At 61.1% G+C, this 55,211-nt stretch carries 56 protein-coding genes, 1 pseudogene and 1 riboswitch (2 of these 58 running past the window's edge); of the genes and pseudogenes, 35 read left to right on the top strand and 22 right to left on the bottom strand.

Translation table 11 applies throughout. From position 1 onward, the window contains the following. Positions 1-285 carry the 3' portion of an Hpt domain-containing protein gene (locus MRY17_RS24310; RefSeq protein WP_243352992.1) on the top strand. It extends 5,529 nt beyond the left edge of the window, so the window shows 285 of its 5,814 coding nt (coding positions 5,530-5,814); its start codon lies off the left edge, out of view; it ends in the stop codon at positions 283-285. Beyond that, positions 278-733 (top strand): chemotaxis protein CheW, encoded by a 456-nt coding sequence (locus tag MRY17_RS24305; RefSeq protein WP_124360177.1) that lies wholly within the window; start codon positions 278-280, stop codon positions 731-733. The genes MRY17_RS24310 and MRY17_RS24305 overlap by 8 nt, the downstream gene beginning before the upstream one ends. A gap of 293 nt (positions 734-1,026) precedes the next feature. On the opposite strand, the pseudogene MRY17_RS26505 reads toward MRY17_RS24305, so the two are convergent. Next, positions 1,027-1,110: pseudogene (locus MRY17_RS26505) on the bottom strand (HigA family addiction module antitoxin); the annotation flags it as partial. A gap of 130 nt (positions 1,111-1,240) precedes the next feature. Here MRY17_RS26505 and MRY17_RS24300 point away from each other — a divergent pair. The 14 genes from MRY17_RS24300 to madM all read left to right on the top strand — a co-directional run bounded on the left by MRY17_RS24300 (position 1,241) and on the right by madM (position 11,227). After that, the gene (locus MRY17_RS24300) at positions 1,241-1,624 is read left to right on the top strand and encodes a polymorphic toxin type 44 domain-containing protein (RefSeq protein ID WP_122738568.1); all 384 of its coding nucleotides are present in this window, start codon (positions 1,241-1,243) and stop codon (positions 1,622-1,624) included. Then, positions 1,602-2,021, top strand: a complete 420-nt coding sequence (locus tag MRY17_RS24295; RefSeq protein WP_065885366.1) for a hypothetical protein — start codon at positions 1,602-1,604, stop codon at positions 2,019-2,021. Before MRY17_RS24300 ends, MRY17_RS24295 begins: the two co-directional genes overlap by 23 nt. Before the next feature lie 327 nt (positions 2,022-2,348). Further along, positions 2,349-2,588, top strand: a complete 240-nt coding sequence (locus MRY17_RS24290; protein WP_181282491.1) for a DUF6124 family protein — start codon at positions 2,349-2,351, stop codon at positions 2,586-2,588. A gap of 215 nt (positions 2,589-2,803) precedes the next feature. Then, positions 2,804-3,109, top strand: coding sequence for a transposase (locus MRY17_RS24285; RefSeq protein WP_241188859.1), 306 nt, complete (start codon positions 2,804-2,806; stop codon positions 3,107-3,109). After that, positions 3,106-3,942: an IS3 family transposase gene (locus MRY17_RS24280; RefSeq protein WP_258232403.1), complete on the top strand. Its 837-nt coding sequence runs from the start codon at positions 3,106-3,108 to the stop codon at positions 3,940-3,942. Before MRY17_RS24285 ends, MRY17_RS24280 begins: the two co-directional genes overlap by 4 nt. Before the next feature lie 163 nt (positions 3,943-4,105). Beyond that, on the top strand, positions 4,106-5,776 hold the full coding sequence (gene mdcA, locus MRY17_RS24275) for a malonate decarboxylase subunit alpha (protein ID WP_243352991.1): 1,671 nt from the start codon (positions 4,106-4,108) through the stop codon (positions 5,774-5,776). Next, the gene (locus MRY17_RS24270) at positions 5,777-6,610 is read left to right on the top strand and encodes a triphosphoribosyl-dephospho-CoA synthase (protein WP_243352990.1); all 834 of its coding nucleotides are present in this window, start codon (positions 5,777-5,779) and stop codon (positions 6,608-6,610) included. Then, positions 6,610-6,909: a malonate decarboxylase subunit delta gene (locus MRY17_RS24265; protein ID WP_181282488.1), complete on the top strand. Its 300-nt coding sequence runs from the start codon at positions 6,610-6,612 to the stop codon at positions 6,907-6,909. Before MRY17_RS24270 ends, MRY17_RS24265 begins: the two co-directional genes overlap by 1 nt. After that, complete coding sequence (locus tag MRY17_RS24260; protein WP_181282487.1) at positions 6,902-7,744, top strand: biotin-independent malonate decarboxylase subunit beta; 843 nt, start codon at positions 6,902-6,904, stop codon at positions 7,742-7,744. Before MRY17_RS24265 ends, MRY17_RS24260 begins: the two co-directional genes overlap by 8 nt. Continuing rightward, the gene (gene mdcE / locus MRY17_RS24255) at positions 7,741-8,511 is read left to right on the top strand and encodes a biotin-independent malonate decarboxylase subunit gamma (RefSeq protein ID WP_191953080.1); all 771 of its coding nucleotides are present in this window, start codon (positions 7,741-7,743) and stop codon (positions 8,509-8,511) included. Before MRY17_RS24260 ends, mdcE begins: the two co-directional genes overlap by 4 nt. Beyond that, entirely contained in the window at positions 8,505-9,101 is a 597-nt protein-coding gene (locus tag MRY17_RS24250; protein WP_243352989.1) for a malonate decarboxylase holo-ACP synthase, read from the top strand. The genes mdcE and MRY17_RS24250 overlap by 7 nt, the downstream gene beginning before the upstream one ends. After that, positions 9,098-9,997, top strand: a complete 900-nt coding sequence (mdcH, locus tag MRY17_RS24245; protein WP_243352988.1) for a malonate decarboxylase subunit epsilon — start codon at positions 9,098-9,100, stop codon at positions 9,995-9,997. Before MRY17_RS24250 ends, mdcH begins: the two co-directional genes overlap by 4 nt. 67 nt (positions 9,998-10,064) lie before the next feature. Further along, positions 10,065-10,457, top strand: a complete 393-nt coding sequence (madL, locus tag MRY17_RS24240; RefSeq protein WP_243352987.1) for a malonate transporter subunit MadL — start codon at positions 10,065-10,067, stop codon at positions 10,455-10,457. 5 nt (positions 10,458-10,462) lie between these two features. Beyond that, a complete protein-coding gene (gene madM / locus MRY17_RS24235; RefSeq protein ID WP_057723708.1) occupies positions 10,463-11,227 on the top strand; it encodes a malonate transporter subunit MadM in 765 nt (254 codons plus the stop codon). A 121-nt stretch (positions 11,228-11,348) separates the two neighbouring features. Here the strand turns inward: madM and MRY17_RS24230 are convergent, their stop codons facing one another. Then, a complete protein-coding gene (locus tag MRY17_RS24230) occupies positions 11,349-12,263 on the bottom strand; it encodes a LysR family transcriptional regulator (protein WP_243352986.1) in 915 nt (304 codons plus the stop codon). 143 nt (positions 12,264-12,406) lie between these two features. Here MRY17_RS24230 and trhA point away from each other — a divergent pair, with 143 nt between their 5' ends. Then, positions 12,407-13,024: a PAQR family membrane homeostasis protein TrhA gene (gene trhA, locus MRY17_RS24225; RefSeq protein WP_191956508.1), complete on the top strand. Its 618-nt coding sequence runs from the start codon at positions 12,407-12,409 to the stop codon at positions 13,022-13,024. A 162-nt stretch (positions 13,025-13,186) separates the two neighbouring features. Here trhA and MRY17_RS24220 read toward each other — a convergent pair whose 3' ends face one another. Continuing rightward, on the bottom strand, positions 13,187-14,089 hold the full coding sequence (locus MRY17_RS24220; RefSeq protein WP_181282480.1) for a LysR family transcriptional regulator: 903 nt from the start codon (positions 14,087-14,089) through the stop codon (positions 13,187-13,189). A gap of 108 nt (positions 14,090-14,197) precedes the next feature. Between MRY17_RS24220 and MRY17_RS24215 the strand changes: the two genes are divergently transcribed. Beyond that, positions 14,198-15,439, top strand: a complete 1,242-nt coding sequence (locus MRY17_RS24215) for a D-amino acid dehydrogenase (RefSeq protein ID WP_191956510.1) — start codon at positions 14,198-14,200, stop codon at positions 15,437-15,439. A gap of 57 nt (positions 15,440-15,496) precedes the next feature. On the opposite strand, the gene MRY17_RS24210 is transcribed toward MRY17_RS24215, so the two are convergent. Beyond that, positions 15,497-16,216, bottom strand: coding sequence for a 16S rRNA (uracil(1498)-N(3))-methyltransferase (locus tag MRY17_RS24210; RefSeq protein WP_243352985.1), 720 nt, complete (start codon positions 16,214-16,216; stop codon positions 15,497-15,499). 143 nt (positions 16,217-16,359) lie between these two features. Then, complete coding sequence (locus tag MRY17_RS24205) at positions 16,360-17,766, bottom strand: adenosylmethionine--8-amino-7-oxononanoate transaminase (protein ID WP_191953074.1); 1,407 nt, start codon at positions 17,764-17,766, stop codon at positions 16,360-16,362. Positions 17,767-18,038: 272 nt separating this feature from the next. On the opposite strand from MRY17_RS24205, the gene MRY17_RS24200 reads away from it, so the two are divergent. Together MRY17_RS24200 and MRY17_RS24195 are read left to right on the top strand one after the other, a co-directional pair. Continuing rightward, positions 18,039-18,590: a cytochrome b gene (locus tag MRY17_RS24200; protein ID WP_191953073.1), complete on the top strand. Its 552-nt coding sequence runs from the start codon at positions 18,039-18,041 to the stop codon at positions 18,588-18,590. Positions 18,591-18,622: 32 nt separating this feature from the next. Then, on the top strand, positions 18,623-19,201 hold the full coding sequence (locus tag MRY17_RS24195) for a YceI family protein (RefSeq protein ID WP_243352984.1): 579 nt from the start codon (positions 18,623-18,625) through the stop codon (positions 19,199-19,201). A 174-nt stretch (positions 19,202-19,375) separates the two neighbouring features. Here the strand turns inward: MRY17_RS24195 and MRY17_RS24190 are convergent, their stop codons facing one another. From MRY17_RS24190 to ahcY, 5 genes are all read right to left on the bottom strand, one after another. Next, on the bottom strand, positions 19,376-21,253 hold the full coding sequence (locus MRY17_RS24190; protein ID WP_181282475.1) for a DEAD/DEAH box helicase: 1,878 nt from the start codon (positions 21,251-21,253) through the stop codon (positions 19,376-19,378). Between the two features lie 222 nt (positions 21,254-21,475). Further along, a complete protein-coding gene (locus MRY17_RS24185) occupies positions 21,476-22,279 on the bottom strand; it encodes a substrate-binding periplasmic protein (RefSeq protein ID WP_243352983.1) in 804 nt (267 codons plus the stop codon). A gap of 63 nt (positions 22,280-22,342) precedes the next feature. Beyond that, positions 22,343-23,425, bottom strand: coding sequence for a hypothetical protein (locus MRY17_RS24180; RefSeq protein WP_181282473.1), 1,083 nt, complete (start codon positions 23,423-23,425; stop codon positions 22,343-22,345). A 92-nt stretch (positions 23,426-23,517) separates the two neighbouring features. Then, entirely contained in the window at positions 23,518-24,363 is an 846-nt protein-coding gene (gene metF, locus MRY17_RS24175; RefSeq protein ID WP_243352982.1) for a methylenetetrahydrofolate reductase [NAD(P)H], read from the bottom strand. A 179-nt stretch (positions 24,364-24,542) separates the two neighbouring features. Beyond that, positions 24,543-25,952 carry an adenosylhomocysteinase gene (gene ahcY / locus MRY17_RS24170; protein WP_124434325.1) on the bottom strand — a complete coding sequence of 470 codons (1,410 nt, stop codon included), beginning with the start codon at positions 25,950-25,952 and terminating at the stop codon, positions 24,543-24,545. 21 nt (positions 25,953-25,973) lie between these two features. Then, positions 25,974-26,079: riboswitch (S-adenosyl-L-homocysteine riboswitch) on the bottom strand. A gap of 198 nt (positions 26,080-26,277) precedes the next feature. On the opposite strand from ahcY, the gene MRY17_RS24165 reads away from it, so the two are divergent. The 3 genes from MRY17_RS24165 to MRY17_RS24155 all read left to right on the top strand — a co-directional run bounded on the left by MRY17_RS24165 (position 26,278) and on the right by MRY17_RS24155 (position 29,674). Next, the gene (locus MRY17_RS24165; RefSeq protein ID WP_065949548.1) at positions 26,278-26,682 is read left to right on the top strand and encodes an acyl-CoA thioesterase; all 405 of its coding nucleotides are present in this window, start codon (positions 26,278-26,280) and stop codon (positions 26,680-26,682) included. Between the two features lie 100 nt (positions 26,683-26,782). Further along, complete coding sequence (locus MRY17_RS24160; RefSeq protein ID WP_243352981.1) at positions 26,783-28,714, top strand: patatin-like phospholipase family protein; 1,932 nt, start codon at positions 26,783-26,785, stop codon at positions 28,712-28,714. Positions 28,715-28,786: 72 nt separating this feature from the next. Continuing rightward, positions 28,787-29,674, top strand: coding sequence for a formate/nitrite transporter family protein (locus MRY17_RS24155; RefSeq protein WP_124425293.1), 888 nt, complete (start codon positions 28,787-28,789; stop codon positions 29,672-29,674). Here the strand turns inward: MRY17_RS24155 and MRY17_RS24150 are convergent. Beyond that, a complete protein-coding gene (locus tag MRY17_RS24150; protein ID WP_181282471.1) occupies positions 29,668-30,930 on the bottom strand; it encodes a cation:proton antiporter in 1,263 nt (420 codons plus the stop codon). The two genes, MRY17_RS24155 and MRY17_RS24150, sit on opposite strands and share 7 nt — an antisense overlap. A gap of 186 nt (positions 30,931-31,116) precedes the next feature. Here MRY17_RS24150 and MRY17_RS24145 point away from each other — a divergent pair, with 186 nt between their 5' ends. Then, a complete protein-coding gene (locus MRY17_RS24145) occupies positions 31,117-31,503 on the top strand; it encodes an MAPEG family protein (protein WP_057723556.1) in 387 nt (128 codons plus the stop codon). 502 nt (positions 31,504-32,005) lie between these two features. Here the strand turns inward: MRY17_RS24145 and mltA are convergent. After that, positions 32,006-33,199: a murein transglycosylase A gene (gene mltA, locus MRY17_RS24140; protein ID WP_124425291.1), complete on the bottom strand. Its 1,194-nt coding sequence runs from the start codon at positions 33,197-33,199 to the stop codon at positions 32,006-32,008. A 127-nt stretch (positions 33,200-33,326) separates the two neighbouring features. Here mltA and MRY17_RS24135 point away from each other — a divergent pair, with 127 nt between their 5' ends. After that, positions 33,327-33,776 (top strand): c-type cytochrome, encoded by a 450-nt coding sequence (locus MRY17_RS24135; protein ID WP_124425290.1) that lies wholly within the window; start codon positions 33,327-33,329, stop codon positions 33,774-33,776. A gap of 6 nt (positions 33,777-33,782) precedes the next feature. On the opposite strand, the gene MRY17_RS24130 is transcribed toward MRY17_RS24135, so the two are convergent. The 4 genes from MRY17_RS24130 to MRY17_RS24115 form a co-directional block, all read right to left on the bottom strand. Further along, positions 33,783-34,178 (bottom strand): DUF1090 domain-containing protein, encoded by a 396-nt coding sequence (locus MRY17_RS24130; RefSeq protein WP_124425289.1) that lies wholly within the window; start codon positions 34,176-34,178, stop codon positions 33,783-33,785. A gap of 43 nt (positions 34,179-34,221) precedes the next feature. Continuing rightward, positions 34,222-35,883: an NAD-dependent DNA ligase LigB gene (gene ligB / locus MRY17_RS24125; protein WP_191953067.1), complete on the bottom strand. Its 1,662-nt coding sequence runs from the start codon at positions 35,881-35,883 to the stop codon at positions 34,222-34,224. Between the two features lie 271 nt (positions 35,884-36,154). Next, the gene (gene metK / locus MRY17_RS24120; protein ID WP_124425287.1) at positions 36,155-37,345 is read right to left on the bottom strand and encodes a methionine adenosyltransferase; all 1,191 of its coding nucleotides are present in this window, start codon (positions 37,343-37,345) and stop codon (positions 36,155-36,157) included. Between the two features lie 19 nt (positions 37,346-37,364). Then, positions 37,365-38,360 (bottom strand): ArsR/SmtB family transcription factor, encoded by a 996-nt coding sequence (locus tag MRY17_RS24115; RefSeq protein WP_243352980.1) that lies wholly within the window; start codon positions 38,358-38,360, stop codon positions 37,365-37,367. Positions 38,361-38,619: 259 nt separating this feature from the next. Between MRY17_RS24115 and tkt the strand changes: the two genes are divergently transcribed. The 6 genes from tkt (at position 38,620) to fba (ending at position 45,007) form a co-directional block, all read left to right on the top strand. Further along, complete coding sequence (gene tkt, locus MRY17_RS24110; RefSeq protein ID WP_243352979.1) at positions 38,620-40,617, top strand: transketolase; 1,998 nt, start codon at positions 38,620-38,622, stop codon at positions 40,615-40,617. A 169-nt stretch (positions 40,618-40,786) separates the two neighbouring features. After that, positions 40,787-41,842, top strand: coding sequence for an erythrose-4-phosphate dehydrogenase (gene epd, locus MRY17_RS24105; RefSeq protein ID WP_124425284.1), 1,056 nt, complete (start codon positions 40,787-40,789; stop codon positions 41,840-41,842). Between the two features lie 17 nt (positions 41,843-41,859). After that, positions 41,860-43,023, top strand: coding sequence for a phosphoglycerate kinase (locus MRY17_RS24100; RefSeq protein WP_181285248.1), 1,164 nt, complete (start codon positions 41,860-41,862; stop codon positions 43,021-43,023). A gap of 31 nt (positions 43,024-43,054) precedes the next feature. Continuing rightward, positions 43,055-43,282: a hypothetical protein gene (locus MRY17_RS24095; RefSeq protein WP_124425282.1), complete on the top strand. Its 228-nt coding sequence runs from the start codon at positions 43,055-43,057 to the stop codon at positions 43,280-43,282. 59 nt (positions 43,283-43,341) lie between these two features. Next, positions 43,342-43,674, top strand: coding sequence for an MliC family protein (locus MRY17_RS24090; protein WP_191953064.1), 333 nt, complete (start codon positions 43,342-43,344; stop codon positions 43,672-43,674). A 268-nt stretch (positions 43,675-43,942) separates the two neighbouring features. Next, a complete protein-coding gene (fba, locus tag MRY17_RS24085; RefSeq protein WP_003177554.1) occupies positions 43,943-45,007 on the top strand; it encodes a class II fructose-bisphosphate aldolase in 1,065 nt (354 codons plus the stop codon). A gap of 59 nt (positions 45,008-45,066) precedes the next feature. Here the strand turns inward: fba and MRY17_RS24080 are convergent, their stop codons facing one another. Further along, positions 45,067-45,360, bottom strand: coding sequence for a fructose-bisphosphate aldolase (locus tag MRY17_RS24080; RefSeq protein WP_243352978.1), 294 nt, complete (start codon positions 45,358-45,360; stop codon positions 45,067-45,069). 495 nt (positions 45,361-45,855) lie between these two features. Continuing rightward, positions 45,856-46,521 (bottom strand): polysaccharide lyase family 7 protein, encoded by a 666-nt coding sequence (locus MRY17_RS24075; protein WP_124434308.1) that lies wholly within the window; start codon positions 46,519-46,521, stop codon positions 45,856-45,858. Between the two features lie 313 nt (positions 46,522-46,834). On the opposite strand from MRY17_RS24075, the gene MRY17_RS24070 reads away from it, so the two are divergent. The 3 genes from MRY17_RS24070 to MRY17_RS24060 are packed head-to-tail and all read left to right on the top strand — an operon-like array spanning position 46,835 to position 49,797. Next, positions 46,835-48,940: a putative bifunctional diguanylate cyclase/phosphodiesterase gene (locus tag MRY17_RS24070; RefSeq protein WP_181285250.1), complete on the top strand. Its 2,106-nt coding sequence runs from the start codon at positions 46,835-46,837 to the stop codon at positions 48,938-48,940. Positions 48,941-48,982: 42 nt separating this feature from the next. Then, positions 48,983-49,498, top strand: coding sequence for a M48 metallopeptidase family protein (locus MRY17_RS24065; RefSeq protein WP_243352977.1), 516 nt, complete (start codon positions 48,983-48,985; stop codon positions 49,496-49,498). Positions 49,499-49,500: 2 nt separating this feature from the next. Next, entirely contained in the window at positions 49,501-49,797 is a 297-nt protein-coding gene (locus MRY17_RS24060; RefSeq protein ID WP_243352976.1) for a winged helix-turn-helix domain-containing protein, read from the top strand. A gap of 106 nt (positions 49,798-49,903) precedes the next feature. Here the strand turns inward: MRY17_RS24060 and MRY17_RS24055 are convergent, their stop codons facing one another. Next, positions 49,904-50,356, bottom strand: a complete 453-nt coding sequence (locus MRY17_RS24055) for a GNAT family N-acetyltransferase (RefSeq protein WP_181284342.1) — start codon at positions 50,354-50,356, stop codon at positions 49,904-49,906. A gap of 198 nt (positions 50,357-50,554) precedes the next feature. On the opposite strand from MRY17_RS24055, the gene MRY17_RS24050 reads away from it, so the two are divergent. After that, positions 50,555-51,292 carry a substrate-binding periplasmic protein gene (locus MRY17_RS24050; RefSeq protein WP_181284343.1) on the top strand — a complete coding sequence of 246 codons (738 nt, stop codon included), beginning with the start codon at positions 50,555-50,557 and terminating at the stop codon, positions 51,290-51,292. 110 nt (positions 51,293-51,402) lie between these two features. Here MRY17_RS24050 and yccS read toward each other — a convergent pair whose 3' ends face one another. The 3 genes from yccS to dbpA all read right to left on the bottom strand — a co-directional run. Then, on the bottom strand, positions 51,403-53,586 hold the full coding sequence (gene yccS / locus MRY17_RS24045; protein WP_181284344.1) for a YccS family putative transporter: 2,184 nt from the start codon (positions 53,584-53,586) through the stop codon (positions 51,403-51,405). Between the two features lie 160 nt (positions 53,587-53,746). Beyond that, positions 53,747-54,925 carry an NAD(P)/FAD-dependent oxidoreductase gene (locus tag MRY17_RS24040; protein ID WP_243352975.1) on the bottom strand — a complete coding sequence of 393 codons (1,179 nt, stop codon included), beginning with the start codon at positions 54,923-54,925 and terminating at the stop codon, positions 53,747-53,749. A gap of 158 nt (positions 54,926-55,083) precedes the next feature. After that, on the bottom strand, positions 55,084-55,211 hold the end of the coding sequence (gene dbpA, locus MRY17_RS24035; RefSeq protein WP_243353967.1) for an ATP-dependent RNA helicase DbpA. Its footprint extends 1,210 nt past the window's final position; only the last 128 of its 1,338 coding nucleotides appear in the window; its start codon lies beyond the right edge, outside the window — the gene reads right to left on this strand; it ends in the stop codon at positions 55,084-55,086.

The raw sequence follows: 55,211 nt of genomic DNA, 5'->3' as shown, positions 1-55,211 counted from the left end.
ACCGCCAAGGACGGCATTGACGCCCTCGCCCTGCTCGAAGAACACACCCCGGACCTGATGCTGCTCGACATCGAAATGCCGCGCATGGACGGTTTTGAAGTGGCGATCCAGGTGCGCAACGACCCGCGCCTGATGCGCCTGCCGATCATCATGATCACCTCGCGCACCGGCCAGAAACACCGCGACCGCGCCATGGCCATCGGCGTCAACGACTACCTCGGCAAGCCCTACCAGGAGTCGGTACTGCTGGAAAGCATCGCTTACTGGAGCAAGCCCCATGCTTGACCACCGCGCGAGCCAACTCACCGGGCTGTTGCTGCCGTTGGCTGACCGTCATCTGATCCTGCCGAATGTCGCGGTGGCCGAACTGATCGACTTCCAGCGCGGCGAACCGGCCAGCGACGCACCGCCATGGTACCTGCGGCAAGTGACTTGGCGGGATCGGCAAATACCCTTGATCAGCTTTGAAGCGGTGTGCGGCGAAGCCAGCGTGACCGGCGAACGCTCGCGGATCGTGGTGGTGAATGCACTGGGCGGGCGACCGACGCTGAAGTTCATCGCGCTGGTGATCCAGGGGATTCCGCGCTCGTACAAACTCGACAGCGAATTGAGCTACGTGGACGTACCGCTGTGCCCGCTGGAACTGGCGGCGGTACAGGTGGGAGAGCATGTGGCGAAGGTGCCGGACCTGATGGGGCTTGAAGCCCTGCTGGCCGAGTCCGGCCTGGCCTGAGCTTGAGCCCTATGAAGATCCACTGTGGGAGGGTGCTTGCCCCCGATGACAGAGTGTCAGTTGATAAATCTCTGGCTGGCCCACTGCCATCGGGGGCAAGCCCCCTCCCACATTAAAGTATCGGTGTTTGACAGACTGCGGGTGGCTTCGGATTTTTCCTGCAAGATTTTGGGCCGTGCATTAACTTCTCAAGCGCTACTGAGCAAATGTGGGAGGGGACTTGCCCCCGATAGCGGTGTATCAGCCAGAAATTTGTTAGCTGACCCACTGCTATCGGGGTAAGCCCCCCATTCTCAATCAATCCGCGCAAACCGCTCAATCACCGGCTGCTCCCGATGTTCGGCCTGCCACAGGTCGTAAGTACTTTGCATCGACAACCCTCAATGGGCGGTATGTCGGAATAGGATGGAGTTGCTGTAGGCGAGTTCTGATTTGGATTAGGCGGGTGTTCAGGCCGGAGTGGAGTGGTTAGTTTCTCCGTTCCTCACTGCCAGCAAGGATCCGCAAATGGCCGTTCCATTAATGCCGCCGGGTGTTTCAATTCTTGAAAACATGGCGATATCCAACTGCAAGCGCATTCATCTCAAGCCCGGCTCGGCTTTCGCCTATTCCTGGTTTTACTCCCAGGTCCGTGCTGCCGGCCCTTGGAACTACAAGAAGCGGGGGCGTCAGTACGAAGCTTTTGGTAACTTCAATTACGGTGCTACGGGCACGGTGCTGGGCATTCCCGAAAATGTGTTGCTGCGAGCCGCCGGTGTCGCTCAAACCGTCGCGAAAACGACCCGTCCGGATTTTGGATCATGGTGGGGCGGTGAGCCTTTTGGTGATGACCCACGGGACCAATATTGGATAAGAAGAGGTATTGAATATGCCATTTCGCAAGGCCACTGAGCGCCTCATGCCTGTTCTGCGTAATTGCCTGCTTGTGGTCTGCCTGATCTATATCGGCGGCAGTTGGATCCTGTCGCCCGGAACACCGGACCTGGATGAAGTGGTGTTGAAGCATTCCCTGGGCAACGGTATGTCGATCTATGGTGCACGAGATAGCCAAGGTGGTGCGACGGTAGGGTTTTCCTACAGGTACTACGTGCATAAGGATTTGGGAAGTGATCAGGAAATCCTCAGCGCATTAGTGTCTGCACCTTCTTTTCTCAAAACAAAAGAGCCGGATGTTCAAGTCAATAATGAAGGGGGTGCTCTGCAGCTGGTTATTCAGGGAGAAGTGTACGAGTACCACAGTTATGCACTGGAAGGCCTGGGGAAGGTCAAGGTAATGATGGTGTTGTGATGGGCCAGCCTTCGGATCTTTCCTTCAAGATTTTGGGCCATGCATGAACTTGTGGTGAGAAGTCCGCACGCCTAGTCTTCGTCCCGTCATCGCAAAAAACGGTGACACGGACGTGCAAGTCCGACGAAACTGTTTAGGCGTACGAACGCCCAGCCAACCACGGGCGTTTTTTGTGCTCGCTGCTTTATGGCGGCTGCGCGCAGGAGGTCTTCGGACCTGCTGGGTGTCCTAAACAGGCCCGGTCTTGCACACCTGCGCACGGTCGCCACCCTCATTCGCGTGCAAGCGAACGGTGGCGCTCCTTACTGACTGTTTAGGAGTTTCATCATGATCAAACCTACCCCCAATCCGCCGCTCTTCACCGTAAACCCTCATCAAAACACCGAAACCCTGCTGGTCAACGCCAGCGAAACCCTGTCCTCTCTCAACGCGCTCACCTGCAACTTGGCCTTCGATCTGGACACTTCCCAGCGCGCCATCATGCTTGGTATTCAGCAGATGGCAGAGTTGGGGCAGTTGCTGGTCGATAGAGCGCTGGAGCAAGTCAGTCCTTCGCCGGAATTTTAAAGCGGTCCCAAATAGGGACTGATCGGTCTTTGATTGGGACCGCTATCTAACAGACGCTACTGAGCAAATGTGAGAGGGGGCTTGCCCCCGATAGCGGTGTATCAGCCACATATCTATTAGCTGACCCACCGCAATCGGGGGCAAGCTGATCTGGCCTAATGAAATTGGACACATCAATAGGGCGCTATGATGGCGCCCAAACCTGAGGTGTACAGATGATGCGAAAGTCCTATTCCAGTGAGGTCAAACTCAACGCTGCAAGCATGGTGCTTGATCAAAACATGCCTGTTCCCGAAGTTTGCGCCAGTTTGGATATTGGCCCTACGGCTTTGCGTCGCTGGGTCGAGCAGGTGCGTAAAGAGCGCGCCGGATCCACGATGACGGGCACAAAAGCAATTACTACCGATCAGAAGAAAATTCAGGAACTCCAAGCCCTGCTCAGGCAGAAAGATCGAGATATCGAAATCCTAAAAAAGGCCAGTGTTCTCCTGCTTTTGGACTCCAAAGATCATTCCCTCTGATCAGCGAGCTAGGCGAACAGTACGGCATTACAGATTGCTGTCGTGTTTTTGAAGTCAACCGCAGCAGCTACTACGCCTGGCGCCAGCGCCAGGGAAAAATCAACCTGGAGCGCGAAGCGCTCAAGGTTGTTCTCGTTAAGTACCACAAGGCCTCAAGAGGATCGGCTGGAGCGCGAACCCTTTCTGAAGACCTGCGAGGTGCAGGCCATCAGGTGGGGCGTTACATGGCTCGCAGCTTGATGAAGGAAGCCGGGATTGCCAGCCGCCAACGCAGGCCCCACAAATACAAATCGTCAGGCGTGGAGTCTCTGGTGGCTGAGCATGAACTGGAGCGCGAGTTCTACGTAGCGGACATCAACAAGGTCTGGTGCGCGGACATCACCTATATCCAGCTCGGTAAGCGCTGGCTCTACTTCTCGGTAGTTTTGGACCTGTTTGCCCGCCGAGTGGTGGGGTGGTCGTATTCACTGGTCGCCGATGCGACGTTGGCTACTGAGTCACTGCGCATGGCTGTTGAATTGAGAGGGAGGCCTAAAGGTGTGCTGTTTCATTCCGACCAAGGCTGCCAGTACACCAGTCATAAATTCAGGGCTGAATTGCAGGCCCATGAGCTCAAGCAGAGCATGAGTCGAAAAGGGCAGTGCTGGGATAATGCCCCGATGGAGCGTTTCTTTGGCAGCTTGAAGTCCGAGTGGGTGCCCGAGAAAGGTTACAGCTCGGAGTACGAAGCTCGGGCAGATATCAACCGATATGTGGCGCGCTACAACAGTGTAAGGCGCCACAGTTACAACGGTTACCACTCACCGATAGCGGCGGAAAAGCTAGCGGCGTGAAAACCGATAAGAATGTCCAAAATTACTGGACCAGATCAAGCCCCCTCCCACATTTTGATCTTCGTTACTCCAGGCGTAACGGTTCGCCCTCCAGCTTGATTGATGCTCTTCAGCTTCACTCCTAAGGTAAGCCCCACGACAGCAACCCCCCCGTGGAGCAACCATGACAACAACCATCACCCCCGACTCGCGCTGGACGCGGCGGCGCGACGAGAAGCAGCGGCGGCTCGGGCTGGTCAAGCAGTATGCAGACGGGGCGGTGTTGCCCAGTGACAAGATCGTCGAGGCGCTTGAAGCCTTGATCCTTCCCGGCGACCGCGTGGTGCTGGAGGGCAACAACCAGAAGCAGGCCGACTTCCTCTCGCGCTCCCTGGCCAAGGCCGACCCGGCCAAGCTCCACGATTTGCACATGATCATGCCCAGTGTCGGGCGTGCCGAGCACCTGGACCTGTTTGAAAAAGGCATCGCCCGCAAGCTGGATTTCTCCTTTGCCGGCACTCAATCCCTGCGCATCAGCCAGTTGCTGGAAGACGGCCTGCTGGAAATCGGCGCGATCCACACCTACATCGAACTCTATGCGCGCCTGGTGGTGGACCTGATTCCCAACGTGGTGCTTTCAGCCGGCTTCATGGCCGACCGCGCCGGCAATATTTACACCGGCGCCAGCACCGAAGACACCCCGGCGCTGATCGAACCCGCTGCCTTCAGCGATGGCATCGTGATCGTGCAGGTCAACCAATTGGTCGACGACGTCACCGACTTGCCGCGCGTGGACATCCCCGCCAGCTGGGTGGATTTCGTGGTGGTGGCCGACAAGCCGTTCTATATCGAGCCGCTGTTCACCCGTGATCCGCGTCACATCAAGCCGGTACACGTGCTGATGGCGATGATGGCGATCCGTGGCATCTACGAAAAACACAATGTGCAGTCGCTCAACCATGGCATCGGCTTCAACACCGCCGCCATCGAATTGATCCTGCCCACCTACGGCGAATCCCTGGGCCTGAAGGGCAAGATCTGCCGCAACTGGACCCTCAATCCGCACCCCACGCTGATCCCGGCGATTGAAAGCGGCTGGGTGCAAAGCGTGCATTGCTTTGGCACCGAACTTGGCATGGAAAACTACATCGCCGCACGCCCGGATGTGTTCTTCACCGGCCGCGACGGTTCCATGCGCTCCAACCGCATGTTCTGCCAACTGGCCGGCCAGTACGCGGTGGACCTGTTTATCGGCGCCACCCTGCAGGTCGATGGCGACGGGCATTCCAGCACCGTGACCCGTGGCCGCCTCGCCGGTTTCGGTGGCGCGCCGAACATGGGTCATGACCCACGCGGTCGTCGCCACGGCACACCGGCCTGGTTGGACATGCGCCACGATGATGCGCCTGAAGCCTTGCTCGAACGCGGCAAAAAACTCGTGGTGCAAATGGTCGAGACCTTCCAGGAAGGCGGCAAACCGACCTTTGTCGACACCCTCGACGCGGTGGAAGTGGCGCGCAAAAGCGGCATGCCCCTGGCGCCGATCATGATCTATGGCGACGACGTCACTCACCTGCTCACCGAAGAAGGCATCGCCTACCTCTACAAGGCGCGCTCCCTGGAAGAACGCCAGGCGATGATCGCTGCCGTCGCCGGGGTCACCGCCATCGGTATGCGCCACAACCCCAAGGACACCGCCCGTATGCGCCGCGAAGGCTTGATTGCGCTGCCTGAAGACTTAGGCATTCGTCGCACCGACGCTACCCGCGAGCTGTTGGCCGCCAAGAGCGTGGCCGATCTGGTGGACTGGTCCGGCGGCCTGTACAACCCGCCCGCCAAATTCAGGAGTTGGTAAATGCGCGCTCTCAAACTGCATGAAGTGAGCCTGGCCGATCGCCTGGCGGATAGGGCGGTCGATGCGCTTATTGATGAAGCCGACCTTTCACCCAAACCCGCATTGGTGGACCGGCGCGGCAACGGCGCTCACAGCGATTTGCACCTGGGCCTGATGCACGCTTCGGCGCTGTCGTTGTGGCCGATGTTCAAGCAAATGGCTGAAGTCGCGATTGAAATGGGCGAAGTCAGCTTGTCTCTGCGCGAAGCCCTCGGGCGTATCGGGCGTGAAGGTGAACAGGCAATGCTCGCCACTACCGGCGGCGTGAACACCCATCGCGGCGCGATCTGGGCACTTGGTTTGCTCACCGCAGCAGCGGCCCTGGACCCTGGCAGCGTCACGCTGAACGCAGCCAGATTGGCCTTGCTCAACGACCGCTACGCGCCACAACCCCTGAGCCACGGCGCCCAGGTCGCCCAACGCTACGGCGCACGCGGTGCCCGTGAAGAAGCGCAGTTGGGTTTCCCCTCGGTGACGCAACGCGGCCTGCCGCAACTGCACAAGAGCCGCCAGCAAAACGCCGGAGAACAGAACGCGCGCCTGGACGCCTTGCTCGCGATCATGACCGAACTGGCCGACACCTGCGTGCTCTATCGCGCCGGCTACGACGGCCTGACCGCCATGCAGCAGGGCGCCCAGGCCGTGCTGGACGCCGGCGGCAGCGCAACCCTCGCCGGCCGCCGCCAACTGCACGCGCTGGACGAGCAATTGCTGGCCCTGAATGCCTCTCCCGGCGGCGCCGCTGACCTGTTGGCCGCCTGCCTGTTTATCGACCGCCTCGACGGAGCGTTGTGATGCAAACCCTATCCTTTGAATTCCCCGCCGGGCAGCCGCCAAAAGGCCGTGCGCTGGTGGGGTGCGTCGGCTCCGGCGACCTTGAAGTGCTGCTGGAGCCGGGCACTGCCGGCACGCTGACGATCCAGGTGCAAACCTCGGTCAATGGCGCCGAGCAACGTTGGCGGCACCTGTTCGAACGCATCTTCCAGGAGCAGACACCGCCTGCCTTGAAGATCGATATCCACGACTTCGGCGCCACGCCCGGTGTGGTGCGTTTGCGCCTGGAGCAAGGCTTCGAGGAGATCGGCCATGACTGATTTGCTCACCAAACACAGCTTTGTCGAACTCGGAGCACGACAACGTGCCAAGGCGCTGCTGGATGCTGGCACCTTTCGCGAGCTGATCGACCCGTTTCAACGCGTCATGTCGCCGTGGCTCAGCCGACAGGGCGTGGTGCCCCAGGCGGATGACGGGGTGGTCATCGCCAAAGGCAGCGTTGCCGGTCTGCCGGTGGTGATTGCCGCCATCGAAGGTAACTTTCAAGGCGGCAGCCTCGGTGAAGTCGGCGGCGCGAAAATCGCCGGAGCACTGGAACTGGCCGCCGAGGATAACCGCAACGGCATCCCGACCCGCGCCGTGCTGCTGCTGGAAACCGGTGGCGTGCGTCTGCAGGAGGCCAACCTCGGCCTGGCGGCGATTGCCGATATCCACGCGGCGATTGTCGATCTGCGCCAGTACCAGCCGGTGGTCGGCGTGGTGGCGGGGAGCGTGGGGTGCTTCGGCGGCATGTCCATCGCCGCAGGGTTGTGCAGCTATCTGGTAGTCACCCGTGAAGCGCGCCTGGGCTTGAACGGCCCGCAGGTGATCGAGCAGGAAGCCGGGTTGGATGAATACGACTCCCGCGACCGGCCCTTTATCTGGAGCCTCACCGGCGGCGAGCAACGCTTCAACAGCGGCCTGGCCGATCGGTATGTGGCCGACGATGTGGCGCAGATTCAACAGACCGTCAGCGAGCTGCTGCAACACGGCGCGCCCGAACAACCACGCAGCCGCCGTGCTGATTTCTACCTGGCGCGCCTGGCCGAACTCGACGCCACGGCGCAAATCGACCCGGCGACGGTGCGTGCGCTGTATCAGGGAGAACGCTCATGAGAGGTTTGCAGTGGTTTAACGCGCTAAGCGCCGGCGCGACGCGGGTGCAAGGGTTGCCTGACTCGCTCAGGATCGCCGATGGCCAGTTGAACGGCCAGAGCGTGCGCTTTCTCGCCGTGGTCACCGACCCGAACAACCGCTTCCCCCGCGCGCGCAATGGCGAAGTCGGCCTGCTCGAAGGCTGGGGCCTGGCCAAAGCGGTGGATGAGGCCATCGCCCTGGGCGATAAGCGCCCGCTGATCGCCATTGTTGATGTGCCCAGCCAGGCCTACGGCCGCCGCGAAGAAGCCCTGGGCATTCATCAGGCGTTGGCCGCGGCCGCGGACAGTTACGCCCGTGCACGCCTGGCAGGTCATCCGGTGATTGCGCTGCTGGTAGGCAAGGCCATGTCCGGTGCCTTCCTCGCTCACGGTTATCAAGCCAATCGCCTGATCGCCCTGCGCGATCCCGGTGTGATGGTGCATGCCATGGGCAAGGCTTCGGCGGCGCGGGTCACCCTGCGCAGCGTCGAAGAACTCGAAGCCCTGGCCGCCAGCGTGCCGCCGATGGCGTATGACATCGACAGCTATGCCAGCCTTGGGCTGCTCTGGGAGACGCTGACGGTCAGCCAGATTGAACAGCCCACGGCGGACGATGTGGCGCGGGTCAGCGATTGCCTGGCGAGTGCGATCAAGGATATCAATGCCCCCGATCTGAGCGGGCGCCTCGGGGCGTCCAATCGTGCGGCGTCCAGCCACGTACGCCAACTGCTGCGGGAGCAATGGTGAACGCCCACGACTTGCTCTGGGGCATGACCCCGGGCCATCTGCCCGCCGATGCGCCCGGCTGGGCGGTGGAGGCGCTCAGCGCGGGGCATCCGGTGGTGGTGCGCCGAGCCATCGCCAAGCCGGGCCAGGTGGCGGTCGGTGTGCGCGGACGTTTGCGTGAGCAGCGGTTTGCCGCGCTGATGCCCATTGCCGCCGTACAACGGCGTGTGGCCCCCGAAGCCTTGCGCGGCGTGACCTCGCCACGGGATTTACCGGCGCTGCGGGCATTGGATCAACTGCGGCCACTGTTGGCGCACCAAGACTGGGGCGTCAGCGGCAGTGCCGGATTCGAATTGGCCAGCGGCATCGAAGCGTTGCATGCCGCGAGCGATCTGGATTTGATCCTGCGCACGCCCGAGCCGCTTGAGCGTCACCAGGCGCACGCCTTATTGGCGATGCTCGATAGCGCACCGTGCAGCGTCGACCTGCAACTGCAAACCCCCGTCGGCGCTGTCGCCTTGCGTGAATGGGCGGGCGCCTCACGCCGGGTGCTGCTGAAAACCGCCAACGGGGCGCACCTTGTCGTCGACCCCTGGCAGGCGGTGGCATGAGCAGCCTGCTGGTATTTCCGGGGCAGGGCGCCCAGCGAGTCGGCATGCTCCAGTCGCTGTCCGTCGACGTCCTTGACGAGGCCAGCGCAGCCCTGGGTGAAGACGTGCGCCGGCTCGATTCGGCGCAAGCCCTTGAATCGACGCGCGCCGTTCAGCTCTGCCTGTTGATCGCCGGGGTGGCGCACGCGCGTTTGTTGCAGCACGCGCCGGACTACGTGGCGGGCCTGTCCATCGGCGCCTATCCCGCCGCTGTCATCGCCGGCGCACTGGATTTTGCCGATGCAGTCAAACTCGTCAGCCTGCGCGGCGAACTGATGCAAAGCGCTTATCCACAGGGCTATGGGATGACCGTGATCGTCGGCCCGCAGTTATCCACAGTGGAAGCCTTGCTCGCTGAAATCCACAGCCCGCAAACCCCGGTGTACCTGGCCAATATCAATGCCGATAACCAGACGGTCATTGCCGGCAGTGACGCTGCGATGAAGCGTGTCGCAGAACGCATCAAGGGCAACGGCATCGCCAGGCGCCTGGCGGTCAGCGTGCCGTCTCATTGCGCCTTGCTGGACGCACCGGCCAAGGTCCTCGCCCAGGCCTTCGTCCCACTCAAGACGCCGCGCATCACCTACCTGAGCAGCACCCGCGCGCGGCCTATCCACAACCCCGAGCAACTGCACGATGACCTGGCCTTCAACATGTGCCGCATCGTCGACTGGCGCGGCACCGTGCAAAGCGCCTACGAGCGCGGCGTGCGCCTGCAGATCGAACTGCCGCCGGGCGCGGTGCTCACTGGCCTGTCACGTCGCGTTTTCGAACAGGGCACGGTGATCGCCTGCGAAGGCGCGCGCCTGGACACCTTGCAGGCCCTGCTGCAAGAGGAGGAACGCCGCCACCGATAAAGCACGACCCAAGGCATTCGAAGCACAACAACAACAATTTCGAACGAGCACTTTGAGGACAATAACAATGATTATCTACGGTGTGGCTTTTCTGGCGTTCTGCACGTTGGCAGGGTTGTTTGTGGGTGAGTTGCTGGGCAAGTTGCTGGGTATCCCAGCCAACGTCGGTGGGGTGGGTATCGCCATGTTGTTGCTGATCGGCCTGGGCAGTTACCTGAGCAAGCGCGGCTGGCTTACCAGCAAGTCGGAAGCTGGCGTGAGCTTCTGGGCGGCGATTTATATCCCGATTGTGGTGGCGATGGCCGCCCAGCAAAACGTGTATGGCGCCATCAGTGGCGGGCCCATGGCGATCCTGGCCGGGACCCTCGCCGTGGTGCTGGGCTTTGCCCTGGTGCCGGTGCTGGTGCGTATCGGTAATCACGAGCCGGTTGCGGCTGTTCCGACCAAAGAAGCCGGGTGATCGCCATGTACGAATCGATGATGAAAGTGATCACCGGCTACGGCTTGATCAGTGGTTTTGCCGTGATCGGCCTGACCATGTGGGTCTCCTACTGGATTTCCGATACCTTTACCAAAGGCCGCCTGCACGGTTCGGCCATCGCCATCCTGCTGGGCTTGGGGTTGTCGTATGTGGGCGGGGCCTTCACCGGCGGCTCGAAGGGGGTGGTGGATATTCCGCTGCTGTCAGGTATCGGCCTGTTGGGTGGCGCGATGTTGCGGGACTTCGCCATTGTCGCCACGGCATTTGGCGTGAGTGTCGATGAGCTTAAGCGCGCCGGATACGTTGGTGTGCTGGCGCTGTTTGTCGGTGTGGGTTCGTCGTTTATTGCCGGGGTCGGGGTGGCAATGGCGTTCGGTTATACCGATGCGGTGAGCCTTACCACCATTGGTGCCGGAGCCGTGACCTATATCGTCGGCCCGGTGACCGGCGCGGCGATCGGGGCCAGTTCCGAGGTGATGGCGTTGTCCATTGCCGCGGGGTTGATCAAGGCGATTCTGGTGATGGTGATGACCCCGTTCGTGGCGCCGCTGATCGGGCTGAATAACCCGCGCAGCGCGGTGATCTTTGGCGGTTTGATGGGAACTTCCAGCGGTGTGGCGGGCGGGCTGGCGGCGACTGATCCGAAGTTGGTGCCGTACGGTTGCCTGACGGCGGCGTTTTATACGGCACTGGGGTGCTTATTGGGGCCGTCGCTATTGTTTCTGGTGATGCGCGGGTTGGTGGGCTGACCGAGAGATTTTCAGTGTTTGATCGGGCGCTATCGGGGGTAAGCCCCATCCCACAGTTGACCGCGTTCCAACATGAGAATGCGATCAAAATGTGGGAGGGGGCTTGCCCCCGAGAGCAATCTCAAGCCTGGCGATTGGCATACATCCGACACTCCGCCAACAACGCCAGCAAGTTCGGATCGCGCTCCTTGGCCTTCAGGAACACCACGCCGATATGCTGCTGCAACCGATACCTGGGCTGCAGCGGTATCAGCTTCACGCGGTTCTCGTACACCGCCGCGATCCGCCCCGGCAACAGCGCATAACCCACCCCCGAGCTGACCATGCTCAGCAGCGTGAAGATGTCGTTCACCTGCATCGCCACCTTTGGCTCAAAGCCCGCCTGCTTGAACACCCGGTTGCCGTCCTGATGGGTGGCGAAGCCCTGGGTGAGGGTGATGAAGGTGGCGTCGCGCACATCCGCCAGGTCGATTTGCTGTTCGCGGTCAAAGGGCGAGTCGGCCGGGGTGGCAAGGAAGATGTCGTCGCTGAACAGTGCGATCTGTTCGCAGTCGGGATCATTGGCGTGTTCATCCAGAGAGATGAGAATCGCGTCCACCTCCATGTTCTTGAGCTTGTAGCGCAGGTCGAAATTGGAGCCCAGGATCAGGTCGATATTCAGTTCGCTGCGGCGGATTTTCAGGCCCATGATCAGCTGCGGCACGGTCTTGACCGTCAGCGAATACAGCGAGCCGAGCTTGAAACGTTCGGCGGAGAAACCGGCGGCTTCGCGGGTCAGGCGCACGCTGTCGACCACGTCGGCCACCAGCTTTTGCGCGCGCTCTTCAAGGACATAGGCGCTTTCCAGCGGCGTCAGGTTGCGGCCCTCGTGTTTGAACAGCGGGCAGCGCAGGGCATTTTCCAGCGAGTGAATGGCGCGGTGCACGCTGACGTTGCTGGTCTGCAATTCGGCGGCGGCGCGGGCCAGGTTGCCGGTGCGCATGAATGCCAGGAAGATTTCCAGCTTTTTGAGGGTGAATTCTTCGTCGATCAACATGGCCGTGGCTCTTGTTCGAATGCCCTCGATTGTGCCCGCAAAATGGCGCGGCGTCGTCGGAACGTCATAACCCGCTTGCACTCTGATGCGCAAGGTTGGACGCTTGTCCGCTTGTGCTTGGGGTTACAGGAGGTCGGTGACAGATGTACCACGGAGAACGATTCAACGCCTGGAGCCATTTGCTCGGTGCCGTCGCGGCGTGCATGGGCGCTGTGTGGATGCTGGTGGTGGCGAGCCTGGATGGCAGTCCCTGGAAGATCGTCAGCGTGGCGATTTACGGCTTTACGCTGATCGTGCTGTACAGCGCCTCGACGGTGTATCACAGCGTGCAGGGGCGCCGAAAAGAGATCATGCAGAAGGTCGATCACTTTTCGATCTACCTGTTGATCGCCGGCAGCTACACCCCGTTTTGCCTGGTGACGCTGCACGGGCCGTGGGGCTGGACGTTGTTCGGGATTGTGTGGGGGCTGGCGGTGATCGGCATTTTGCAGGAGATCAAGCCGCGTTCCGAGGCGCGGATTTTATCCATCGTGATTTATGCGGTGATGGGCTGGATCGTGCTGGTGGCGGTCAAGCCGCTGCTCGCCGCGTTGGGTACCGCAGGGTTTATCTGGCTGGCGTCGGGCGGGGTGTTGTACACCGTGGGCATTATCTTTTTTGCCCTGGAGGACCGCCTGCGCCATTCCCATGGGATCTGGCATTTGTTTGTGATTGGCGGCAGCCTGCTGCATTTTGTGGCGATCATGCATTACGTGCTTTGAGTGTAAGAGGGGGCAAGCCTTAATGTCATTCAGTGTTCAAAGCAGCGAAGATCGAATGTGGGAGGGGGCTTGCCCCCGATAGCTTTCTGTCAGATATAAATTATCTGGCTGACACACCGCTATCGGGGGCAAGCCCCCTCCCACATTGGACCCAGGGTGCTTTTAGAGGCGTGCCAATAGCTCACAGGCGCGGTTGCCAAAGATCTCCAGCAGCCTGGCCAGCATATGCGGTGGTGGCTCGTTGGCGCGGGTCAGGGCGTAGAGGGTGATGGGCAGCGGTGGGGTGAGCGTGCGGATCCGGGTGGTGGCCGTTGAGGCACCCAGCGCGGTGAACGGGTCGATCACGGTCAGGCCGGCGCCGGATTCGACCATCGCACGCGCCAGGGAATAGGTTTGCACCGAGATCGTCACCCGTGGCGGCGGGTCGATATTTTCCAGGTAGCTGCCCAGCTTCGCCGCCAGCGGGTCGGCACTGGACAAGCCGATCAACGGCGCGCCAGCCAGCTCGGCCAACGGTAAAGGCTGATGCCGTTCGGCATCCGGCCAATAGCCTTTGGACGCCAACGCCACCAGCACACCGTTGGCCAGCACTTGGGCCGTGAGCCCCGGATGGCCGGAGAAATTGAGCGTCAACGCCAGGTCGATCTCGCGCATCAACAGCTTTTGCACCAACTCGCGGCTATGGTCGCTGGACAGTTCGCAGGCCATGTCCGGGTAATCGCGCGTCCATTCCAGGATTGCCGGTGGCAGCAGGGACAGGGCCAGCGCGGGGATTGCGCCAATCCGTATGCTTTGTCCCGGCATGTGGCGCAAACTCTTGGCCAGGCGACGCACGCCTTGCAGGCTTGCGGTGACTTTCTCGACTTCGCTTTCCAGCGCCAGCGCTTCCGGCGTGGGCTGCAACTTGCCGCGTACGCGCAGGAACAGCGCAAAGCCCAGCTGCAATTCGGCGTGCTGCAACACCTTGGTCACCGCCGGTTGCGAGACGTGCAGCAGCTGCGCGGCGGCGCTGATGGAGCCCGTCTGGCGGATGGCCTGGAAGATTTCGATATGACGCAAGCGCATGATGAGTCCATAACCTTTGTTTATAGGTGACCCATCTTTATTCATTGTCGGTGAGCTGTCACCTGCCTCTAGGCTTGAGCCTTCTTGAACCAACGGCGGGAGGCTGGCATGGCTGCACAGGTTTGCATCATCGGCGGTGGAGTGATCGGCTTGGCGAGTGCGTATGCGCTGGTGCGTGCCGGCCATGCGGTGACGGTGATCGACGCGCGCGACAGCCTGGGCAGCGAAACCAGTTTCGCCAACGGCGGGCAGTTGTCCTATCGCTATGTGGCGCCGTTGGCGGATGCCGGTGTGCCGCTGCAGGCGATTGGCTGGTTGCTGCGCGGTGACTCACCGTTGAAATTGCGCCCACGGCTCGACCCCCGGCAATGGCGCTGGATGGCAGCCTTTATGGCCGCCTGTCGGGGTTCGGTGAATAAGCGCAATGCCGCGCACTTGTTGCGCCTGGCATCCTTGAGCCAGGCCACCTTGCAGCAATGGCGCATCGATGACCGCCTGGAAGGTTTCGATTGGCGGCGCAACGGCAAGCTGGTGACGTTTCGTACTGCCAATAGCTTCGAGCATGCGCGCAGCAAAGTCACCGACATGTTGCAGCAGCAGGTCTTGTCCATGGGCGATTGCGCGCGGCTGGAGCCGGCATTGGCGGCGGGTGATTTTGTTGGCGGTATCTACACGCCGAACGAGGAGGTCGCCGATTGCCATGCCTTCTGCCAACGGCTGGCGGCCCGGCTCGAGGCCTCGGGGCGCTGCACGTTTATGCTCGGGCGCAAGGTCACCGGGATTCGCCACGCCGACGGTGCAGTGCAGGCCATCGAGTTGGGCGGCGAAGTGATGCCGGTGGAACAACTGGTGCTGGCGGCCGGGCATCGCAGCGCCGAATTGGGCTTGCCGGGGTTGGCGCTGGCGCTGTATCCGCTCAAGGGCTATAGCTTGAGCGTGCCGATTGGCGCGCAGCACCGGGCGCCGAACCTGAGCATTACCGACTATGACCGCAAGATCGTCTACGCGCGTATCGGTGAGCAGCTGCGGGTCGCCGCCATGGTGGATATCGTTGGTTTCGATACCGGACTTGAACCCAAACGCCTGGCCCTGATGAAGCGTCAGGCCCTGGAGACGTTTCCGCTGGCCGGTGACTACACCCACGCAGTCGAATGGGCCGGCATGCGCCCGGCCACGCCGACGGGGGTGCCGCTGATCGGTGCAAGTCGTTATCGCAACCTGTGGCTGAACCTTGGCCACGGCGCCCTTGGCTTTACCTTGGCCTGCGGCAGCGGCCAACTGCTGGCCGAACTGATCGATCAGCGCACGCCGTCCATTGATATGCAGGGCCTTGCGCCCTGCGCCGCCTGAATCTCTGGCCTGCGAAACATCAAGATCGTTCAGAGCGTGGGAACGTCACTGGGAGGGTTAGAAGTCGCCCCACAATTGCTGAGCCACGGCCAGCGCGACCACCGGGGCGGTTTCAGTGCGCAGAACCCGAGGGCCGAGGCGGGCGGCGTGGAAGCCGGCGCGTTGGGCGGTTTCCACTTCGCCGTCGGTCAATCCGCCTTCAGGGCCGATCAGGAAGGCCAGGCTCGAAGGTTTGGCATGGCTGATCATTGGCTCGGCTACCGGATGCAGTACCAGCTTCAGGTCGGCCTCGGTCTGTTTCAGCCAGTCTGCCAGCAACAGCGGCGGGTGAATCACCGGCACCGTTGAACGCCCGCATTGCTCACAGGCGCTGATTGCCACCTGGCGCCAGTGCAGCAGGCGTTTGTCGGCGCGTTCGTCCTTGAGGCGCACTTCGCAGCGCTCGCTGAAAATCGGGGTGATGGCGTTGACGCCCAGTTCGGTGGCTTTCTGGATCGCCCAATCCATGCGTTCGCCCCGGGAAAGGCCTTGGCCGAGGTGGTTGTGCAGCGGCGATTCGGCCTGGCCGTTGAAGTGTTGCGTCAGTTGCACGGTGACGCGTTTTTTACCGACTTCCAACAGGCTGCCGAGAAACTCCTGGCCGGAGCCGTCGAACAGTTGCACGGCGTCGCCCTCGACCATGCGCAACACGCGGCTGATGTAATGCGCCTGGGCTTCGGGCAACTCGTGGTCGCCGAGGCTCAGCGGGGTGTCGGTGAAAAAACGGGACAGTCTCATTTCTGTTCTCTGGAAAAATTATGCAATACACACGTTCTGTCTTTCTGTAGGAGCGAGCTTGCTCGCGAAAAACGTATACCCGACGCCGTAATGTGCCTGGAATACCTTCGCGAGCAAGCTCGCTCCTACAGGGATTCTGGACACTATCCCGGATCACGGAAACCTGGGTGAAAATCCTTCGGCACGGCAACGCTGACCTTGCTGTTGGTGGCGATATCGATGCCTTCACTCGCAACCTCGGCAAGGAAATCGATCTGCTCCGGGGTAATCACATACGGCGGCAGGAAATACACCACGCTGCCCAACGGCCGCAACAACGCGCCGCGCTCCAGGGCATGCTCGAACACCTTCAGACCACGGCGCTCCTGCCAGGGGTAGGCGGCCTTGGTGGCTTTGTCCTGCACCATCTCGATGGCCAGCACCATGCCGGTCTGGCGCACTTCCGACACGTGCGAGTGGTCCACCAGATGCGCCGTGGCGCTGGCCATGCGCTGGGCCAGGGCCTTGTTGTTTTCGATGACGTTGTCTTCTTCGAAGATATCCAGGGTCGCCAGCGCCGCAGCGCACGCCAGCGGATTGCCGGTGTAGCTGTGGGAATGCAGGAAGGCGCGCAGGGTCGGGTAGTCGTCGTAGAAGGCGTCGTACACGTCATCGGTGGTGACCACGGCGGCCAGCGGCAGGTAGCCGCCGGTGAGGGCCTTGGACAGACACAGGAAGTCCGGGCGGATGCCGGCCTGTTCGCAGGCGAACATGCTGCCGGTGCGACCAAAGCCCACGGCGATTTCGTCGTGGATCAGGTGCACACCATAACGATCGCAGGCTTCGCGCAGCAGCTTGAGGTACACCGGGTGATACATGCGCATGCCACCGGCGCCCTGGATCAACGGCTCGATGATGACCGCCGCGACGGTGTCATGGTTGTCGGCCAGGGTCTGTTCCATCGCCAGGAACATGTTGCGCGAGTGTTCCTCCCAGCTCATGCCCTCGGGACGCTGATAGCAGTCGGGGCTTGGCACTTTAAGGGTGTCGAGCAGCAGTGCCTTGTAGGTTTCGGTGAACAGCGGCACGTCGCCCACCGACATCGCCGCGATGGTTTCGCCGTGGTAGCTGTTGGTCAGGGTGACGAAGCGCTTCTTGTCCGGCAGGCCACGGTTGAGCCAGTAGTGAAAGCTCATCTTCAACGCGACTTCGATGCACGACGAACCGTTATCGGCGTAGAAGCAGCGAGTCAGGCCGTCGGGGGTCATCGCCACCAGGCGTTCGGACAGTTCGATCACCGGCTGGTGGCTGAAACCGGCGAGGATCACATGCTCCAGCTGGTCCACCTGATCCTTGATGCGCTGATTGATGCGCGGGTTGGCGTGGCCGAACACGTTGACCCACCAGGAACTCACGGCATCGAGGTAGCGCTTGCCTTCGAAGTCCTCCAGCCATACGCCTTCACCGCGCTTGATCGGCACAAGGGGCAGTTGCTGGTGGTCTTTCATCTGGGTGCAGGGATGCCACAGCACCGCGAGGTCGCGTTGCATCCACTGGTTATTCAAGCCCATCGGTGATCTCCTCGAAGCGGTCCTGCAACCTGCGCAGGTGAAACAATCGCGCAAGCCTATGCAATGGTGACGTGGGTCACAAGCCATTGTGGGGAAATTCGCGGTAAATGCAGGACGGTCTGTCACGTTTCCAGGGAATAGTCTTAATCCCTTGTTAATTTATTATGCATAGGCTTCAGATCGCATTTCTCGATATTTCAAAGCGAAATTTTTCGCTTTAATTCGATAGGTAAAGCGCTAGTCTTGGGCACAGTTCTTACGGGATTAAGTACATGCAGCTACGCAACTCACCGGCCCGCTATGGTTGGGTCAGCATGGTTCTGCACTGGGGCGTGGCCCTGGTGGTATTCGGATTGTTCGCCCTGGGTCTGTGGATGGTCGGCCTCGATTACTACAGCGCCTGGCGCAAAGACGCGCCGGACCTGCACAAGAGCATTGGCATTACGCTGTTCGCCATCATGCTGGTACGCATTGTCTGGCGCCTGATCAGCCCGCCGCCACCGCCGTTGACCAGCTACAGTCGGTTGACCCGTATTGGCGCCGCGTTTGGTCACGCGTTCCTGTATCTCGGGTTGTTTGCCGTGATGATTGCCGGTTACCTGATTTCCACCGCAGACGGTGTCGGTATCCCGGTGTTTGGCCTGTTTGAAATTCCTGCCGTGGTTTCCGGTCTTCCGGACCAGGCAGATACCGCCGGTTGGGTGCACTTGTACCTGGCCTGGGTGTTGGTGGTGTTCGCCGGCTTGCACGGCGTGGCGGCGCTGAAACACCATTTTATCGATCGTGATGTGACCCTGACGCGAATGCTGGGGCGCAAAGCCTGATGTTCAACCTCGACTCACAAGGAATAGAAAACATGTTGAAGAAGACACTCGCCGCTCTGGCAATCGGTACCGCTCTGCTGTCCGCCGGGCAGGTAATGGCTGCTGACTACAAGATCGACAAGGAAGGCCAGCACGCCTTCATCGATTGGAAAATCAGCCACCTGGGCTACAGCTACATCCACGGTACCTTCAAGGACTGGGATGGTACCTTCAGCTGGGACGCAGCCAAGCCTGAAGCCAGCAAAATCGCTGTCGACGTGAAAACCGCCAGCCTGTGGTCCAACCACGCAGAACGTGACAAGCACATCGCCAGCAAAGACTTCATCGATGTGGCCAAGTTTGCCGACGCCAAGTTCGTGTCCACCGCGGTTAAATCCACCGGCGAAAAGACGGCTGATGTGACCGGCGACCTGACCTTCCACGGCGTGACCAAGCCAGTCACCTTCAAGGCCACCTTCAACGGTGAAGGCAAGGATCCATGGGGCGGCGAACGTGCCGGCTTCAACGCCAAGACCACGATCGACCTGAACGACTTCGGCGTGAAAGGCCCAGGCCCGACTTCGCAGACTGTCGAACTGGACATCTCGCTGGAAGGCGTGAAGACGAAGTAATGCTTCGTATGTAGGAGCGAGCTTGCTCGCGAAAAACGTCAACGATGACGCGTGAAACCTGGATGTACGCGGTGTCTGTGAGTTCTTCGCGAGCAAGCTCGCTCCTACAGTTTAAAAGCAAAAAAAATGCCCCGTCTCGAAAGAGGCGGGGCATTTTTTATGGCACTTTGAAACTCAGCGGTTGCGGGTCAGCAGCGCTGGTTTCTCACCACGAGGACGGCCAGGCAGTTGATCCAACTGCTCGGGTGTCGGGAAGCGATCCGCTTTCGACTCCTTGTGGATAATCTTCGGCGCGGGGCCACCGCGCGGATTTTGCACCGCTGGCTCGGACGAACGTGGCTGCTCGTCACGGGCCGGGCGGCGATTGTTGCTGCGCGAGTCTTCGCGACGGGCCTGGCCGTCACGCGGGGCGCCATTACGTGGGCCGCTGCGCTTGGCTGGCGGCGTACCGGTGGTGCCGCCGCTGCTGTTGCGCGGACCGTTCTGGCGCGCGCCTTGTGGCTGACCAGCACGTGGAGCGGCTGCGCCTGGTGCCGGGGCACCCGGGCGACGGCCACGGCCTTGTGCGGGCTTGGCCTGTGGCACGTAGTCGACGCGGTTACCGAAGTTATCCACATCGTCGTCGAGGAACTCGTCCGGGGCGCGATCGGCTGCGGCGCGTGGCGGCTGGCTCGGCTGGCGCTGTTCGCGGGCCGGGGTGCCTTCACGTGGCTTCTGCTCGCGGGCAGGGCGTTCGCCACGGCTGCTGGTCGCGGTTTTTTCCTTGCCCTTGTCCTTGCCCTTGTCGCGACGGCCACCGCCACCACCGCCGCCGTTCGGGCCATCGCCCTTCGGACCGCGTGGATTGCGTGGGTTACGCACGTCCGGACGCTCGCGCGCTTCAGGCTTCTCGGCCTCCACAGCGCTGGAATCGAAGCCCATCAGGTCGCCGTCGGCGATTTTCTGCTTGGTCATGCGCTCGATGCTTTTGAGCAGTTTTTCTTCGTCCGGCGCGACCAGGGAAATGGCCTCGCCCGAACGACCGGCACGGCCTGTGCGGCCGATACGGTGCACATAGTCTTCATCGACGTTTGGCAGCTCGAAGTTGACCACATGCGGCAGTTGGTCGATATCCAGGCCGCGGGCGGCGATATCGGTGGCGACCAGGATGCGCACGGAACCGGCCTTGAAGTCAGCCAGGGCCTTGGTGCGTGCGTTCTGGCTCTTGTTACCGTGGATGGCAACGGCGGTGAGGCCATGCTTGTCCAGGTACTCGGCCAGGCGGTTGGCGCCGTGCTTGGTGCGGGTGAACACCAGCACCTGTTCCCACGCGCCATGGGTGATCAGGTGCGCCAGCAGCGAGCGCTTGTGGCTGGCGGCCAGGCGGAACACGCGTTGCTCGATACGCTCGACCGTGGTGTTCGGCGGCGTGACTTCGATGCGTTCCGGGTTGTGCAGCAACTTGCCGGCCAGGGCCGTGATGTCCTGGGAGAACGTTGCCGAGAACAGCAGGTTCTGACGCTTGGCCGGCAGGCGGGCGAGCACTTTTTTCACGTCATGGACAAAGCCCATGTCGAGCATGCGGTCGGCTTCGTCCAGCACGAGGATTTCCACGTGGGACAAATCGACGCTGCCCTGGCCGCACAGGTCGAGCAAACGACCCGGGCATGCCACCAGCACGTCGACACCACGGGACATGGCCTGAACCTGAGGGTTCATGCCGACGCCGCCGAAGATGCAGGCGCTGACGAACTTCAAGTCGCGGGCATACAGCTTGAAGCTGTCGTGCACTTGGGCGGCGAGTTCGCGGGTGGGGGTCAGGACCAGTACGCGCGGTTGGCGCGGGCCGTGACGCTGGGATTTGTCCGGGTGACCGTTGGGGAACAACCGCTCCAGAATCGGGAGGGCGAAACCACCGGTTTTACCGGTACCTGTCTGCGCCGCAACCATCAGGTCGCGACCTTGCAACACGGCGGGAATGGCCCGCTGTTGCACCGGAGTAGGCTCGGTATAGCCCGCTGCCTCGATGGCGCGGACTAAAGCCTCGGAGAGACCGAGGGAAGCAAAGGACATGAGTAATCCTGTTTTAGTTAGGGCTTGGCCCAAAGGGATAATCTTGCCGGGCGTGAATGGCGCTTAGGGGAGCGTAATCCCGTCCGGTCCTGCTGCGTCTGGCGGGCACTCCACCGGCTCGCGCGGGCTGCAAAGCTGCGCTGTAGCGGGGTTGGGTGCCTTTTTCAAGACCCGAGCGGCCGGGCGTAAGCCTGGCGGAAAGGCCGGAGTATAACAGAGCAATCACTGCGCGCTGCTTTCCTGCTGCTCAACGGTGTAATCGTCCGCGTTGATCGGGGTCGTTTGCGCCGGGATACCGCCATATTTGGCGCTCAATGCCGCATAGGCCGGCTCTTGCTTGAAGCGCCTGAGCTCGGCGGCGAAGCGCTGGACCAGCAAATCCATGCCCGCGCCACGGCGTACGGCGAGAAACTGCGGCTGGCGGCTGACCACCACCGGCGCCTGGCTGACCTTGTCTTCCAGGCCCAACTGTTTGATCACATGCTGGCCCACGCGTCGATCAGTGACCACCATGTCGACGCGCCCCAGCATGAGCTTGCCGAAGTTGGCCTCGTGGCTGGGAGCGGGCTCACGGGCGAAGGCATCGGACGCACTGAACGTTTCGCCATACAAGTAGCCGGGCGAGACGCCCACGGTCAGGCCGCGCAGATCGTCGAGGGTTTCGGCGGGGTGGGGACGTTCGTTGGCGTAGAACAGCACGAACTCGACTTGCGACAAGGGTTCGCTGGGGTAAAGCAGCAAGGCGTCGCGCTCGTGGCTGTGGAAAATGTCCAGTGCGCCGTCGGCGTGGCCTTGTTCAAGCATGGCCAGGCAGCGCTTCCACGGCAGGAATTGCCATTGCACATCCACACCGAGGCGCTGGAACACGATCACTGTGGTTTCATAGTCCAGGCCACGCATGCTGCCGTTGTCGTCGTAGACGTAGGGCGCCCATGGTTCGGTGACAATGCGCAGTTTCTCGCCATGAGCGGCCAGGCTCAGGCAAGTCAATAGCGCAGCAATCAGCAACTTCAAAATGACAGGCATTGCCTGAGGTTACGTCGCTCCTGGCATAAAGAGAAGCTCTGGCACGCGCTTTGGCAGGCGGCCTTATTTTGCCGGTGCGTCCATCAGGTGGGCATGGATCGCGGCGCGCCGCTCGCCGAGAATCAGGCGCACCACCGGGTTGGCGAACCAGTGTTCCAGCTGGTGCGCGTCAATCGGACGCTTCTGGCGCTCTTCCTGGTTTTGTCGCGCCTTGTCCCACCAAACCGGGCCACAGGCCTGGTCGAACTCGTTTTCGTGTTCGTAGCAACCGTAGAGGATTTCGCGGATGAACTGCTGCAGGTGTTTGGGCAGCAGCAGGGTAATCAGCTTGTACAGCATGCGCTGCAAACGCGGCGGGCGCGGCAGGTGCGCGGAAACCTGGCGCGTGTCGGCCAGTGCCGCCGCGCTGGTAGGCGCCGCAGCGTGCTTGGCGATCCAGGCCTTGACCTTGGCGCGGAACAGCTGCTTGCGGCTCCAGTAATGATGGATCAGGTCCGGGCACTCGCGCACATTGACGGTGCGATAGGCGGCGATGGACAGGCAGAACTCTTCCAGGGTGTAGGCGCCCTGGGCATGGGGAAACAGTTCGTCCATCAACTCGATCGAACGGTCGAGGATGTGCGCGTCCTGCTGAGTCAGGCCCATTACGCCGGAGTTGAGGGTCATCATGTCATCGTCGGCCACGCCCATGTCGAGCAGGCGCTGGTGAAGCGCGGTATAGAGAATGCTTTCGTGGTTGTCGCCGTACTTGGTGTAGAAGGCGTTGCACAGCAGGGTGCCGGGCTGCACGCGCTCGAACAGGGCCAGGGGCGAGTGGTGAAAAAACGTGTCGGTGTCGATCAGCAGCGCGACCGGCGATTCCTGCAGCACCTGGCGCAGCACCACGTGCTTGGTGCGAAAGTGATAACCGTGGGGTTCGCTCCAGCGTTTGCGGGTGGCCTCGTCCAGCGGGCGCACCCGCACCGGCAGCAGGCGATAGGGTTCGGGGTTGTCGCAAAATACCTGGATGTCCACGGCCGCATCGGGGGCGTCCTGCAGGAAGGCCAGCGCACTGGCGATGCTGAATACCGCTTCCTGATGGTAGGTCTCGGCGCCGAAGACCAGGTAGACCAGCTGCGGACGGGAAGTGGAAGACACTGTATTCATGGACTGCGGGGTTCCTTGGGGTACGTAAAGCGACAACGTAGAACGACAAAGGCCCTCGTCTGAACGAGGGCCTTGGCACCACCGGGCAAGCCTTAGCGCGGCAGCTTGAGGTTGTTCCAGACGGCAAGGCTGGGTTCAGCCTGGTTCAGGGTATAGAAGTGCAACCCTGGCGCGCCACCTTGCAACAATTGCTCACACATCTCGGTAATAACCTGCTCACCGAACGCCTGGATGCTTTTGACATCGTCGCCATACGCTTCCAGCTGCTTGCGCACCCAGCGTGGAATCTCGGCGCCGCAGGCGTCGGAGAAGCGCGCCAGCTTGCTGTAGTTGGTGATCGGCATGATGCCCGGCACGATCGGGATGTTCACGCCCATGGCCTGTACACGCTCGACAAAATAGAAGTAGCTGTCGGCGTTGAAGAAGTACTGGGTGATCGCACTGTCGGCGCCGGCATTGGCCTTGCGCACGAAGTTCTGGAGATCGTGTTCGAAATTGCGCGCCTGAGGGTGCATTTCCGGATAAGCCGCCACTTCGATGTGGAAGTGATCGCCGCTTTCTTCGCGGATGAAGCTCACCAGGTCGTTGGCGTAGCGCAGCTCGCCGCTGGCCATGCCCATGCCGGACGGCAGGTCGCCACGCAGGGCAACGATGCGCTGGATGCCGGCGGCCTTGTATTGGGTCAACAGGCCGCGCAGGTCGGCTTTGCTGTCGCCCACGCACGACAAGTGCGGAGCGGCGGGAACTTTGACTTCACTTTCCAGCTGCAGCACGGTATTGATCGTGCGGTCACGGGTCGAACCGCCTGCGCCGTAGGTGCAGGAGAAGAAGTCGGGGTTGTAGCTGGCCAGCACCTTGGCGGTGGCCATCAGTTTTTCATGCCCAGCATCGGTTTTGGTCGGGAAGAACTCGAAGCTGTAGCGACGGTCTTGGGACATGGTCATACCCTTTGAAACTCGGAATTGCGGAGTGTGTACACCGTCGATGTGGGAGGGGGCTTGCCCCCGATAGCGGAGTGTCAGCTAGCAAATATATCGACTGACCCACCGCCATCGGGGGCAAGCCCCCTCCCACATTTAAAGCCCGCTCCCACAGGGGGGAGCAGGCAGCAGGTGTATCAGTAGCGGTAAGCGTGCGGCTTGAACGGACCTTCAACGGTCACGCCGATGTAGTCGGCCTGGGTCTTGGTCAGTTGGGTCACCACGCCGCCGAAGCCGCGGACCATTTCCAGGGCCACTTCTTCGTCGAGTTTCTTGGGCAGTACTTCCACGGTCAGGCGCTCGGCTTTCTGGGCCGGCGACAGGTCGGCGTACTTCTGCTGGAACAGGAAGATCTGCGCCAGCACCTGGTTGGCGAACGAGCCGTCCATGATGCGGCTTGGGTGGCCGGTAGCGTTACCCAGGTTAACCAGGCGGCCTTCGGCCAGCAGGATCAGGTAGTCGTCGTTCTGTGGGTCGAACGCGCCGCTACCGGTACGGTGAACCTTGTGTACCTGTGGCTTCACTTCTTCCCATGCCCAGTGCTTGCGCATGAACGCGGTGTCGATTTCGTTATCGAAGTGACCGATGTTGCAGACCACGGCGCGTTTCTTCAGGGCCTTGAGCATGTTCGCATCGCAGACATTCACGTTACCGGTAGTGGTGACGATCAGGTCGATCTTGCCCAGCAGGGCCTTGTCGATGCTTGCTTCGGTGCCGTCGTTGATGCCGTCGATGAACGGCGACACCACTTCGAAACCGTCCATGCAGGCTTGCATGGCGCAGATCGGGTCAACTTCGGACACCTTGACGATCATGCCTTCCTGGCGCAGGGACTGGGACGAACCCTTGCCCACGTCGCCGTAGCCGATCACCAGGGCTTGCTTGCCCGACAGCAGGTGGTCGGTGCCGCGCTTGATGGCATCGTTCAGGCTGTGACGGCAGCCGTACTTGTTGTCGTTCTTGCTCTTGGTCACCGAGTCGTTGACGTTGATGGCCGGGATTTTCAGCTCGCCCTTGGCCAGCATGTCCAGCAGGCGGTGTACGCCGGTGGTGGTTTCTTCGGTCACGCCGTGGACGCGGTCGAGGATCTGCGGGTATTTCTTGTGCAGCAGCTCGGTCAGGTCGCCGCCGTCGTCGAGGATCATGTTGGCATCCCATGGCGCGCCATCCTTGAGGATGGTTTGCTCCAGGCACCACTCGTACTCTTCTTCGGTCTCGCCTTTCCAGGCGAATACCGGGATACCGGCGGCGGCGATAGCGGCGGCGGCCTGGTCCTGAGTCGAGAAGATGTTGCATGACGACCAACGCACTTCGGCACCCAAGGCAACCAGGGTTTCGATCAGTACGGCGGTCTGGATGGTCATGTGGATGCAGCCGAGAATCTTCGCGCCCTTGAGCGGCTGCTCAGCGGCGTACTTGCGGCGCAGGCCCATCAGGGCTGGCATTTCGGATTCGGCGATAAAGGTTTCGCGACGGCCCCAGGCAGCGAGGGACATATCGGCGACTTTGTAGTCGGTGAAATCTGCAGGCGTAATTACAGCGCTCATGAAGAGCCTCCATTCGTAGTGTGCGAATGGGCGCCGTTGTGCGTTTAGTATCCGGCTGCAAAACCAGGCCGGACAACGCCCCATCCGAGCCTGACAGGCCAAGCCTGCTGCAGCGCCCCTCGGACAGGTGGCGGGAGAACGGTATCAACTGAAGATGACCGTTTTGAAACGGGGGCGATTATAGCCGTGTATGCGGCACTTCCCAAGCCTTTCTGTCGGCGGCATGAAGATCGCTCATGGGGGTGATAGTCAACGGCTCATAGAGCTTGGCCCCGGGCTCTGCCATGATGTTGCCCATCATTTCGCAAGACGCTCTGGAGTGACCATGAACTTCCACACCCGCAAATGGGTAAAACCCGAAGACCTCAACCCCAACGGCACCCTGTTCGGCGGCAGCCTGCTGCGCTGGATCGACGAAGAAGCGGCGATCTACGCGATCGTACAGTTGGGCAATCAGCGCGTGGTGACCAAGTACATTTCCGAAATCAACTTCGTCAGCGCCTCGCGCCAGGGCGACATCATCGAGCTGGGCATCACCGCCACCGAGTTCGGTCGAACCTCCATCACCCTCACCTGTGAAGTGCGCAACAAGATCACTCGCAAGAGCATCCTGACCGTAGAGAAAATGGTCTTCGTCAACCTAGGTGAGGATGGCCTGCCGGCGCCCCATGGCCGCACCGAAATAAAATACGTGAAGGATCAGTTCAAGGACGACAGTCTCAGTGAGTGACAACGTAGCGATGTGATTTGCTTTACCAAATCATTCCGCACGGATCGTCGCGAGGCGCTTTCATCACTACTCAGGCTCACACCCTATGAAGAGCCTGTGTATGAAAGTGTTCGGTTCAAGTGCCCAGATTCAGCACTCATTGGATAAAAAGGTTCGCCCTGCGGACACGTCCGGCGCGAAGACGCCTCTGTTGGAGGGGGTGGGCGAGCGCAACGTGACGCTTCTGCGCGATGACCTGGGGCGAGTGGAAGTGATTTTGTCGGCTCCTCCCGCCACGAGCCTGGTGCTCAGCGGCGGAGGGGCCAAGGGCATCGCTTTTTCGGGGGTGGTGCAGGCCCTTGAGCAGGCGGGAAAGCTGCAAGGTATTCAATTGGCGTGTGGCTCATCCGCCGGCGCGATTTCGGCGGCGTTGATTGCCAGTGGCATGGGGGCGGTAGCATTCGATAAGTTGTCCGATAGCATTGACCTGCCCAGCCTGCTCAATAGCCAGGATGCCGTGAAGGCTTGGATACAGAATGCCACTACCACAGTCGGCAAACTCTTCGGCTACTTACCCAGCCCCGTCGGCAATGTGTCTCAGCTGTTGGTGACATTGTTGCCGCGCCTGCAAACTGAAGCCTGTCCTCTCGAGGAAATGATTCGAAATGAGTCGCGCCGGTCGCTGCTTGCGCATATCGCGCAAAGCCCTCGGGAAACCCGGCCCGCTGAAGTGATGAATATTGCCGATAAACTGAGTGCCGGCAGCGCACCGACGTTCCGTGACCTTGAGGTGTTGAACCGGCACATCCCCGCGATCAAGCAACTGAGCATCACCGGCACCGGTATGTTTGCCGCCCGCCCGCAGTTGGTGGTGTTCAATGCCAGTTTGACCCCGCAGATGGACATTGCGCGGGCGGCCCATATTTCCGGTTCCTTGCCGGTGGTGTTCAAAAGCCCCGTGGAACAGGGTCATGGCTTCCAGGTGTCGGGTGAAATTACCGCGTTCAAGGACGGCGGCTTGTTGCTCAATACCCCGGCACCGGGTGTGGTGCAGAGGTCATATCCTGATAGTCCCTTGAACAAGCCTGAAGCCTTGATCGTCAAGTTTGAGCCCAGCGCCAGCGAGATACCGGCGCGAAGTGGCAGCTTTCTCAGCAGCGTGGCTGATCGCATCATCGGTGTTGCGCATTCGGCCGCTGAAGCTTTCCAGGAGAAAAAGCTCGAAGCGTTTGCCGATCAAATCGTCACCTTGCCCCTCAAGACCGAACAAGGTGATTTTCGCGGCCTGATCAAAGGTACAGTCAACTTCACGATGCAGGACGGGCAAAAACAACACTTGCAGGCCAAGGCGCGTCAGGAGGTGGAAGCGCATTTGGAGCGTCGCGCCACGGCACTTGAGCACCACGCGTTCCAGTCACTGCATGAGGCCGTTCTGGCCATGGATGATCAACTGTTCGCCAGCGTACAGCCGGGGTTGCAAAAAGACCCGGCCGCTGTGGAGGCGCTGGCGTTCAGGAGCACCGCGCAGCAGGTGTTCCAAGCCCTGGATGATGCGATTACCGAAGCGAATCAGTCACAGGACGCGCTGGCACTTACACCTGGTATTTTATCGGGCCTGCGTAACCTGGACGCCTTGGCTCAACGGCCTGAGCAGGTCGACTGGTTGGCGCGGCGTCTCAATGTTGCAAGCCGGCGCAACTTTCAGCAATTGCTGCAAGTGGTGGCCAAGCAGATCGCCAGCGGTACACCTGCGGTGTCCAAGGTCATCGGCAGCGCGGTCGCCGAGATGGGCGTGCGCGATATTGCGATGAAAGCAGATAATTTCACGCGGGAGGTGATCTACCCTTCGTTGTTTCGGCCTGGTCAACCTGAGGCCAATGTCGAACTGCTGCATCGTACGGCGCAAGACTTGGCGTGGGTTGCCACGCCCACCGAGTTCAATCGGGTGCTCGACACCCTCCGCGACCGTTACAAGGCGCGTAATAAACCCTGGGATAAGGCGTCGGGTTCGACCACGATGCAAATGACCAAGGCCTGGAGGATTCCGGTTTAGTTGCCTGGCCACTGAACAGCCACGATGGCCGCGTGTCGTAGCTACACGCCCCCCCTTGGACTCCGGATAATCATGGCCACCGAAGAAGCAGGCAAAACCCCCAACCTGTCGCAGGAAGAGCAGCAGGACGTAGACAAAAACCAGCCGCCCCGCGCCGCGGTGCTGCATGAAATCATTCGTACCCAGGGCGACCAGGAGCTGGAGCGCAGCGTCGCCGCGTTGTGGTGGTCTGCACTGGCTGCCGGGCTGACCATGGGCTTGTCCCTCATGGCCATGGGGCTGCTCAACTCGCGCCTGCCGGACGGCGAAGCATTCAAGGTCATTGCCAGCTTTGGCTATTGCGCCGGTTTCCTCGCGGTAATCCTCGCGCGCCAGCAACTGTTTACCGAAAACACCCTCACCGCCGTGTTGCCTGTGATGAGCAAGCCGACCCTGGCCAATGCCGGGCGCCTGTTGCGACTGTGGACGGTGGTGCTGGTGGGCAACCTGTGTGGCACCTTGCTGGTGGCCTACGTGATGCTGCACCTGCCGATATTCGACAGCAAGACCGACATGGCCTTCCTTGAAATCGGGCGCAAGATCATGGAAAACGATGCGGGCCAGATGTTCGCCAAAGGCATTGTCTCCGGCTGGATGATCGCCACCATGGTGTGGATGATCCCGTCGATGGAGAGCGCCAAGATGTGGATCATCATCCTGATCACCTACCTGATGGCATTGGGCGATTTCACTCACATCGTGGTGGGCTCGGCGGAAGTCTCGTACCTGGTGTTTGCCGGCGAACTATCGTGGCATGACTTCTGGCTGGTGTTTGCCGGCCCGACCCTGGCCGGCAATATCATCGGCGGCAGCTTTATCTTTGCGTTGATCAGCCATGCGCAGATTCGCAGCGAGGGCAGTTTGCCGGGCAAGAAGGCTGCGGATCCGAGGCATCCGCAGCAGGTCAGCAAAGATCAGTGACGTTCTTCGGCCGTGGCCTGGGGTTCACCCTGGGTCACGCGCTTGACCAGTTTGCCAATGCTCAGGCCCTGGAGCAGGATCGACGACAGCACCACGATATAGGTGATGCTCAGCAACAGGTCGCGTTCCGGGCCCAGTGGCAATGCCAGCGCCAGTGCCACCGAGACGCCGCCGCGCAACCCGCCCCAGGTGAGGATGCGGATAGTGCCGCGCGGTACCGTGCGCCAGCGCCGCAGCAGGAGGATCGCCGGGGCCACGGTCAGCAGGCGTGACAGCAGGATCGCCACCGCCAGCAAGCTGGCCGCCAATACGTGCAGCCAGTTGAACGGCAATAGCAGCAGTTCCATGCCAATCAATGCAAACAGCAGGGCGTTGAGCATGTCGTCGAGCAATTCCCAGAAACCGTCCAGATAGCGCCGGGTCATGTCGTTCATCGCCAGCTTGCGCCCCAGGTTGCCGATGATCAGTCCGGCCACCACCATCGCAATCGGCGCGGAGACATGCAGTTCGGTGGCCATCGCCGAGCCGCCGATCACCAGCGCCAGGGTCAGCATGACTTCGATCTGGTGCTGCTCGATGCTCTTGATCATCAGGTACACCAGGTAACCGATCAGCCCGCCGAATACCACGCCGCCAATCGCCTCATGGGCGAACAGCATTGCGGTGGCGCCTACAGTCGGTGTTTCACCCAACTGCGCGATACCCAGCAGGACGGTAAACACCACCACCGCCGTGCCGTCGTTGAACAGCGATTCGCCGACGATAGTGGTTTTCAGCGGTTTCGAAGCGTTGGCGGTACGCAGCACGCCCAGCACCGCAATCGGGTCGGTGGGCGAGATCAGCGCGCCGAACAGCAGGCAATACAGGAAGCTCACGTGCCAGCCGAACAGGGCGAAGATGTAGTACGCCAGGCTGCCGATCACCACGGTGGCGATCAATACGCCAAAGGTCGCCAACAGGCCGATGGGCCAGCGGTAGCTGCGCAGGTCGCTCAAGTTGACGTGCAGCGCGCCGGCGAACAGCAGGAACGAGAGCATCCAGTTCATCAGCAAGTCGCCGAAGTCGATCTGGCCGATCAGCTGCTGGATACGTTCTTCCAGGCCGGGGTAGCCGATAAAACTGAGGCCTTGCAGGATCAGCGAAAACAGCAGCGCGGTGACCATCACGCCGATGGTCGGCGGCAGGCCGATAAAGCGGAAATTCACATAGGTGAGCAGGGTGGTGAGGCAGATGAAGGCGGCAACAAGTTCAAGCATCCGGGGTCCTTGGGGCGGGGAAATAGAAGCGCACAGCGTGCGTCGAGACATCGTTTAGTATAAACAGGTGCAATTACCTGAAAGAACCTTTCGGCCGGCCACGGCTCATAGCTTGTGGACTGGACTGATCGGCAGGTGGGTGATGATGCCCGGACTGCCTTGATAAATTTAAAAAGGGAATGACTGATGACAGTGGCTTTCTGGTGTGTGTTGATTGCAATCTTCCTGCCGTACCTGTGTACCGGAGTGGCCAAGTTCAGCGGAGGCAAGTTCGGGCCGCGGCATAACCATGACCCGCGTGCGTTCCTGGATACAGTCGAAGGCGTTGCCAAGCGTGCCCACAATGCGCAGCTCAACAGCTTTGAAGTCACCCCGGCCTTTGCGGCTGCGGTGATTATCGCCCACTTGGCCGGTACGGCCGAGCTGGTGACCATCAATGTGCTGGCGGTGCTGTTCATCACCAGCCGCCTGCTGTACATCATCTGCTACCTGGCGGACTGGGCGATGTTGCGTTCGCTGGTGTGGGTTGTGGGGATGGCGCTGATTGCGAGTTTCTTCTTTGTCTCGATCTGAAGCCTGACGCATATACCTTGTGGGTGGGGCTTGCCCCAATGCCAGTCGGTTAGCGCAGATCCCCTGTGGGAGGGGGCTTGCCCCCGATGGCGGCCTTGGAGCCGACCAGGATGCTGGACCAGACCGAGTACATATCCGTTTCTGCGGTAACGGCTGCTATTGGTTCCGCTTTTACAGCGGCTCACTTTTGAAAAGCGCAAAAGTAAGCAAAACGCTCTTGCCCCACCACTCGGCACCTCGCTTGGGCTCGGTGTGCCCTCTCTCCGGCTTGAATCCGTGGGCCGCCGCCACGCGCCATCCATGGCGCGGGGCGGCTAACCCGGCGTCCTGCCGGGTTACCCACGGATTCAAGCCTGCGTTCGGCCAGCGTGGTTTAACGGGGCGCCTAAGATCAAGATCAAAAGCCAGATCAAAAGCCAGATCAAGATCAAGATCAAGGGCGACTCGCTTCGCATCGTGGTTACGGTTGGGCTCTGCAGCGTTGTGTCGATACCTATGGCTGTCAGGTGCCAGCGGGTGCATCCGGCACGTGCGGCAGTGGCGTACCTTTGGGCCACAGCATCCAGATCTGTCCTTGCTGCTTCATGTTTCCCGCCAACTCGCCTGCTGCTTCGCCTGTGCCCCAGAACAAATCTGCGCGTACTTCTCCGGTGATGGCGCCGCCGGTGTCCTGGGCGGCGACGGGTCTGGCGATCGGCGAACCGTCGGGTTTTGTGGTCGATAGCCACAACAAACTCCCCAGCGGAATCACCTTGCGGTCCACCGCCACGCTGTATCCTGCGGTCAGCGGCACGTTCAGCGAGCCGCGCGGCCCTTCATTGCTGTCGGGGCGGGTGCTGAAGAACACATAGCTGGGGTTGCTCGCCAGCAGTTCGGGAATGCGCTGGGGGTGTGCCTTGGCCCACGCGCTGATGGCACCCATGCTCACGTCTTCTTTTTTCAGCTCGCCTTGCTCGATCAGCCAGCGGCCGATAGGGCGGTAGGGATAACCGTTCTGGTCGCCATAACCCACCCGCAGTTGACGCCCGCCGGCCAGTTGAATACGCCCGGAGCCCTGGATCTGCAGGAACTGCAGGTCCATCGGATCGGTCAGCCAGGCTATCGGTTTGGCAGTCGAGCCCTGGCCATTGATGGTGCTGGCATCGTCATACGGCTTGAGCACGCGGCCCTCCAGGCGTCCGCGCAGGCGTTTGCCCTTGAGTTCCGGATAAATGCTTTCCAGGTTGACGATAATCAGGTCATCCGGCACGCCGTACACCGGCACGTGGGCGGTGGCGGTTTCGGTCAGGCTGCCGGGGTAGACCGGCTCGTAGTAGCCGGTGATCAGGCCGTTCGGTGTGTCGTCGGCCGAACGCAGGCCGAATACGTCCAGGCGCTCCTTGAGAAACCCGCGAACCGCCACGGCATCGCCCGGTACGCCGGCTGCCGCTGCGCAGGTCGCTCCCCAGACAGGGTCGGCCTTGAGGCGCTGGCAGGCACTGCGCCAGGATTCGAAACCCGCCAGCAGGTCGCTGTCGGAAACGGACGGCAGCGCTTCCCACGGCGCGCTCACATAAGTGGCGACGGCATGGGGTTTGGCCGTTTCTTCTTTGGCAGTCTCTTTGCCAGCATCCTGGCCCATGTCGCAGCCGGCCAGCAGCGCGATCATCGGTAGAGCCCACGCCAGGCGGCTCCAGGGTTTCCAATAGACATTCATGCACGTAGTTCCTGAAACGATTGCCCGGGCTTTATCGCGTTGGGCAATCCTTATTTTTAATAGGGCTATTGGTCTTTGCGGACGAGGCGGGGATACTGGCCGCCGTTTTCCGTGACCCTGAGCCACCATGACTTTTAAACATATGACGGTTGCAGTGCTGGCCTGCCTGGCCTTGTCTGCCTGCGGCGGTGTTGACCCCAACTCGCCCTTGGGCCAGCGCAAGGCGATTTTCAAGCAGATGCTCAAGACCAGCGAAGACCTGGGCGGCATGTTGCGCGGGCGTATCCCGTTCGACGGCGCCCGGTTCGCCGACGGTGCGGTCAAGCTGGACGCGTTGTCCCATCAACCCTGGCAGCACTTCCCGCAGGTGCGTGAAGCGGACCACACCAGTGCCAGGGACGAAGTGTGGCAAAAGCAGGCGCAATTCCAGCAACTGGCCCGCGACCTTGAGGCGGCCACCGGTGAATTGGTGATCGCCAGCCAGGTCCAGCCCTATAAGGCCAGTCGTCTTCAACCTGCGGTGCAGAAAGTCGAAGATGCCTGCAGCGCTTGCCATAAGCAGTTCCGGGATCATTGACCGGTCTTACTGGTCGAGTTCTTCCACCGCTTCCTGCAGCTCCTTGCGCGATTCGGCGAGCTTGTCCTTGCGCTTGTTGATCTTGTCCGCATCGCCTTTTTTCATGGCCTTGTCGAGGTCGGCCTGACGGCGGCTGACTTCGTGCTTGGCATCGAGCACCTTGTTTTCGCGTTCTTTCTTCAGCGATGCGTCAGTGCAATTGGCGGTGACTTCGCTCAAGGCTTTTTCCAGGCCGGCCTGCTGAGCACCGTTGCCATGGGCCTTGGCCTGTTCGATCTGGGTGCTGATGGCTTGGCGCTTGGCGGCGCAGCCTGTCAGTTGGGAGGCTTCATCGGCGGCCAGCAACGGCGTGGTCATGAAGCTTGCGAAGGTGAGTAACGCAAGAGGGGCAAGAAATTTCATGTAAGGGCTCCAAGGTAGCAATCAGGGAAGGGGCGGGCCGGGTTCAAAAACCGTCTATGCCGGCCCCATGTAATATTTCAGCCAATGCCTGCACCTGCGGGTCGCGGAAAAAGGCGCTCAATTGCGCCGCGCGTCCCGGACCGATACCGTCTGAGGCCAGCCAGGCTTGGGTATCTTTGGCGACCAGCGTATGCCAGTCGCCCTCCAGATTGTTGCGCGCCGCAGGCGGCACCCCCAAGGCTTTCAACCATTGTGAAAAAGGCCGTTTTCGGGCGCTGTGAATACTGTCGAGCACCCGCGCACGGGTGCGTTCTCCTAAACCATCAATGTTAGCAAGCTCTGCCGCATCCAGGGTCAACCAATCGAGAAAGCCTGCGATTAGACCCGCTTGGATCAATACGTTCCAGGTTTCACGGCCCATATGGGGCAAGGCCAGGCCCTGGTTGCTGCTCAGCCAGGTGAGGCGCGAGAGCAATTGCTCCTCGCAGCCGGGGTCCAGCTGCCAACAGCTCAAGGCATGAAAATCTCGAGCATCGGGTACTGACACTGGCGCTCGGACCGTGTTGCGCAGGATCACCTCGTCAAGCCTGGGAATGACCTGGCCCGCCAGACTGATGGACACCTGGTCGCCGGGACGGATGTCCAAGGCTTGCCAGTTTTTCAGCGAGCCTGCGCTGACCCGCCTGATTTGCCGATCATCGAGCCACACCGGGTCCAGTTCGAGAATCGGTGTGATACGCCCGGTACGCCCGATCCTGAACTGTACCTTGCGCACCAGCGCCAGCGCCGTGGTCGCCGGGTACTTCCAGGCCACCGCCCAGTAGGGAGCGCTGGCTTTCCAGCGTTTGGCTGGCGCGTGCGTAGCCTGGTGCAACACCACACCGTCACTGGCGAACGGAAGGGGATGGCTGTACCAGTGGTCGCGCCAACGCGTGGCATCGCTGATGCTGTCGATCGACTGACTATACCGTTGGCTGTCGGTGAACCCCCACCGCGCCAGCGTGGCCAGGCGTTCGGTGAAGCTTGCGGGGCCTTCAGGCCAGGCCCAGACGAACAGCCCGATGCCGCCTGCCTCGGTATCGCTCAATTGCCGCCGGTTCATCAGGCCGGCGACTTTGCTGCGCGCGTTGATCCCGCCGCTTGCCGACTGCACGTGCCTGTCGAGGCGCCAGTAGAGCTCGCCTTGCAGCACGGCATCGACGGGCTCCGGCAGTTGCTGGACGATACCTGGGATCCTGCGCGCCGAAGCTGACCAATCGTGACCGAGCAGGCCGTCGCCGCGGCTGATGAGCTGGTGCAACTGGCCTTTGCGATACACCAGGGTCACGGCGACTCCGTCGACCTTGGGTTGAATCCAGACGTCTTGTCGAGTACTGAGCCATTCACCCACCTCGGATGCGTTCAACAACTTCTCCAGGCCCGTATGCGCGACCGGATGGCGGACTGTGCCGCGTGAGCTTGCCAGCGGGTTATCGGTCTTGGGTGTGGGTTGCAGCGCACATTCGCGCCAATGAGCCAGGCGACTTCGAGCCTGGTCGTACAGTTCATCGCTGATGGGGGATTGCCCCTGTCGGTGATAGACGTCATCCCACTGGCTGACCTGCCTGGCCAGCGTGTCGATTTGTGATCGGGCGTCATCAGGACAGTCTTCGGCCCAAGCCCGGCACGGTAGAACGCTTATCAGAAAAACCATCAACAAACGCATCTTGAGCATCCTTGCTCGGAAAGGGCCTCCAGCCTAAGTGATGCGCACGGACACAAAAAAGCCCCGACCGAGCGGGGCTTTTTACCGGATGTTTCTGCTTGCTTGAACCCGCCGTCCAACGCGTCCGGCGCGTCGTGGTTATCAGCCTCGGCCGCCCGATTTTGCTGGCCCGCGGCGACTTCGGCCTCGGTTTCAACGATTTTGTTGCAACCTTTGAAAAACAAAAAGCCCCGCCGGAGGAACCCGGCGGGGCTTTGGCAGCCGCGAGCGATTACAGACCGGCAGCGGTCCGCAGGTCGTTGGCGCGGTCGGTTTTTTCCCAAGTGAAGGTGGTGAAGGTGTCGTCGCCGACCGTCTTCTGCGCAGGGGTGCGACCGAAGTGGCCGTAGGCTGCGGTTTCCTGGTACATCGGGTGCAGCAGGTCGAGCATGGTGGTGATCGCGTAAGGGCGCAGGTCGAAGATCTCGCGCACCAACTTGACGATCTTGTCATCGCTGATCTTGCCGGTACCGAAGGTATTCAGCGAGATCGAAGTAGGCTGGGCCACGCCGATGGCGTAGGACACCTGGATCTCGCAACGTTCGGCCAGGCCGGCGGCGACGATGTTCTTGGCCACATAACGACCGGCGTAGGCGGCGGAGCGGTCCACCTTGGAAGGGTCTTTGCCGGAAAACGCGCCACCGCCGTGACGGGCCATGCCGCCGTAGCTGTCGACGATGATCTTGCGACCGGTCAGGCCGCAGTCGCCCACCGGGCCACCGATGATGAACTGGCCGGTCGGGTTGATGTGGAACTGGGTGTCTTTGGTGAGCAGCTCGGCCGGCAGCACATGCTTGACGATCAGTTCCATGACGCCTTCGCGCAGGTCGGCGTAGGACACGTCCGGATTGTGCTGGGTCGACAGCACGACAGCGTCGATACCGACGACTTTGCCGCCGTCGTAACGGCAGGTTACCTGGGACTTGGCGTCCGGGCGCAGCCACGGCAGCAGGCCGGATTTACGCGCCTCGGCCTGACGCTGGACCAACTGGTGAGAGAAGGTGATCGGTGCGGGCATCAGCACGTCGGTTTCGTTGCTGGCGTAGCCGAACATCAGGCCCTGGTCGCCCGCGCCCTGGTCTTCCGGCTTGGCACGGTCAACACCCTGATTGATGTCGGGGGACTGCTTGCCGATGATGTTCATCACGCCGCAGGTCGCGCCGTCGAAGCCGACATCGGAGCTGTTGTAACCAATGTCGGTGATCACGTCACGGACGATCTGCTCCAGGTCAACCCAGGCGGAAGTGGTCACTTCGCCTGCGATGATCGCTACGCCGGTTTTCACCAGAGTCTCGCACGCCACGCGGGCGAACTTGTCTTGCGCAATGATGGCGTCCAGCACCGCGTCGGAAATCTGGTCGGCGATTTTGTCCGGATGCCCTTCAGACACGGACTCGGAGGTGAAAAGGGAGTATTCGCTCATCTCGATGTTTTCCTGATATTTACCGATGGTGAGTGTCGCCAGCCGGCCGCTGAAAATGGCGGACCTGAATCTGGAAACCATTACGTAAACCTACATAGAGGCTTTCCCCGGGAACGAGTCCCGCAGCAGTGGCCCAGCGGGCCAGATCGTCCTGTTCAAAACCCAGCCAGAGATCACCGCAGGCCTCCTTGGCCCAATTCTGGTTGTGGCTGCATAAATCCGTCACCAGCAGGCTACCGCCGGGGTGCAACAACCCGGCCATTTGCTTGAGCGCATCGGCCGGGGCGGCGAAATGGTGCAAGACCATGTTCAGCACCACGCAATCGGCCTGCAGACGCGTGTCACTCAGGGCGTCGGCCAGTTGCAGCCTGACATTGCCCAGTGCCTCGCGCTCACACAACTGGCGCGCCAGCTCGAGCATTGCCGGGCTGTTGTCCAGTGCCGTCACCTGCCGGAAGCGTCGTGCCAGGTCCGGCAGAAAACCGCCATCGCCAGGGCCCACTTCCAATGCCGTGGCCTTATCACTGAAGCTCAGCTTGTCCAACAGCGCCAGCACGCTATCGCGGTACTGGGGCAAGCCGGCGATCAGGTCCTGCTGGGCGCGAAATTTGTCGGCGACCCGGGAAAAAAAGTCCTGGCTGGCGGCGGCGCGTTGCCCGTGCACTTGGCTGATCCGCGCTTGCACGTTGCCGGGCAGGCCCAGGCTGTCGACTTCCTCGAGCAGCGCCGCGTGCAATTTGCCGCCGAGCAACTCGGTGTGGGGCAGGGCGCGGCGGTAAAAAATCGCATTGCCTTCGCGGCGGGTAGCCACCAGGTCCGCCTGGGCCAGTACTTTCAAATGGTGGCTCATGCCGGATTGGCCGATGGCGAAGATCTGCGCCAGCTCCAGTACGCCGAAGGAATCGTTGGCCAGTGCGCGTAATACGTTCAAGCGCAACGGATCACCGGCGGCCTTGCACAAGGCAGCCAGTTCATCGCCGTCGTCAGGACGCAGGGAGGGCACGGGTAGGTTCATAAGGCCAGCAGTCTAGTGACGGGTGTAGATCCTCGCAAGGCCAATATCAAAAAGTTTTGATATTGATCGATAAGTGGCAGTTATAAGCAGCCGCTACTGTCTTTAAACGAATCGGCATCCGACTTCTCCACGGGATTGGCGTGCAATCGGCAGGAAAAACCTGCTCAAGTGACTATCTGTCATTGCCCGCAGGCGGTGGCTGAGGGAAAATGCCGGTCCTTTTTTCCGTTTCTTTGTTAAAGCCCCCAGGAGATCAGCGATGCCCAGCCGTCGTGAGCGTGCCAACGCCATTCGTGCCCTCAGCATGGATGCCGTGCAAAAAGCCAACAGCGGCCATCCCGGTGCCCCGATGGGCATGGCGGATATCGCCGAGGTACTTTGGCGTGACTACCTGAAGCACAACCCGAGCAACCCGTCGTTCGCCGACCGTGACCGCTTCGTGCTGTCCAACGGCCATGGCTCGATGCTGATCTATTCGCTGCTGCACCTGACCGGCTACGACGTCACCATCGACGATCTGAAGAGCTTCCGTCAGCTGCATAGCCGCACCCCCGGCCACCCGGAATTCGGCTACACCCCAGGCGTCGAGACCACTACCGGTCCCCTGGGTCAGGGCCTGGCCAACGCTGTCGGCTTCGCGCTGGCGGAAAAAGTCCTGGGCGCGCAGTTCAACCGCCCCGGCCACGACATCGTCGATCACCACACCTACGTGTTCCTGGGTGATGGCTGCATGATGGAAGGCATTTCCCATGAAGTCGCTTCCCTGGCCGGTACCCTGGGTCTGGGCAAGCTGATTGCCTTCTACGACGACAACGGCATCTCCATCGACGGCGAAGTCGAAGGCTGGTTCACCGATGACACCCCCAAGCGTTTCGAAGCCTACAACTGGCAGGTGATCCGCAACGTCGACGGCCACGATCCGGAAGAGATCAAGATCGCCATCGACACCGCCCGCAAGAGCGTGCAGCCGACCCTGATCTGCTGCAAGACCACCATCGGCTTCGGCTCGCCGAACAAGCAGGGCAAGGAAGACTGCCACGGCGCCCCACTGGGTGACGCGGAAATCGCCCTGACCCGCGAAGCGCTGAAATGGAACCACGGCCCGTTTGAAATCCCGGCCGACATCTACGCAGAATGGGATGCCAAGGAAAAAGGCCTGGCCGCCGAAGCCGAGTGGGACCAGCGTTTCGCCGCCTACTCCGCCGAATTCCCTGAATTGGCCAATGAATTGGTACGTCGCCTGGCCGGTGACCTGCCTGCCGACTTCTCGGAAAAAGCCTCGGCCTATATCGCCGAAGTCGCGGCCAAGGGCGAGACCATCGCCAGCCGTAAAGCCAGCCAGAACACCCTGAACGCCTTCGGCCCGCTGCTGCCTGAGTTCCTCGGCGGTTCGGCCGACCTGGCCGGTTCCAACCTGACCCTGTGGAAAGGCTGCAAAGGCGTGACCGCGGAAGACGCCAGCGGCAACTACATGTACTACGGCGTGCGTGAGTTCGGCATGAGCGCCATCATGAACGGTGTGTCCCTGCACGGTGGCCTGGTGCCTTACGGCGCGACCTTCCTGATGTTCATGGAATACGCGCGCAACGCCGTACGTATGGCCGCGCTGATGAAAAAACGCGTGATCCACGTCTACACCCACGACTCCATCGGCCTGGGCGAAGACGGCCCGACGCACCAGCCGGTCGAGCAACTGACCAGCCTGCGTACCACGCCGAATCTGGATTGCTGGCGCCCAGCCGACGCGGTGGAATCCGCCGTGGCCTGGAAGCACGCCATCGAGCGCAAGGACGGCCCGTCGGCGCTGATCTTCTCGCGTCAGAACCTGCAGCACCAGGTGCGTACCGACGCGCAGATCGCCGACATCAGCCGTGGCGGCTACGTGCTCAAGGACTGCATCGGCGAGCCGGAGCTGATCCTGATCTCCACCGGTTCCGAAGTGGGCCTGACCGTTCAGGCCTACGACAAGCTGACCGCCCAGGGCCGCAACGTACGCGTTGTGTCCATGCCGTGCACCAGCGTGTTCGAAGCCCAGGACGCCGGCTACAAGCAGGCGGTATTGCCGTTGCAGGTCAGCGCGCGTATCGCCATCGAAGCGGCGCACGCCGACTACTGGTACAAGTATGTGGGCCTGGAAGGTCGCGTGATCGGCATGACCACCTACGGTGAGTCGGCGCCGGCGCCAGCCTTGTTCGAAGAGTTCGGCTTTACCCTGGAGAACATCCTGGGTCAGGCTGAAGAGCTGCTGGAAGACTAAGGCGCTAACGCGGTGGCCCACTGGCCACCGCCTCTACTGTAGGAGCGAGCTTGCTCGCGAAGATCGTCAACGGTAACGCAGCGTTTCTGGTTTAACGCGGCGCTCTCAGGTTCTTCGCGAGCAAGCTCGCTCCTACAGTGGTTTGTGTCGCCTACAATGCGAGAACCCCATGCCCCAACCGCGTCCCTACAAAGTTGCACTCAACGGCTACGGCCGCATTGGTCGTTGCGTCTTGCGTGCGCTGTTCGAGCGAGGGGCGGCGGCCGGGTTTGAAATTGTTGCGATCAACGATTTGGCCGACATGGCCAGCATCGAATACCTGACACGCTTTGACTCCACCCACGGCCGCTTCCCCGGCGAAGTGCGGGTCGAGGGCGATTGTCTCTACATTAATGGCAACTGCGTGCAGGTCTTGCGCAGTGCCACCCCCGAAGGCATCGACTGGCAAGCACTGGGCGTCGACCTGGTGCTGGAGTGTTCCGGTGTTTATAACACCCGTGCCGATGGTCAGCGTTTTCTCGACGCCGGCGCGCCACGTGTGCTGTTTTCCCAGCCGATGGCCAGCGAGGCGGATGTCGACGCCACCATCGTCTACGGCATCAATCAGGATTGCCTGACTGGCGCTGAGCTGCTGGTGTCCAACGCCTCGTGCACCACCAACTGCAGCGTGCCGTTGCTGCGCCTGCTGGATCAGTCGATTGGCATCGATTATGTGTCGATCACCACGATTCACTCGGCGATGAACGACCAGCCGGTAATCGATGCCTATCATCATGAAGATCTGCGTCGCACGCGTTCGGCATTCCAGTCGGTGATTCCGGTGTCCACCGGCCTGGCCCGCGGCATCGAGCGACTGTTGCCGGAACTTGCCGGACGAATCCAGGCCAAAGCCGTACGGGTGCCGACGGTGAATGTGTCTTGCCTGGATATCACCCTGCAAACCGTCAGCGACACCGATGCGACGGAGGTCAACCGGATCCTGCGCGACGCCGCCACCCGCGGCCCGCTCAAAGGCTTGCTGGCCTACACCGAGTTGCCCCACGCCAGTTGTGATTTCAACCACGACCCGCATTCGGCGATTGTCGATGCCAGCCAGACCCGCGTTTCCGGCCCGAGGCTGGTGAACATCCTGGCCTGGTTCGATAACGAATGGGGCTTTGCCAACCGAATGCTCGACGTTGCGGAACATTATCTGCAAGTGGCTTCCAAACAACCTCAACAGTAACTCAGGAACTGCGACCCATGACCGTGTTGAAGATGACCGACCTCGATCTGCAAGGTAAGCGCGTACTGATTCGCGAAGACCTCAACGTCCCAGTCAAGGACGGTGTGGTCACCAGCGATGCGCGAATCCTGGCCTCGCTGCCGACCATCAAGCTGGCCCTGGAAAAAGGCGCGGCCGTGATGGTCTGCTCCCACCTGGGACGCCCGACCGAAGGTGAGTTCTCCGCCGAGAACAGCCTCAAGCCGGTAGCCGATTACCTGAGCAAGGCCCTGGGCCGTGACGTGCCGTTGGTCGCAGATTACCTGGGCGGCGTGGACGTGAAAGCCGGCGACATCGTGCTGTTCGAAAACGTGCGTTTCAACAAGGGCGAGAAAAAGAACAGCGACGAACTGGCCCAGCAATACGCTGCGCTGTGCGACGTGTTCGTGATGGACGCCTTTGGCACCGCCCACCGCGCCGAAGGCTCGACCCACGGCGTGGCCAAGTTCGCCAAGATTGCCGCAGCCGGCCCGCTGCTGGCCGCTGAGCTGGATGCGCTGGGCAAGGCGCTGGGTGCACCGGCCCAACCGATGGCCGCCATCGTCGCCGGCTCCAAAGTCTCGACCAAGCTCGACGTGCTCAACAGCCTCAGCCAGATCTGCAACCAGTTGATTGTCGGCGGCGGCATTGCCAACACCTTCCTGGCCGCGGCCGGCCACCCGGTGGGCAAGTCCCTGTACGAGCCGGACCTGCTCGACACCGCACGCGCCATCGCCGCCAAAGTCAGCGTGCCGCTGCCGGTGGACGTGGTGGTTGCCAAGGAATTTGCCGAAAGCGCTGAAGCGACCGTCAAGCTGATCGCCGATGTGGCCGACGACGACATGATCCTGGATATCGGGCCGCAAACCGCAGCCAACTTCGCTGAGCTGCTGAAGGCCTCCCAGACCATCCTGTGGAATGGCCCGGTCGGCGTCTTCGAATTCGACCAATTCGGCAATGGCACCAAAGTACTGGCCAAAGCCATTGCTGAAAGCTCCGCATTTTCCATCGCCGGCGGCGGTGACACCCTGGCGGCCATCGATAAATATGGCGTTGCTGAGCAGATCTCCTACATTTCTACCGGTGGCGGCGCCTTCCTCGAGTTTGTCGAGGGCAAGGTATTGCCGGCCGTGGAAGTGCTGGAAACCCGGGCCAAGGGTTAAGGCGCGCGTGATCAGGAAAAGGAGCGTTCCCATGATCAAGTCGTTGGCACTGGTGATCGCGGCGGGCCTGTTGGCCGGCTGCGGCAGTACGCCGAGCGCGGCGCCCGAGCCGGAAAAGGCCTCGGCACCGCTTAAAAAAAGCTGCTACCAGGCTGACTGGCAAGCCGAGACCATGCCGGTGATCAACAAGCGCATCGGCAACGAGCGCCTGGAGAAATACGACTCCGCGCCCAACGGTCAGGAACAGGGTTGCCCATAACGGGTCTGATCCACTAACCCACAGCAACGGCGGCCCCAGTCGCCCTGCGAGGAGTGGCAATGAAAGGCGTTTTCGCCCTGGCAACCCTGGCCTTGTTGGCCGGTTGCAGCAGCATGAACCTGTTCGACAAGGCAGAGCCGGCTGACAAGTGGACCACCTGGACCTGCGACAGCAAGGCCGAGGTCAACTGGCGCTTTGCCAATGCGGCCCGCTCCGAAGTGGATGTACGCCTCGGCGGTTCGGATCAGGTCTACCGTCTCAAGCAGGACGTGGCGGCATCCGGCGTGCTGTACAGCGACGGCAAACTGGCGTTTCACACCAAGGGTGAGGAAGGTCTGGTGTATTGGGTGGCCACGGATGATCTGATTGGGCGCGGCTGCAAGGCCCAATAAGATTTCAAATTGATGAAATCCAAATGTGGGAGGGGGCTTGCCCCCGATAGCGGTCATCCTGAAACCCCTGTGCAGGCTGACACACTGCAATCGGGGGCAAGCCCCCTCCCACATTGATTCGCTTTCAACTTGAAATTTGAGTCGGCTCCATAGCAATAACGATTCAGCAGCTCAAGGCTCAACCCCTTGATCTGCAATAACTTGAATAGCAGCCGCCGCTACGGCAGGCTTGCACGATTAACGACCCTCGACCGGGAGAGACAACACAATGGCACTTATCAGCATGCGTCAAATGCTGGACCACGCAGCCGAGTTCGGCTACGGCGTCCCAGCCTTTAACGTCAACAACCTTGAGCAGATGCGCGCCATCATGGAAGCCGCTGACAAGACCGACTCCCCCGTGATCGTCCAGGCTTCGGCCGGAGCGCGCAAATACGCCGGCGCCCCGTTCCTGCGTCACCTGATCCTGGCGGCCATCGAAGAATTCCCGCACATCCCGGTGTGCATGCACCAGGACCACGGCACCAGCCCCGACGTGTGCCAGCGCTCCATCCAACTGGGCTTCAGCTCGGTGATGATGGACGGCTCCCTCGGCGAAGACGGCAAAACCCCGACCGACTACGAGTACAACGTACGCGTGACCCAACAAACCGTGGCCATGGCCCACGCCTGCGGCGTATCGGTTGAAGGCGAGCTGGGTTGCCTGGGTTCGCTTGAAACCGGCATGGCCGGCGAAGAAGACGGCATCGGCGCCGAAGGCGTGCTGGATCACAGCCAGATGCTGACCGACCCGGAAGAAGCCGCCGACTTCGTCAAAAAGACCCAGGTCGACGCCCTGGCCATCGCCATCGGCACCAGCCACGGCGCCTACAAGTTCACCAAGCCGCCTACCGGCGACGTGCTGGCCATCGACCGCATCAAGGAAATCCACAAACGCATCCCCAACACCCACCTGGTGATGCACGGCTCTTCCTCGGTACCGCAAGAGTGGCTGGCGATCATCAACCAGTACGGCGGCGACATCAAAGAGACCTATGGCGTACCGGTTGAAGAGATCGTCGAAGGCATCAAGTACGGCGTACGCAAGGTCAACATCGACACCGACCTGCGCCTGGCCTCCACCGGTGCGATGCGTCGCCTGATGGCAACCAACCCGAGCGAATTCGACCCGCGTAAGTTCTTCGGTGCGACCGTGACCGCAATGCGCGACGTATGCATCGCGCGTTACGAAGCGTTCGGTACTGCCGGTAATGCTTCGAAGATCAAGCCGATCTCGCTGGAAGCAATGTACCAGCGGTATTTGAAAGGTGAGTTGAACGCCAAGGTGAACTGAGCCTTGGGCGTTTAAAGGAAGCCCGCAGCGATGCGGGCTTCTTTTTGCCTCGGATTTGATCAGGCGGCGTGGGGCGTATCGAAACCACGGTGTTCGATCACGCGGAACACATCACTGACATCCTGCACCAGAATGCGCGCGGTATTGGCCACATGGTTCAGGTCGCGCTCGGCGAAGTCCGGCAGGCTGGAGCAGGCGATCAGGTTGAGGTGTTCGAGGGCGGCGTTGAGACGTTCGCGCAGGCAGGCGTGGAGGTCCATCAGCGGGGCGTTGCTGTCGATCAAGAGCACGGGCGAATCGGTCGCGGACTCAGTGCAGGGATAAAAGCGGCGGGGCGGAAGCTGTTGGGTCATGGCAAATATTCCTCGTATCTGAAAAGGACTACCGCCATTCGCTGCGAAACGAAGTGGGTGGTAGCTGTGTGCGGGTTCGCAGACCGAGGATACGAGGAACCCGGCAGACCCGAAGGTCTCCCACACACAGCCACCATAAAAACAGACGACGGGCGCCGAAGCGCTCATCGTTGTATTCATGATGCTTGGTTACACACGTATCTTTAGGGCTGCGAAACCCTATCGCCGATCAATGCCAGCGACGGAGCGAACTATAAGCGGCGATTTGGCTTGTCGCAACGGTGCTGTAGGACGAACACCAGCCTCTCAGGCCAGGCAGGACAACTGTGGGAGGGGGCTTGCCCCCGATTGCGGTGTATCAGCAAACACCGTTGGCGGCTGGCCCGCCGCCATCGGGGGCAAGCCCCCTCCCACAGGTTGACCGTGGTGGGTTCAAGGCTTGGGAACGGTCCCTGGGTTTATCGGACCTTGCCTACTCAAGGTAGGCCGGTCCGTCTATTCGTGATCAATATCCAACTTCGCAAACGTCACCCGCGCGCCTTCCTTGCTATCCCCACTGTTGTCCTGCACATACACCCCCGCCTTGAAGTACAGCGGCTTGTCGCCCCAGGCCGCGCCAATCCGTTCATTCCACTCGCTGTCGGCGGCATACACGCTGAGCAGCCCGGCTTTGTTGAGGTTGATCACATAGGTGAAGGTCTTTTCCAGCGGTACATTGGAGGCGACGAGGATCACGCGGCTTTCGGATTCATCCGGGCGCATGCGGACCTTGGCGACGATGTTGCCGGTCTGGGTTTTTTCCTTGAATTGGTACTCCAGCTTGATCAGCGGTTTCTGGCTGTCATAGGCATGGATCTGGCCGATCACGATCTTGCCGCTGGACGGCACCTGGTTGACGGTGAGCGTGGCGCGCAGGAAATTGTCGGCCTCGGGGTAGGTCCAGTTGCGCAGGCGTCCGTCGGCATAGGTTTCGCGCAGTTCGCTGCGTGGGTAGATGGCGTTTTCGGTGCGGGTGCCGGTGACAGGGGTCCAGAATTGCACATCGCTGCCTTCGGCCTGGAAATACTGGTCATTGAAGCCGCTGAGCAGCTTCGGAGTTTCGATGGTCGTAGGCGGGGAGCCGACCGGAATGCTCAGGTTCCAGGTGGAAAGGTCGATCATGGTGTTGGCCTTTTTGACGAGGGGTGAACGCTTTAGCCCGAGGGCTGCACAGGTTCTTTATAGGTGGTGTTAACCAACTTGTTAAACATTGGCTGGCAATTTATTGGCGTCAGAGGAATGCCAAAAAGCCATGTTGCCCACGGTACGCGGGCTGCAGGGCCTTACCGTTAGTCGGCTTCCCGTACTTTGGCGCGATGATGGCATCGAGGTGACTTCTGCTTTTTTATAACCGGGGCTAGAGTGAGGCCTCATTATTTGTCCGGTTTTAAGTACCCGAAGTGACCGGTGCAGTTCCTTAAGGAAGAGACGTAGCATGGATTGCGCTCCAAACCTCGGCGACGGTCATTCAGTTCTTCTGGTGGTCGATGACTACCCGGAAAATCTCGTCAGCATGCGTGCCGTGTTGCAACGCGAAGACTGGCGAGTGATTACCGCGACTTCCGGTTTGCAAGCCTTGGAGTTGCTGCTGGCACATGACGTCGATCTGGTGTTGCTGGACGTGCGCATGCCGGGTATGGATGGCTTCGAGGTGGCACGCCTGATGCGCGGCAGCCAGCGCACGAGCATGACGCCGATCATCTTTCTGACGGCCGATGCCCAGTCGCCCGATGCGGTGCTGCAGGGCTATGCCAGTGGTGCCATCGACTACCTGTTCAAGCCCTTCGACCCGCATATTCTCAAGCCCAAGGTGCAGGCGCTGCTGGACCATCAGCGTAATCGCCGTGCCCTGCAACGCTTGAGCCATGATCTGGAGGCCGCCCGCGCCTTCAATGCCTCGGTATTGGACAACGCCGCCGAAGGGATTCTGGTGGTGGGCGAGGGCAGTGTGATCCAGTACGCCAACCCGGCTATCTCCAGGCTGCTCAATGCCACGATGGCCGAATTGCAGGGCGAGAGTTTCCTCAGTTTCCTGCAAAAACCCCATGTGCCGGCCTGGTTGGGGTTCCCGATGTACGAGGCTTATTGCAAGGGCGAAACGTGGCGCTTGCACGACGCCATCTTGCGCACCAGTCGCGGTCAACAAGTGCCGGTGGCGTTGTCCAGCGCGCCCTTGCCCGCCGAGCAGAAGGCGATGGTGGTGACGGTGCTGGACATGTCCGAGGTGCGCCACCTGCACCAGCAGTTGGAGTTCCAGGCGGTGACTGACCCTTTGACCGGGCTGCTCAATCGTCGAGGCTTTCACCAGGCGGTGGAGAGCATGTTGTCGCGCAGTGAGCGCAACGAGCAGTCGCTGGTGTTGCTGTACCTGGACCTGGACGGCTTCAAGCGAGTCAATGACACCCTGGGTCACGACGCCGGTGATCGGGTGCTGCGCTGGGTGTCCGAGCAGATGCAGGCGTGTTTGCGCTCCTACGACATCCTTGGACGCATGGGCGGGGATGAGTTCACGGCTTTGCTTGAGCTGGAATTCCCGGAGCAGGCGGCGAAGATTGCGGAAAAACTGATCGAGCGCGTGTCGGTTTGCCAGCAAGTCGACGGGTTGGAGGTGATGCTGGGAGCGAGTATCGGTATCGCAACCTTCCCGGACTGTGGCTCGGACCTGAGCGGCCTGTTGCGTGCGGCGGACATCGCGATGTACGAAGCCAAGCGCGCCGGCCGTCAGCAATATCGCTATTACGATCAGGAAATGAACGGCCGCGCCCGCTCACGCCTGATGCTCGAAGACAGTGTGCGCACCGCGATTCAAAACAAGGATTTCACCCTGGTGTACCAGCCTCAGGTGTCGCTGGCGGATGGGCGCTTGCGGGGTGTCGAGGCACTGCTGCGCTGGCAGCACCCGAGTGTCGGTGACGTGCCGCCGGGATTGTTTTTGCCGCTGCTGGAGGAAGCGCGGCTGATCAGCCAGTTGAGCAGCTGGATTTACCAGCAGGTCGCTGCCCAGCGCCAGGTCTGGCAGGCGTCTTTCGATGACGAGCTGGTATTGAGCGTGAGCCTGAGCAGCAGCCAGTTCAATACGCCTAATCTGGTCAGCCAACTGCGGCAGGTCCTGGAACGACACGGTTTACAGGGGCGGCAACTGGAAGTGGAAATCAGTGAAGACTGCCTGATGAGCAATCTCGAGGAGTCGACCAGGCAGCTCAAGCTGTTGCGTGAGCTTGGCGTGCGCATCGCCCTGGATGACTTTGGCGCGGGTCGCTGTTCCCTGGCCCATCTGCGCGACCTGGCGTTCGACACCCTCAAGCTGGACAAGCAGTTGGTGGCCCGTTTGCCGGGCTCCGCGCGAGATGCCGCAATGGCGCGCAGCATCATCGAGCTGTGCGGGCACTTTGACGTGCTGGTGATCGCCGAGGGTGTGGAAACCCTCGAACAGGCGCAGTGGCTCAAGGCCAACGGTTGTTCGTTCATCCAGGGCAGCTGGGCGGCGGCACCGCTGATGGCCGAGGACGTTGTCGGTTGGTCACCCCCTCACGCGCTGTGAATTCGCTACACTGGCGCCCGTCCGAACCACATTGCAGCTTCCATGACCGCATTGAAATACCTTCAGGCCTATCCTGCCGCCCTTCAGGAACAAGTGCGCCAGTTGATCGCCAGGGACCAGTTGGGCGCCTATCTGGAACAGCGTTACCCCGAGCGCCACGCCGTGCAGAGCGACAAGGCCCTGTACAGCTACGCCCTGGCCTTGAAGCAGGAACACCTGCGCAATGCACCGTCGATCGACAAGGTGCTGTTCGATAACCGCCTGGACCTGACCCACCGCGCGCTGGGTCTGCACACCACGATTTCCCGGGTGCAGGGCGGTAATCTCAAGTCCAAGAAAGAGATCCGCATCGCCTCGCTGTTCAAGGAAGCGGCCTCGGAGTTTCTGCGCATGATCGTGGTTCACGAATTGGCGCACTTCAAGGAATCGGACCACAACAAGGCGTTCTATAAACTCTGTGAACACATGATGCCGGGCTACCATCAGGTGGAATTCGACCTGCGGGTGTACCTCACCTGGCGCGATTTGCAGAGCAAGCCCCAATCACAAGGCGATTGACCATGGATGTGAGCAAAACCAAGAGCAGTTTCTACCGTCGCCTGTATGTCGCGTATCTGATCGACAGCGGGCTGGCCAGCAACGTCCCGGCGCTGACTGAAGTGACTGGTATGCCTCGGCGCACGGCGCAGGACACGATTGCGGCGTTGGCCGACCTGGATATTGTGTGTGAGTTCGAGCAGGAAGAAGGGGCGCGCAATCACGCCGGGGGTTATCGGATTCGTGAGTGGGGGGCGATTGATCGGGGGTGGATCGAAAGGAATCTTGCGTCGGTCAAGCAGGTGTTGGGTTATCCCTGAGTGATGTGGCGTCTGGGCTGACGCCATCGGGGGCAAGCCCCCTCCCACATTTTGACTGTGTTCACAAATCCCAAGTGTGGGAGGGGGCTTGCCCCCGATGAGGCCTTCAAACCCGCCGCATACCAATATGTGGAATACCGTCCTCGAGGTACTCCTCACCCGCCGCCACAAACCCATACCGCCCGTAATACCCCTGCAAATGCGCCTGGGCCGACAAAAATATCGGCGTGTCCGGCCACACTTTTTCAACCTGCTCAAGTGCCTCGATCATCATCAAATGCCCCAGCCCGCTGCCCCGCGCCGACGGCGCCACGATCACCCGGCCGATCACCACGTCGCCGCCCTGTGGCTCCGGGTCCAGCAGCCGCAGATAGGCCACCAGCTCATCGTCTTTCCAGGCCATCAGGTGGTGGGTATCACCGGACAGGTCCTGCCCATCAATGTCCTGATAAACACACTGTTGCTCAACGACGAACACTTCGCCGCGCAGGCGCAGGATGGCGTACAGCTGTTCCTTGCCCAGATCGTCGTGATGTTTGCAGACCCAATCAACCGTCATGATGCGTGCTCTTATTCAAGGCTTGGCAGAGATAGTAAGCGCGGCGGGCGCTGCTGTCTAAAACCGGCCATTTTGTGAATGGCGTCAATTTGCCATCATTCGGTGCATGCAAGGCTGACTTCTTTGTGTAATAACCAATGCAGGCTCATTGATGAGCTACTGTTATCAGGCCATCGCCTGCCGCCAAGGATTTTAAGCATGCCGCGATTGTCTCGTGCCGTTGCTTTGATTGCAGTATTGCTGCTGGCTCAACCGGTATTGGCGCAGCGTTTGCGCCTGGTGGCGGACGGTTGGCCTCCGTTCACCGATGTCAGCCTGATCAACGGCGGGCTGGCTACGGATATTGTCAGCACCGCGCTGGCTCGGGCCGGGTATGCCAGTGATTTTGAACAGGTGCCCTGGGCGCGTGCGCTCAAGGGTGTAGGCGATGGGCGCTACGACGTGCTGATCAACGCCTGGTACGACGATGCCCGTACGCAGTTGGGTGAGTTTTCCGCGCAGTATCTGGTCAATCGTGTGCGCTTTATCAAGCGCCGCGACGACCCTATCGATTATCAGGATCTGCAGCAGTTGCACGGCGAAAGCATCGCCGTCGTGCGCGGTTATGCCTATTCGGCGGCGTTCGACCAGGATGTGCTGTTACAGAAAGTGCCGGTGCATAATTTTGCCATGGCCGTGCGGATGCTGGCGGCAAAACGTGTGCGCCTGACCCTCGAAGATGAGTTTGTGGCGCGTTACTACCTGGCGCGCGAATCGCCCAGGGTGCGCAGTGCCGTGGAGTTCGTGGGCGAGCCGCTGAGCGAGAACAGCCTGCATATTCTTGTCAGCCTGAAGAACCCCGAGCATGCGCAGATCGTGGCCGGTTTTGATCGGGAGATCGCCAGGATGAAGGCGGATGGCAGCTATGCGAAGTTGATGAAGGCCCATGGGATGTAGCGCCTGTACGGGCCTCATCGGGGGCGAGCCCCCTCCCACATTTGACTGTATTCACACATCTGAATCTGTGAACACAGTCAGTGTGGGAGGGGCTTGCCCCCGATAGCGGCCTAAGCCGCGCGGGTATCTTTGATCAGATGCGCGGCCAGCGTACGCAACGGCCCCAACTGCCGACAAATCAGCGCCAACTGTGTCTGCACCAGCCGCTGCCCCTCATCGATCTCATCCGGCATCTGCTCAAGCTGCGCCGCCAGTGCTTCCTCGGCATCACTCTGGATCGCAATCGGCTGTTTGTTCGCCAGGCCCGTGGCGATCTCATCGATGCTCGCCGCCAGGCTGTTACCCGCGCCTTCGATCAATTGCTCGCGCACGTCGGCCGGCAGTTGGGTGTCGCGGTGCGCACCAAGGCCCGACAAATAGCTGAGCAGGGTGTGCGACAGCACCAGGAAGCGAAAGCCTACGTCGGCCTCCTTACGAAAGTGCCCCGGCTCCATCAGCATATTCGCCAGGGTGGTGGATAGCGCCGCATCGGCGTTGTGCGCGTTGCGGCGGGCCAGGCGGTAAGCCAGGTCGTCGCTTTTGCCGGCCGCATACTGCTGCATGATCTGGCGCAGGTAAATGCTGTTGCAGGTCAGGGTGTTGGCCAGCACTTTGTTCAGGCGCCGGCCTTGCCAGTCCGGCAGGAACAGGAACACCGCCAGCCCTGCGATCAGGCTGCCGAGCAAGGTATCGAACAGGCGTGGCAGGAACAGTCCGTAGCCATCGCCCACCTGGTTGAAGCAGAACAGCACCATCAGGGTGATCGCCGCCGTGGCCAGGGTGTAGCGTGTGGTGCGGTTGATAAAGAACACCAGGCCGGCGGCGATGGCGAACATCGACTGCACCACCGGGCTTGGGAACAGGTCGAACAGCGCCCAGGCCACGGTCAGGCCGATGGCGGTGCCGATGATCCGCTGGCCGAGCTTGCGTCGCGTCGCACCGTAGTTCGGTTGGCAAACAAACAGCGTGGTAAGGATGATCCAGTAACCCTGGGAAGCATGGATGGCGTGCAGGGTGGCGTAGCCGACGGTCAATGCCAGGGACAGGCGCAAGGCATGGCGAAACAGCAGCGAGGTCGGCGTGAGCTGGGTGCGCAGGCGCGTCCACATTTCCTTGAGGTTGCGTGGGGCCCGGTCCAGCAGGTTGCTGTCCGTGGCGTCGGCCAGGGCGTCGGGGTTGCTCGCGTCGCCGAGCAGGCGGTCGAGGGTGGACAGGTTCGCCGCCAGAGCGCGCAACGAGCGCAGCAGGCCGCGCCAGGCCGGGTTGCTCTGGATGCGCAGGTGCTCCAGAGAAGCGTTCAAATCGCCCAGGGCTTCGGCAAAACTGTCGTCATAAATGAACGGCTGGCGCAGTTGGATCGACTCGGCCAGCGCCTGGCAGGCCTTGCCTTGCTGGCGCAGCAGGCGTTGGCAGCGGAACAGCACGTCGCTGTGAAAGAACGCGTCGGCCAGTGCATTGTAAGGGTAGTGGGAGGAGCTGGCGCGCTCGTGGATGTCCTGGGCCAGGAAGTACAGCTTCAGGTAGCGGCTGACCTTCGAGCCCGGCCGGCCATTACCGACGCGGTGCAGGATGATTTCCTTCGCCGCATTCAACGCCGCGACTACCCGGCCATTCTGCTGGGCCAGTTCCAGGCGGCGTGCCTCCACATCCAGTTGGCGGATCGGCTCGAACAATGACGATTTGAGCTTGAGATAACGCCCCAGCTCGCGGAACAACCGCGCCAGGCTCTGCTGTACCGGCTGGTTGGAAAACAGCGCCTGCCACAGCACCGACAGCACGCCGTACCAGGCCGCGCCCGCCACCAGCAGCAGCGGCTCGTGCCAGAAATCACTGACAGCACCGCCGCGCTGGTCCACGCCGATCATGGTATAGACCGACAGGATCAACGTGGCCGAGGCAATCGCGCCATAGCGTTCGCCGAGCGCGCCGAGCATGGTCAGGCCGAACGTGGCCAGGGCCAGGGAGGCCGCGAAAATCCAGGGGTAGGGAAACAGCAGTTCCACCGACAGTGCGGCGATGCTGAAACACACCAGCGTCACCGCCAGGGCATTGAGACGGCCTTGCCAACTGTCATCGGTCTCGGCCAGGGCGCTGGCGATAATCCCCAGGAATAGCGGGATCAACAACGTCATTTCATCCTGATACCAGCACAGCGCCATGCTGCCGGTCAGGGCGATGAATACCCGAATGCTGTAGCTGAATTTATCCAGTGCCCACAGGCGTCGCAGGGACTGCTTGAACGAGGTCGATGACATGAAGTCTGGAGTCTTCCGGGACGTTGTCGCTAAATTGAGCTATCAAGGACGCCACGGCAAGGGTGGCGAGCACATCGATGTGCAAATATTTCCCTGACACCCTGCAAAACAAAATGTGGGAGGGGGCAAGCCCCCTCCCACATTTGACCGAGTACATCCTTCAGACGTATTGCGCGGCTGCGTAGCCCGAAGCCCAGGCCCACTGGAAGTTGAACCCGCCCAGGTGACCGGTCACGTCCAGTACTTCGCCGATAAAGTACAACCCGGGGCTTTTCAGCGACTCCATGGTCTTGGACGACACTTCCCGCGTATCCACCCCGCCCAGGGTCACCTCGGCCGTGCGATAACCCTCGGTGCCCGCCGGCACCAGTTGCCAGTTGCCGAGCTTCTCGGCGATCTCGGCGATTTCGGCATGGGTGTACTGCTTCATCGGCTTGGACGCGAACCAGGTGTCCGCCAGCAGGTTGGCCATCTTCTTGGTGAAGATCTCGCCCAGCAGGGTTTTGAGCTCGCTGTTGGGGCGTTCGGCCTGCTGCTGTTGCAGCCAGGTGTGGGCGTCGTGGTCGGGCAGCAGGTTGATCTCCACGGTGTCGCCGGATTCCCAGTAGGAGGAAATCTGCAGGATCGCCGGCCCGCTAAGGCCGCGGTGGGTAAACAGGATGTTCTCGCGAAAGCTCTGGCCGTTGCAGCTGACCAGGCAATCGACCGAGGTGCCGGACAACTCGCCGCACAACTCCTTGAGCTGGTCGGTGATGGTAAACGGCACCAGACCCGCGCGGGTGGGCAGCAGTTCGTGGCCGAATTGCTTGGCCACCTGGTAACCGAAGCCGGTGGCGCCCAGCGTGGGGATCGACAAGCCGCCGGTGGCGATTACCAGCGATTCGCAGCGCAGTTCACCCAAGGTGGTCTGCAACTGATAGCCGCTGTCGAGCCTGGCGATTTCCTGGATGGAGGTGTCCAGATGCAGGCTCACGCCGGTCTGGATGCATTCATCGAGGAGCATGCCGAGGATGTCGCTGGACTTGTTATCGCAGAACAGCTGGCCGAGTTTCTTTTCGTGGTACGGCACGCCGTGCTTGGCCACCAGCCCGATGAAATTCCACTGGGTATAGCGCGCCAGGGCCGACTTGCAGAAGTGCGCGTTGTGCGAGAGGAAGTTGGCCGGCTCGGTGTACAGATTGGTGAAGTTGCAGCGGCCACCGCCGGACATCAGGATCTTTTTGCCGGCCTTGTTCGCGTGGTCGATCAGCATCACCTTGCGCCCGCGCCCGGCGGCGGTCAGTGCGCACATCAAACCTGCGGCGCCGGCGCCAATGATCACAACTTCGGTCGAGCGCAAAACGGTGTCCTCATAAAAATCTGAATTTGAATACAGTCCAATGTGGGAGGGGGCTTGCCCCCGATAGCGGTGTCTCAGTAACAGATGTACTGACTGACACACCGCCATCGGGGGCAAGCCCCCTCCCACATTGGATCTTCATTGGATCAACGGTCGTGTTACAGGATGCGCACGCGCAACGAACGGCCCTTGATCTTGCCGTCGTTCAAGCGCTGCAGCGCCTGCTTGGCGATGCCGCGTTCCACGGCCACGAAGGCCTGGAAATCAAAGATCGCGATCTTGCCGA

Source organism: Pseudomonas orientalis, from assembly GCF_022807995.1.
Lineage (GTDB): Bacteria > Pseudomonadota > Gammaproteobacteria > Pseudomonadales > Pseudomonadaceae > Aquipseudomonas > Aquipseudomonas orientalis_B.
The sequence above is the reverse complement of the archived record's forward strand: the minus strand, read 5'-3'. Positions and strand labels throughout refer to the sequence as shown.

What these genes read in the sequence shown, in the direction of transcription:
- MRY17_RS24305 (WP_124360177.1), top strand. Translation starts at nt 278, where the DNA reads ATGCTTGACCACCGCGCGAGCCAACTCACCGGGCTGTTGCTGCCGTTG.
- MRY17_RS24300 (WP_122738568.1), top strand. Translation starts at nt 1,241, where the DNA reads ATGGCCGTTCCATTAATGCCGCCGGGTGTTTCAATTCTTGAAAACATG.
- MRY17_RS24295 (WP_065885366.1), top strand. Translation starts at nt 1,602, where the DNA reads ATGCCATTTCGCAAGGCCACTGAGCGCCTCATGCCTGTTCTGCGTAAT.
- MRY17_RS24290 (WP_181282491.1), top strand. Translation starts at nt 2,349, where the DNA reads ATGATCAAACCTACCCCCAATCCGCCGCTCTTCACCGTAAACCCTCAT.
- MRY17_RS24285 (WP_241188859.1), top strand. Translation starts at nt 2,804, where the DNA reads ATGATGCGAAAGTCCTATTCCAGTGAGGTCAAACTCAACGCTGCAAGC.
- mdcA (WP_243352991.1), top strand. Translation starts at nt 4,106, where the DNA reads ATGACAACAACCATCACCCCCGACTCGCGCTGGACGCGGCGGCGCGAC.
- MRY17_RS24270 (WP_243352990.1), top strand. Translation starts at nt 5,777, where the DNA reads ATGCGCGCTCTCAAACTGCATGAAGTGAGCCTGGCCGATCGCCTGGCG.
- MRY17_RS24265 (WP_181282488.1), top strand. Translation starts at nt 6,610, where the DNA reads ATGCAAACCCTATCCTTTGAATTCCCCGCCGGGCAGCCGCCAAAAGGC.
- MRY17_RS24260 (WP_181282487.1), top strand. Translation starts at nt 6,902, where the DNA reads ATGACTGATTTGCTCACCAAACACAGCTTTGTCGAACTCGGAGCACGA.
- mdcE (WP_191953080.1), top strand. Translation starts at nt 7,741, where the DNA reads ATGAGAGGTTTGCAGTGGTTTAACGCGCTAAGCGCCGGCGCGACGCGG.
- MRY17_RS24250 (WP_243352989.1), top strand. Translation starts at nt 8,505, where the DNA reads ATGGTGAACGCCCACGACTTGCTCTGGGGCATGACCCCGGGCCATCTG.
- mdcH (WP_243352988.1), top strand. Translation starts at nt 9,098, where the DNA reads ATGAGCAGCCTGCTGGTATTTCCGGGGCAGGGCGCCCAGCGAGTCGGC.
- madL (WP_243352987.1), top strand. Translation starts at nt 10,065, where the DNA reads ATGATTATCTACGGTGTGGCTTTTCTGGCGTTCTGCACGTTGGCAGGG.
- madM (WP_057723708.1), top strand. Translation starts at nt 10,463, where the DNA reads ATGTACGAATCGATGATGAAAGTGATCACCGGCTACGGCTTGATCAGT.
- MRY17_RS24230 (WP_243352986.1), bottom strand. Translation starts at nt 12,263, where the DNA reads ATGTTGATCGACGAAGAATTCACCCTCAAAAAGCTGGAAATCTTCCTG.
- trhA (WP_191956508.1), top strand. Translation starts at nt 12,407, where the DNA reads ATGTACCACGGAGAACGATTCAACGCCTGGAGCCATTTGCTCGGTGCC.
- MRY17_RS24220 (WP_181282480.1), bottom strand. Translation starts at nt 14,089, where the DNA reads ATGCGCTTGCGTCATATCGAAATCTTCCAGGCCATCCGCCAGACGGGC.
- MRY17_RS24215 (WP_191956510.1), top strand. Translation starts at nt 14,198, where the DNA reads ATGGCTGCACAGGTTTGCATCATCGGCGGTGGAGTGATCGGCTTGGCG.
- MRY17_RS24210 (WP_243352985.1), bottom strand. Translation starts at nt 16,216, where the DNA reads ATGAGACTGTCCCGTTTTTTCACCGACACCCCGCTGAGCCTCGGCGAC.
- MRY17_RS24205 (WP_191953074.1), bottom strand. Translation starts at nt 17,766, where the DNA reads ATGGGCTTGAATAACCAGTGGATGCAACGCGACCTCGCGGTGCTGTGG.
- MRY17_RS24200 (WP_191953073.1), top strand. Translation starts at nt 18,039, where the DNA reads ATGCAGCTACGCAACTCACCGGCCCGCTATGGTTGGGTCAGCATGGTT.
- MRY17_RS24195 (WP_243352984.1), top strand. Translation starts at nt 18,623, where the DNA reads ATGTTGAAGAAGACACTCGCCGCTCTGGCAATCGGTACCGCTCTGCTG.
- MRY17_RS24190 (WP_181282475.1), bottom strand. Translation starts at nt 21,253, where the DNA reads ATGTCCTTTGCTTCCCTCGGTCTCTCCGAGGCTTTAGTCCGCGCCATC.
- MRY17_RS24185 (WP_243352983.1), bottom strand. Translation starts at nt 22,279, where the DNA reads ATGCCTGTCATTTTGAAGTTGCTGATTGCTGCGCTATTGACTTGCCTG.
- MRY17_RS24180 (WP_181282473.1), bottom strand. Translation starts at nt 23,425, where the DNA reads ATGAATACAGTGTCTTCCACTTCCCGTCCGCAGCTGGTCTACCTGGTC.
- metF (WP_243352982.1), bottom strand. Translation starts at nt 24,363, where the DNA reads ATGTCCCAAGACCGTCGCTACAGCTTCGAGTTCTTCCCGACCAAAACC.
- ahcY (WP_124434325.1), bottom strand. Translation starts at nt 25,952, where the DNA reads ATGAGCGCTGTAATTACGCCTGCAGATTTCACCGACTACAAAGTCGCC.
- MRY17_RS24165 (WP_065949548.1), top strand. Translation starts at nt 26,278, where the DNA reads ATGAACTTCCACACCCGCAAATGGGTAAAACCCGAAGACCTCAACCCC.
- MRY17_RS24160 (WP_243352981.1), top strand. Translation starts at nt 26,783, where the DNA reads ATGAAAGTGTTCGGTTCAAGTGCCCAGATTCAGCACTCATTGGATAAA.
- MRY17_RS24155 (WP_124425293.1), top strand. Translation starts at nt 28,787, where the DNA reads ATGGCCACCGAAGAAGCAGGCAAAACCCCCAACCTGTCGCAGGAAGAG.
- MRY17_RS24150 (WP_181282471.1), bottom strand. Translation starts at nt 30,930, where the DNA reads ATGCTTGAACTTGTTGCCGCCTTCATCTGCCTCACCACCCTGCTCACC.
- MRY17_RS24145 (WP_057723556.1), top strand. Translation starts at nt 31,117, where the DNA reads ATGACAGTGGCTTTCTGGTGTGTGTTGATTGCAATCTTCCTGCCGTAC.
- mltA (WP_124425291.1), bottom strand. Translation starts at nt 33,199, where the DNA reads ATGAATGTCTATTGGAAACCCTGGAGCCGCCTGGCGTGGGCTCTACCG.
- MRY17_RS24135 (WP_124425290.1), top strand. Translation starts at nt 33,327, where the DNA reads ATGACTTTTAAACATATGACGGTTGCAGTGCTGGCCTGCCTGGCCTTG.
- MRY17_RS24130 (WP_124425289.1), bottom strand. Translation starts at nt 34,178, where the DNA reads ATGAAATTTCTTGCCCCTCTTGCGTTACTCACCTTCGCAAGCTTCATG.
- ligB (WP_191953067.1), bottom strand. Translation starts at nt 35,883, where the DNA reads ATGCGTTTGTTGATGGTTTTTCTGATAAGCGTTCTACCGTGCCGGGCT.
- metK (WP_124425287.1), bottom strand. Translation starts at nt 37,345, where the DNA reads ATGAGCGAATACTCCCTTTTCACCTCCGAGTCCGTGTCTGAAGGGCAT.
- MRY17_RS24115 (WP_243352980.1), bottom strand. Translation starts at nt 38,360, where the DNA reads ATGAACCTACCCGTGCCCTCCCTGCGTCCTGACGACGGCGATGAACTG.
- tkt (WP_243352979.1), top strand. Translation starts at nt 38,620, where the DNA reads ATGCCCAGCCGTCGTGAGCGTGCCAACGCCATTCGTGCCCTCAGCATG.
- epd (WP_124425284.1), top strand. Translation starts at nt 40,787, where the DNA reads ATGCCCCAACCGCGTCCCTACAAAGTTGCACTCAACGGCTACGGCCGC.
- MRY17_RS24100 (WP_181285248.1), top strand. Translation starts at nt 41,860, where the DNA reads ATGACCGTGTTGAAGATGACCGACCTCGATCTGCAAGGTAAGCGCGTA.
- MRY17_RS24095 (WP_124425282.1), top strand. Translation starts at nt 43,055, where the DNA reads ATGATCAAGTCGTTGGCACTGGTGATCGCGGCGGGCCTGTTGGCCGGC.
- MRY17_RS24090 (WP_191953064.1), top strand. Translation starts at nt 43,342, where the DNA reads ATGAAAGGCGTTTTCGCCCTGGCAACCCTGGCCTTGTTGGCCGGTTGC.
- fba (WP_003177554.1), top strand. Translation starts at nt 43,943, where the DNA reads ATGGCACTTATCAGCATGCGTCAAATGCTGGACCACGCAGCCGAGTTC.
- MRY17_RS24080 (WP_243352978.1), bottom strand. Translation starts at nt 45,360, where the DNA reads ATGACCCAACAGCTTCCGCCCCGCCGCTTTTATCCCTGCACTGAGTCC.
- MRY17_RS24075 (WP_124434308.1), bottom strand. Translation starts at nt 46,521, where the DNA reads ATGATCGACCTTTCCACCTGGAACCTGAGCATTCCGGTCGGCTCCCCG.
- MRY17_RS24070 (WP_181285250.1), top strand. Translation starts at nt 46,835, where the DNA reads ATGGATTGCGCTCCAAACCTCGGCGACGGTCATTCAGTTCTTCTGGTG.
- MRY17_RS24065 (WP_243352977.1), top strand. Translation starts at nt 48,983, where the DNA reads ATGACCGCATTGAAATACCTTCAGGCCTATCCTGCCGCCCTTCAGGAA.
- MRY17_RS24060 (WP_243352976.1), top strand. Translation starts at nt 49,501, where the DNA reads ATGGATGTGAGCAAAACCAAGAGCAGTTTCTACCGTCGCCTGTATGTC.
- MRY17_RS24055 (WP_181284342.1), bottom strand. Translation starts at nt 50,356, where the DNA reads ATGACGGTTGATTGGGTCTGCAAACATCACGACGATCTGGGCAAGGAA.
- MRY17_RS24050 (WP_181284343.1), top strand. Translation starts at nt 50,555, where the DNA reads ATGCCGCGATTGTCTCGTGCCGTTGCTTTGATTGCAGTATTGCTGCTG.
- yccS (WP_181284344.1), bottom strand. Translation starts at nt 53,586, where the DNA reads ATGTCATCGACCTCGTTCAAGCAGTCCCTGCGACGCCTGTGGGCACTG.